The organism is Kitasatospora sp. NPDC024654 (genome assembly GCF_055559155.1).
In genome coordinates this window covers 1-55,954 of record NZ_JBVHLF010000047.1, presented here as the reverse complement: position 1 = coordinate 55,954, position 55,954 = coordinate 1, and the positions used below count along the sequence as shown (strand labels likewise).

Here is a 55,954-nt window from a genome sequence, read left to right as displayed (position 1 = left end):
CGGCCCGTGCCGGCTCGGTGAAGAGCGAGACGCCGTGCGTCTCGGAGAGCCGTGCGGCGTAGAGCCGTTGCAGCTGGGGGCGGAGTGGGTGGAGGTAGCCGTCCTCCTCCAGCCCGTTGCGGATGGTCCAGTACCAGTCGCCGAGGCCCGGCTCCCGGCCGGCCAGCAGCCGGGTCCGGCGGCGCGAGGTGCTGTCCTCGGAGCCGCCTCCGCCCACGTAGCGGGCGGTGACCAGGCCGGCGACGGTGAACAGCACGGCGCCGGTGCCGGCCGCGGGCAGGCCGCCGACCAGCCCGAGCAGCAGCTCGCCGACCGCGGCGCTGCCGAGCAGTTCGATCAGGGTGTGCCGGACCGAGCCGGGTTCGATCGGCGGGCGCTCGGCGGCCCGTGCCCGGTCGGGGAGGGGCAGTGCGCGGCGGCTCATCGGGCCACCGCCGTGGCCGGCTCGGTGGTCTGCTCCGCGACCCGCTCGGCCAGGGCGGCCGCGATCGAGTCCAGCGCCGCCCGGGCGGCGGCGACGTGGCCCTCGTCCATCGGGTGGCTGGAGTAGCGGGCCTCCCGGAAGAGCCCGGTCAGGGTGCGGGTCTCGGCCGCCCCGACCGCGCCGCCGGTCACCGCGCGCTCCAGCAGGTCGGTGGGGCTGTCGGCGATCCGCCGGGCGATCCCGGACCGGCCGAGTGACTCCTCCATCGCCGCGTAGCAGGCGATCACCGCGGCCCGGGCGTCGCCGCCGCGCAGCGCCCGCCGTCCGGACTCGACGGCCTCGGCCAGCGCCTCGTCGGGGTCGGTCCGGACGATGACCGGACCGCCCGGCGCCGGCCGGTCCAGCGAACGCAGGTAGCGCACCGCGAGGACCGCGCCGACCACCACCCCGACCAGCAGCGCGAACTCGACCAGGTAGACGAGCAACTCGGCCAGGACCGCGAGCCAGTGGGTCGGCGTACGGTGCGGAGGGCCGTCCGGCCCGGGGCCCGGCTGCGAGTCCCCGCCCATGGGCAGCTCCGGTACGGGGACGTTGCTCACCGGCTTGTCGGTACCGGACTGGTGGTTGGAGACCGCCATCAGCAGCGGCACCAGCACCGCGCCGGCCGGCAGCAGCAGCCGCGCCGCCGCGCGCAGCCGCTCGGCCCGCGGAGTGGGGCCGTCCAGGTGACGGACCTCGTCGCGGTAGCGGGCGGCGAACCGGCCGGCCAGCACCAGCCAGCCGACGCCGAGCAGCAGGTCCAGGCCGAACGAGCCGATCGGCGGGTGGGCGCTGCTGGTCAGCAGCCTGCCGGTGGGCCGCAGCACCAGGGCGGCGAGCAGCAGGCCCAGCAGCGTGACCAGGGCCGGCAGCCACCGTCGGTCCGGAAGCTGCTCGGCGGGTACCGGGTCGGCGGGTATCGGGCCGGCGACCGGCCGGCCCGCGGGTTGCTGTGACTGCGTCATGCGACAGGTCCCCCCAGGTGCGGGTGCGCGGCGAGCCGCACAAGTGTGCAGCTTTGCACAGTGCCCCGGACGCTGTCAGCCCAGGGCCGGGTTTGCCCGAGCGGGTCGCCGTCCAGGTCGTCCGGGGCGTCCGGGCCGGACCGAGCGGTGATCCGGTGGGATCGTTCGATCCCGGAACGCCGTGTGGCCCGCCCCGAATCCGGGGCGGGCCACACGGTACTGATCATCCGTCAGCTGGTCCTGATGCTGTCCAGGATGTCCAGCCGGGCCGCTCGGCGGGCCGGCCAGACCGCGGCCAGCAGCCCGACCAGCACGGCGGCCAGCAGGAAGCCGGCGATCGGCAGCGGCGGGACCACCATGCTGAGCCCCTTCATGTCGAGGGTGCCGGTGCCGGCCCAGGCGATCAGGACGCCCAGCAGCACCCCGAGCACCCCGCCGAGCAGCGCGATCAGCAGCGACTCCAGCCGGACCATCCGCTTGACCCCGCGACGGTCCAGGCCGACCGCGCGCAGCATGCCGATCTCCCGGCGCCGCTCGAAGACCGACATCGCCATGGTGTTGACGACGCCGAGCACCGCGATCACCACGGACATCCCGAGCAGCCCGTACATGATGTTGAGCGCCGCGGTGACCATCTCGCGGGACTCGTCGCGGATGTCCTGCTGGTCCTTGACCGAGATCAGCGGGTTGCCGCCGGTGGCGTCCTTGAGCGCCTGCCGCAGTGTGCCGGTCGGTCCGTCGACACCCTTGACCAGCACCTGGTCCGGGCCGTGCCCGTTGTCGTGCGGGGCGATCACGGCGTCCGGCGCGAGGATGTCGGAGAACAGGGTGCTGTCGGCGAGCACGCCGCCGACCACCAGCTTGCCGGGCGTGCCGTCCGGGTAGCCGAAGGAGACCGTGCTGCCCACCCCGAGGCCGGACTGCTTGGCGTAGTTCTCGTCCAGCAGCACCTGGCCCTGCTGGAGGGCGTCCAGCGAGCCGGCCCGGACGGTCAGCGTGGCGAGCTGGCCGATGGTGGCCGGGTCCACGCCGGTGGCCCAGCGGTACTGCGGACCGTCGTCAGTGCCGCTGTCCGTGGAGCCGCTCTTCGCGGAGTCGCCGACCTGTAGGGCCACGCTGCGCAGCACGCTGCTGGCGGCCACCCCGGGCGCCTTGGCGATCTCGGTGCCGACCTCGGGGGCGAGCATCGAGAAGTTCGCCATCGAGACCGTGTAGTCGGCCTTCCGGTCGGTCGAACTCGACGTGTCCACGGCGTGGTTGACCGAGGCGCCGACCACGGTCAGCGCGGTGATCAGGGTGACGCCGATGGTCAGCGCGGAGGCGGTGGCGGCGGTGCGGCGCGGGTTGCGCAGCGCGTTCTCCCGGGCCAGCTTGCCCGGCGTGCCGAAGAGCCGGGAGAGCGCCGGACCGGCGAGCGCGATCAGCGGGCGGGCCAGCAGCGGGGTGAGCACGAAGACGCCGAGCAGGGTGGCGGCGGCGCCGAAGCCGACCGTCATGGCGGCCTTGCCGGCCGTCCCCTCGGCCATCACGGCCGCCCCGAACAGTACGAGCACGATGCCGACGGTGTTGCGCAGCCGCAGGCTCTTCTGGGTGGCGGGCTGGTCGCCGCTGCTCATCGCGGCCACCGGGGGGATCCGGGAGGCCCGGACCGCGGGCAGCCAGGCGGCCAGCACGGTCACCAGCACGCCGACCGCGACCGAGGTCAGCACGGTGGTCGGGGAGATCACCAGCGGGCCGTCCGGCAGACCGGCGTCCATCGGCCCGTTCAGCAGCGCGCGGAAGCCGGCCGCGATCCCGGTCCCGGCGGCCAGACCGGCCACCGAGGCGAACGCGCCGACCAGCAGCGCCTCGGCCAGCACCGAGAGGGTGACCTGCCGGCGGGCGGCGCCGACCGCGCGCAGCAGGGCCAGCTCCTTGGTGCGCTGGGCGACCAGCATGGTGAAGGTGTTGGCGATGATGAAGACGCCGACGAAGAGCGCGATCCCGGCGAAGACCAGCAGCGCCTTGCTCAGGCCCTTGGTGGCCTGGGTGATCTGCTGCTGCTGGTCGGCCTCCAGCTGCTTGCCGGTCTGCGCGCTGAAGTCACCGCCGCTCGGCAGCGTGCTGTTGAGCCGCGCCAGCAGCGCGTCGGCGTCCGCGCCCGGCGCGCCCTGGACGTCGATCTCGTTGTACTGGCCCGGGGCGAGGTAGAGCTTCTGCGCGGTGGCGGTGTCGAACGCGGCGAGCGAGCCGCCGGCCGAGATCCGCGGGTCGTTGGTGCGCAGGATGCCGGTGAGCCTCAGCTGCATCACCGGGCCGTTGACGGCCACCCGCACGGTGTCGCCGACCTTGAAGCCGCCCTTCTGGGCGGTGTGGGCGTCCAGCGCGACCTCACCCGGACCGGTCGGGCCGCGGCCCTCGACCAGCGGGTAGCGCGGGTCCTGGCCGTCCGGGCCCGGCACGAAGTTGGTGCCGGTGGTGGAGAAGCCGTCGCCGATCAGCGAGCCCTTGCGGTCGGCGATGCCGGCGAAGCCGCTCACCACACCGCGGGCCTGGGCGGCCCCGGGCAGCGTGGCGATCTTCTGCCGCAGCGCCTCGGTGAGGTGCACGTTGCTCTGGGCGCTGCCGGCGCGGTCGTAGCCGGTGGTCACCGCGGAGTTGTCGGCGACCGTGACGGCGATGTCGGTGTAGCTCTTGGCGTTCTGCGACTTCAGGGCGCTGCCGAGGGTGTCGGTGAAGACCAGCGTGCCGGCCACGAAGGCGGTGCCGAGCAGCACGGCGAGGGTGGTCATCAGCAGCCGGGCCTTGTGGGCCAGCACATTGCGCAGGGCGGTGCGATACATGGCTCTCAGTTCTGTGAGATCGTCGGGTTCGTTACCGGGCGGACGTGGCTGACGACCCGTCAGCTGGTGCGGCCCTTGGCATCGAACCGGCGCATCCGGTCCAGCACGCTGTCGGCGGTGGGCAGCGCGAGTTCGTCGACGATCCGGCCGTCGGCGAGGAAGACCACCCGGTCGGCGAACGAGGCGGCCACCGGGTCGTGGGTCACCATCACCACGGTCTGACCCAGTTCGCGCACCGAGTTGCGCAGGAAGGAGAGGATCTCCGCGCCCGAGCGGGAGTCCAGGTTGCCGGTCGGCTCGTCGGCGAAGACGATCTCCGGGCGGCCGGCCAGCGCGCGGGCACAGGCCACCCGCTGCTGCTGGCCGCCGGAGAGCTGGCTCGGCCGGTGCGACAGCCGGCCGGCCAGGCCGACCGTCTCCACCACCCGGTCCAGCCAGGCCCGGTCCGCCTTGCGGCCGGCGATGTCCAGCGGCAGGGTGATGTTCTCCAGCGCGGTGAGCGTCGGCAGCAGGTTGAAGGCCTGGAAGACGAAGCCGATCTGGTCCCGGCGCAGCCGGGTGAGTTCCTTGTCGGAGAGGCCCACCAGCTCGGTCTCGCCGATCCTGGTCGAGCCCGCGCTCGCGGTGTCCAGGCCCGCCATGCAGTGCATCAGGGTGGACTTGCCGGAGCCGGACGGGCCCATGATCGCGGTGAACTCGCCGCGGCGGAAGGCCACGTCCACGGCGTCCAGCGCGACCACCCGGGTCTCGCCGGCGCCGTAGACCTTGCTCAGTCCGGTGGCGGTGGCGGCGGCTCCGACGGCGGTCATGGTGGTGCTCATGGGGGGCTCCTGGGATCGCGGGAATGTGCTCCCGTCCATCCTGTTGCCCGGATCGGCCCGTTCAGTCGCCCCGTCGAACGGTTGCCCGAACCCCAGCCGACGGGACGGCGGGGGCGGGTCTCCTCCTCAGGTATGACGAGAACCCTGAGGCCTACCGTCCGCCGCGGAGGAACTCGCGGTTGAGCGTGGCGATGCCGCTCAGCGGGATGCCCTTCGGGCAGGCCGTCGCGCACTCCCCGGTGTTGGTGCAGCCGCCGAACCCCTCCGCGTCCATCGCCGCCACCATCGAGCGCACCCGCCGCCCGCGCTCCGGCGCGCCCTGCGGCAGCACGTTCAGGTGCACCACCTTGGCCGCGGTGAAGAGCATCGCCGAGCCGTTCGGGCAGGCCGCCACGCAGGCCCCGCAGCCGATGCACTCGGCGTGCTCGAAGGCCAGCTCGGCCGCCTCCCGGGGGACGGGTGTGGCGTGCGCGTCGGGCGCGCTGCCGGTCGGCGCGGTGATGTAGCCGCCCGAGCCGATGATCCGGTCGAACGCCGAGCGGTCCACCACCAGGTCCTTCACGACCGGGAACGCGGCCGCCCGCCACGGCTCGACGTCGATGGTGTCGCCGTCCCGGAAGTGCCGCAGGTGCAACTGGCAGGTGGTGGTCCGCTCGGGGCCGTGCGCCTGCCCGTTGATCACCATCCCGCAGGCGCCGCAGATCCCCTCCCGGCAGTCGTGGTCGAAGGCGACCGGCTGTTCGCCGCGCAGGATCAACTGCTCGTTGAGCGCGTCCAGCAGCTCCAGGAACGACATGTCGGGGCTGACGTCGGTGACCTGGTAGCTCGTCAGCGCGCCGGGCGCGTCCGGCCCGGCCTGCCGCCAGATCCGCAGGGTGAGGTTCATGTGTAGCTCCGCTGGGTGGGGTGGACGTACTCGAAGGCCAACTGCTCGCGGTGCAGCGCGGGCGCCCTGCCCGGGCCGGTGAACTCCCAGGCCGCGGCATAGCCGAACTCCTCGTCGCGGCGGGCCGCCTCACCGTCCGCGGTCTGGCTCTCCTCGCGGAAGTGCCCGCCGCAGGACTCGGTGCGGTGCAGCGCGTCCAGGCACATGAGTTCGGCCAGTTCCAGGTAGTCGACCAGCCGATTCGCGTGCTCCAGCGCCTGGTTGAGCTCCTGGCCGGTGCCCGGCACCTTGATCCGGCGCCAGAACTCCGCACGCAGCTCCGGGATCCGGGCCAGCGCCTTGCGCAGCCCGGTTTCGGTCCGGGCCATCCCGCAGTACTCCCACAGGAGTTCGCCCAGCTCGCGGTGGAAGGAGTCCGGGGTTCGGTCGCCGTCCACGGCGAGCAGCCGGGCCAGCCGGTCGGCCGTCTCGGCGGTCACGGCGGCGACTTCGGGGTGGTCGGAGGGGACCGGCTCGGCCCGCAGGCCGGCCAGGTAGTCGTTGAGCACCGGCGGCAACACGAAGTAGCCGTCCGCGAGACCCTGCATCAGCGCGCTCGCACCGAGCCGATTGGCGCCGTGGTCCGAGAAGTTGGCCTCGCCGATCGCGAACAGGCCCGGCACGGTGGTCTGCAGGTCGTAGTCGACCCAGAGCCCGCCCATCGTGTAGTGGATGGCCGGGTAGATCCGCATCGGCACCCGGTACGGGTCCTCGGCGGTGATCCGCTGGTACATCTCGAAGAGGTTGCCGTACTTCGCCTCCACCGCCGCCCGCCCCGACCGGGCGATGGCGTCGGCGAAGTCGAGGTACACCCCCTGGCCGCCCGGGCCGACCCCGCGCCCCTCGTCGCAGACCTTCTTGGCGGCCCGGGAGGCGATGTCGCGCGGCACCAGGTTGCCGAACGAGGGGTAGGCCCGCTCCAGGTAGTAGTCCCGCTCGGCCTCCGGGATCTCAGCCGGCGGCCGGCTGTCGCCCGGGGTGCGCGGCACCCAGATCCGCCCGTCGTTGCGCAGCGACTCGCTCATCAGGGTCAGCTTCGACTGGTGCTCGCCCGAGCGCGGGATGCAGGTCGGGTGGATCTGGGTGAAGCACGGGTTGGCGAAGTACGCACCGCGCCGGTGCGCCCGCCAGATCGCCGTCGCGTTGGAGTTCTTGGCGTTGGTGGAGAGGTGGAAGACGTTGCCGTAGCCGCCGGTGGCCAGCACCACGGCGTCCGCCAGGTGGGTGGTGAGCGCACCGGTCACCAGGTCGCGGGCGATGATCCCGCGGGCCCGCCGGTCCACCACCAGCAGGTCCAGCATCTCGGTGCGCGGGTGCATCTCCACCGTGCCGGCCGCGATCTGGCGCGACAGCGCCTGGTAGGCGCCGAGCAGCAGCTGCTGGCCGGTCTGGCCGCGGGCGTAGAAGGTGCGGGAGACCTGGACCCCGCCGAACGAGCGGGTGTCCAGCAGGCCGCCGTACTCGCGGGCGAACGGCACGCCCTGTGCCACGCACTGGTCGATGATCTCCACCGAGACCTGCGCCAGCCGGTGCACGTTGGACTCCCGGGCGCGGAAGTCCCCGCCCTTGACCGTGTCGTAGAAGAGCCGGCGGATCGAGTCGCCGTCGTTGCGGTAGTTCTTGGCGGCGTTGATGCCGCCCTGCGCGGCGATCGAGTGGGCCCGGCGCGGTGAGTCCTGGAAGCAGAACTGCACCACGCGGTAACCCTGTTCGGCGAGTGTCGCGCCGGCCGCGGCACCCGCCAGGCCGGTGCCGACCACGATCACCGTCCGGCCGCGCCGGTTCGCCGGGTTGACCAGCTTCGCCTCGAACCTCCGTTGGTCCCAACGGAGTTCGATCGGCCCGGTGGGCGCCTTGGAGTCGGCGACCGGCGCGCCCTCGGTGTAGCTCAGGTAGTTCCCTGGCTCGGGGTTCGGCGGTTCGTGGTTCTCTGGCTCGCGGGTCATCGCACAACTCCGGTCATCACGCCGATCGGGACGGACAGGAACCCGGCCGTCAGCACGCCGGCCAGGACGTTCGCGGTGAGCTTCAACACCCGGTCACGGCGCGGGTTGTTGAGGCCCAGGGTCTGCGCGGCGCTCCAGAAGCCGTGCCGGACGTGCAGCCCGAGCGCGAGCATTGCGACACAGTAGACGCCGCCGTCGTACCAGGTGGAGAAGGCGGCCACCACGTTCTGGTACGGGTGGCCGGGCTCGCCGTGCGGGTTCACGGTCAGGGTGGTCAGGTCGAGGATGTGCCAGACCACGAACAGCGCCAGGATCACGCCGCCCCAGCGCATCGTCCGGGTCGCGTAGCTCGCCCGCGGCCGGGGGTGCGCGTACTTCTGCGGGCGGGCCGCCAGGTCGCGCCGGCTCAGCTGGTAGGCGGCCACCCCGTGCACGACCACCGCCGCCACCAGGGCGACCCGCACGATCCAGAGGAACCAGCCGTAGTGCAGGGCCGGCTCGCCGATGGTCCGCAGCCAGCCCGCGTAGCCGTTCAGGTCGTCCGGCCCGAAGAAGACCTTCAGATTGCCGAGCATGTGCAGTACCAGGTACAGCAGCAGCACCACGCCGCTGATGGCCATCGCCGCCTTCTTGCCGACGGTCGACCGCCAGAGGGTCGCCACAGTGGAGGGACGTCGGCTCGTCCCGGAGGTCGCCAGTGCCATGTCCACCACGCTAGGGAGCGGGGTGGGCACGCGTCCAAGACATGGTGGAGCTCACCGCGATAGGGGATGCCTATGATGGCTGGTGTGCAGTTCCAGCAGCTCCGCTACTTCGTGGCCGTCGCCGAGACCCGGCACTTCACTCGGGCGGCCGAGCTGGTGCGGGTCGCCCAGCCCTCGCTCTCCCAGCAGATTCGGTCCCTGGAACGGGAGTTGGGTGCCGAGCTGTTCCATCGCACGCGCGGCAACGTGGCGCTGACGGACGCCGGCGAGGCGCTGCTCCCGCTGGCCCGGCGGATCCTGGCGGATTCCGAGACCGCCCGCCGGGCGGTGCAGGAGACCGTGCAGTTGCGGCGAGGCCGGGTCCGGTTGGGCGCGCCGCCGAGCCTCTGCGTCAGCCTGGTGCCCGACCTGCTGCACGCCTACCGGGCCGCGCACCCGGGCGTCGAGCTGCAGATCCGTGAGGACGGCTCGCGCGACCTGGTGCGCACGCTGGCGGCGGGCGAGCTGGACCTTGCGCTGATCATCACGCCGGAGGCCGGGGTCCCGCTCGGGGGGTTGGTGGTCACCGAACTGCTGCACGAGGACCTGGTGCTGGTGTCGACGGTGGCTCCGCGCGGTGGGCGGCGTCGGCTGGCCCGGATCGAGGACCTGCGGGACCAGCCGCTGGTGATGTTCCGCGAGGGCTACGACCTTCGGGAGAGCACCCTGGCCGCCTGTCGGGCGGCCGGCTTCGAGCCGCGGTTCGCGGTGGAGGGCGGTGAGATGGACGCGGTGCTCGGCTTCGTCCGGGCCGGGCTGGGGCCGGCGGTGCTGCCGGGAATGGTGGCGGCCCGCTCGGGCCTGACGGTCACCCCGTTCGCCGCCCCCGGCCTGGGCCGCACCATCGCCGTGGCGCACGGCCGCGACCTGCCGCTGACCCGCGCCGCCGCCGCCCTGCGCGCGGCCCTGCCGGCGCAGCTCGCGGCGGCACAGCGGGCGGGCGCCCTCCCGCCGGGCACCCGCCTGCTGGTGCCGTCCTAGGGTCCTCCGACGTCGCGGGGCCGGAAGGATCCGCCGGACAGCCGGCCCCTAAGCGGGCAGCAGGCCCTCGATCGAGGCGAGCAGCGCCGGGTCCTCGGGCTCGGTGCGCGGGCGGATCCGGGCCGCCACCGTGCCGTCGGGGGCGACCAGGAACTTCTCGAAGTTCCAGGCCACGTCGCCGGCCTGGCCCTCGGCGTCGGCGGTGCGGGTGAGCTCGGCGTAGAGCGGGTGCCGGTCGGCGCCGTTCACGTCGAGCTTCTCGAACAGCGGGAAGCTCACGCCGTAGGTGGTCGAGCAGAAGGTCTGGATCTCCTCGGCACTGCCCGGCTCCTGGCCCGCGAACTGGTTGCACGGGAAGCCCAGCACGCTGAACCCGCGCTCGGCGTACCGCTCCTGCAGCCGCTCCAGCCCCGCGTACTGCGGCGTCAGCCCGCACTTGGACGCGACGTTCACCAGCAGCAGCGCCTTGCCGCGATAGTCCGCCAGCGAGGCGTCCGCCCCGGCCAGGGTGCGCAGCGGGATGTCGTACAGGCTCACAGTCGTTCCCCTTCGGCTCTCCACGAACACTTCCGCCCAGCCTATCCGCGCGGGCCCGGCGTCCGCCGCCGGTGGGGACGCCGGTGGGGCGCGGGGTGGCGGCGGCTGCCCGTGGGACGGGACCCGGGGAGCGTTGTCGTCGCCGTGAACGTCGGCTGGGTCGACGTTTGGGGTGGCAGGCCGGGCGGAGCTGTCGCGCCCGGTGGCGGAGCGGTAACTGTGTGATGGTCAGAAATACGCTTCCGCGATGCGGCGTTCGGTGGGGGCTCGCGCGTGTCAGCACCGGTGAGGATGGTTCGGGCGCGGCACAGTGGCAGCTGGGTGGTCGGTACGTGCATGGCTCGAACGCTCACCCGTATTCTGACCTACCGAAACCGGTGGGTCGGCCTCGTTGCAGCCGTCCTGACCCTCCGCCCCTCGCCACGAACCGGACTTCCCATGACAGTACTTCCTGTGCAGAACGCTGATGTACCGCCTCAGGACCGGTCGGCCGGTCCTGCCGGACACCCCGGGCCGGACCTCCGCGAGGAGTTGCTCCGCTACGTCGAGCTGGGCGGCACCACCCTCGTCGCCGAGACTCACGCCTGGTACGCCGCGGCCGCTTCGGTGACCGGCCCGGAGGAGGCGCGGGCCGCGTCGACCGCCCTCGCCGAGATCCGCGGTGGCGACCTCGCCGGCGCCCGGGAGGCGGCCACCCGGCTCGCCACCGTCGCCGCGCTGCGCGAGCCCGGCACCGCGACCGAGGTCAACGCCCTGGTCGCGCTGGTGCGCAGGGTCCAGGGCACCGCCGCGACGCTGCGCGTGGACGCCTACCAGGCCGACCTCGACGCGCTGGCGGCGGCGACCGCCACCAGCAACTGGCGCCGGGAACGCGGAATCAAGCTCTCCTGGGGCCGGCGCCGCCGACTGCGGGCCGAGGCGCGTCGGTTGGCCGCCGCCGACCGGCCGCGCCGCGAGGTCCTGCACGAGGCGCTGGTCGCCGCGCTGGCCGAGCGGTCGGAGTGGGCGCTGTGGGCGACCGGCGCGGCCGGCGCGGCCCCCGGCGTGCGGGCACTCGACGGTGAGCTGGTGGACGCCGCGGCGCAGGCGGCCGAGGCGCTGGCCGCCGGGCTGCGCAAGCTGGGCCGGCTGCTGCCGGAGGGGGACCTGACCATGCTCCCGTTCGACGACCTGGCGGACCTGGTGGACCGGCTGGCCGCAGACGAGGGCACCCTCTACCGCCTGCCCGAACTCCGTACCCTGCGGGAGGGGCTGGAGGCCGGTGGTCTGGGCGAGCTGCTCGCCGAGCTGACGGCGGCCCGCGCCGACCGTTCGGCGGCGGAGGCCGCGTACCGGCGCCACACGGGTGAGGCGGAGGCCGCGGCGCGGAGTGCCCTGGCGGCCGGCCCCCGGGAGTCCCGCGAGGACGTGGTGGCGGAGCCGGAGGCCGAGCGGGCGGCTGCGGTGGAGGTTGCGCCGGTGGAGGTGGAGCCGGCTGCGGTAGTGGTGGAGCCGGTCGCGGTGGAGCCGGTGGAGGAGGAGGTTGAGGCGGTTGAGACCGCCGAGCCGGTGGTGGTGGAGGCGGTCGAGCCCGCGGAACCGGCGGCCGTTACGGAGCCCGAGGACGGGGAGGACGTCGCTGCCGAGGTGGTGGTGGCTGAGTCTGCGGAGTCCTTGATCGCCGAGCCTGCGGAGTCCGTGATCGCTGAGGCTGTCGTGGTCGCCGAGCCGGTGGTCGTCGCGGAGCCGGTGGTCGAGCCCGAGCCCGAGTCCGCGGAGCCGGTGGTCGTCGAGGTTGCGGAGTCCGTGACGGCTGAGGCCGAGGCCGTGGCGGCCGAGGTGGAGCCGGCGCCGGCCGCCGAGGTGGAGCCGGCGCCGGTCAAGCGGGTGCGGCGGCCGCGGAAGCCCGAGGTGGTGGCCGGACGGCCGGTGACCGCGTACACGCCGGAGCAGCTGGTGGCGCTGGTGCGGTGGATCGACGGCGACGCCGTCGAGCGCACCGACGACGAGCTGCTGCGTGCGGCGATGAAGGAGCTGGGTTTCGCCCGGCTCGGCCCGCGGATCAAGGAGGCGCTGGGCGCGGCCGTCGCGGCGGTCCGTCCGGGGGCCGGCGACCTGGAGGGCTGAGGCCCGGGCAGCGGTGGTAGCGGTGGCCCGGTGCGAGGAGGGGAGTCTCCTCGCACCGGGCCACCGTCATTTCCCCGTCAGCAACTGCGCAGTTCGGGCGTCTGGTTGAGGAGCTGCGACCGGATGGACGTGAACTGCCGGTAGGCGTCGCCCTGTTCGGAGCCGAGCGGGAAGACCGCGACCCGGTGGCAGTTCATGAAGGCCAGCCGGACCCCGAAGTGCCGCTCCAGGCTGCCCCGGATCGCGTCGCTCGCCAACGCCCGCAGCAGCTGGCCGCGTTCGGCGTCGGACGGCGGCTCGACGGTGTTGTCGGCGAACGGGTCGCCGGACGTGCCGAGTTCGCCGGTCAGCTGCTCGATCAGCTGGTAGGCGTAGGGGAGCGAGGTGCGGACGGTGTCGACGAAGTCGGCTTCGTCCACCTCGCCCTGTTCGGCCTGGGCGAGGAGGTCGGGGGAGACGGTGAGGGACATGGAGAGCTCCGGGGGCAGAAGGCAGGGGGCAGAAGGTACGGACGGCAGGGAGAGCCATCATGGAAATGAAAGCCATTTCCATGATGGTTTGTCAATGGTCCGTCGTGGCAGCAGAAAGGCGCTGCCCCGCCCCCCGAGGGGGAGCAGGGCAGCGCAGCGCTGTCGGCCGACCGGCTACGGCAGCGGCACCGACGCCAGCGGGGTGGGCGGTACGCCCTTCAGCGCGCCGCTGATCGCGTCCCGCCAGATCGGGCCGGCCAGCGTGCCACCGAAGGCCTGGCCGACCACCTGGCCGCCGATGCTCTGCCCGTTCAGCGGGGCGATCTTGTCGGTGTCGCTGACCACGGTGGCGCCCGCCATCTGCGGCGTGTAGCCGACGAACCAGACCTGCTTGCTCTGGTCGGTGGTCCCGGTCTTGCCCGCGCTGTCGCGGTCGGTGAGGCCGGCCGTGGTGCCGGTGCCGTCCTGGACCACGCCCTTGAGCATGGTGGTGATCGAGTCCGCGGTGTTCTGCGACATCACCTGGGTGCAGTTGCCCTGCGGCACCGGGATCGACTTGCCGTCCGCGGTGGTCACCGAGGTGATCGCGGTCGGCGTGCAGTAGGAGCCGTGCGCGGCGAAGGCCGCGTAGACGCTCGCCATGTCCAGCGGGGTGAGGCTGTTGCTGCCCAGTGCCATGGAGGGGACCGCGCTGAGCTTCTGGCCGCCGGCCTGCTGGGTGATGCCGAGCTTGTTGGTCATCTGCACGACGTTGCAGAGCCCGGTGTCGCCCTCCAGCGAGGCGTAGTAGGTGTTGACGGAGAGCGCGGTGGCCTGGCTCATGTCGAACGGGCCGACCAGCGAGGTGGAGTCGTTGTGCACCTGGCCGCTCGCCGGGTACTTGTTGCCGTCGCAGTCCGTCATCGCCGGCCAGGTCTCGCTGTACGGCGAGGGGTAGCTCTGGGACGGGTCGATGCCGTTCTCCAGCGCCGCCGCCGCCACGATCGGCTTGAAGGTCGAGCCGGGCTGGAAGCCCTGGCCGCCGCCCATCGACTTGCCGACGTTGAGGTTGATCGTGGTCTGGTTGGCGTTGAAGCCGTACGGACGGCTCTGGCCCATCGCGAGGATCTGGCCGGTGCCCGGCTGGACGATGGTCATCGCGGTGGCCGCCTTGTCCGAGGCGTACACGTGGCTGGTGACCGAGGACTGCAGCGCGGCCTGCGCCTTCGGATCCAGAGTGGTGTGGATCTGCAGACCGCCGCGCGACCAGAGCGCCGACCGGTCGGCCGCGGTGGCTCCGAAGGCCGGGTCGTTCAGCACGGTCTGCTTCACGTAGTCGCAGAAGAAGCCCTCGCCCTGCTGGGCGGTGATGCAGCCCTGCTGGGGCGTGGTGGGGTTGAGCTGGATCGGGGTGGCGATCGCCTGGTTGGCCTGGTCCTGGGTGATCGTGCCGTACTGGGCCATCTTCTGCAGGACGGTGTCCCGCCGCTCCTTGGCCGCCTTGGGGTTGGCGATCGGGTCGTACCCGCTGGGCGACTGCACCAGGCCGGCCAGCAGGGCGGCCTGCGGCAGCGTGAGCTGGTTCGCGTGGACGCTGAAGTAGCGCTCGGAGGCCGCCTCGATGCCGTACGCCTGCTCGCCGAAGAAGGTGATGTTCAGGTAGTTGGTCAGGATCTGGTCCTTGGAGAGGGTCTCCTCGACCTGGATCGCGTACTTCATCTCCTTGATCTTGCGGCCCATGGTCTGCGCCTGGGCCGCGAGGACCGCCTGCTGGTTGTCGCCGGCCTCCTCGACGAAGACGTTCTTCACGTACTGCTGGGTGATCGTCGAGGCGCCCTGGACCCCGCCGCCGTTGGCGTTGTTGCTGATCGCCCGCAGCACGCCCTTGAGGTCGATCGCGCCGTGCTGGTAGAAGCGGTTGTCCTCGATGTCGACCAGGGCGGACTTCATCAGCGGGGATATCTGGTCGCTGGGGACGACCGTGCGGTCCCGGTCGAAGACCGTGGCGATCACGCCGCCGTTGGCGTCGTAGATCGTCGAGGCCTGGGTGAGCGGCGGCGCGATGAAGTCGTCCGGAAGGCTGTTGAAGTCCTCGATGGCGCTCTTGGCGCCCAGTCCGAGACCGCCGACCGCGGGCATCGCGATCCCCGCGGTGAGCACGCCGGCCACCGCGCTGACGCTCAGCAGCTTGGCGGCGAGCCGGGCCTTGTGTACGAACGAGCCTTGGTGCGACGCAGACATGCCTCAGAGCCTAAGCACCGATTATGAGTAAATCGGACCAATCGGCGCGCGAAGAACGTCACAAGCCTGCGACAATGTGCGTCCACGGAGCATCGGGAGGTCTCCATGTCCAGCAGCCCGGAGCTGCCCGGCCCGCTGGCGGCGCTGGCGCCGCTGCTGGAGCACCACGGCTACGCGGCCGTCGGGCTGCTGGTCTTCCTCGACAACGCGGCGATCCCGGTGCCGGGCCAGACCGTGCTGATCCTGGCCGCGGTCTACGCGGGCGCCGGGAAGCTGAACCTGGCGGGGGTGATCGCGGTCGCCGTCGCCGCCGCGTTCGCCGGGGACTGCGCCGGCTACCTGATCGGCCGCTCCGGCGGCCGGGCGCTGGTGCACCGGTTCGGCAGGTACGTGCTGCTGACCCCCGAGCGGCTGCACCGCGGTGAGGAGTTCTTCGCCCGCAACGGCGGCAAGGTGGTCACCGTGGCCCGCTTCATCGACGGCCTGCGGCAGACCAACGGCATCATCGCGGGGATCACCGAGATGCCCTGGCGCGGGTTCCTGGCCTTCAACGCGCTCGGCGCCGCGCTCTGGACCGGGGTCTGGGCCGGTGCCGGGTACGCGGCCGGCGGCCACATCGACCAAGTCTACCGGGAGGCGTTGCGCTACCAGCTCTACCTGCTGATCGCGGTCGGGGCACTGGTGGTGGCGCTGCTCGTCAGGCACCTGGTGCTGCCGCGGCTGCGGCGCTGAGCCGCGGCCGGATACGGGCTCGGCCCCGCCCGCGGGCCGAGCCCGCGGGATCAGGGCAGCAGGCGTTCGACGGCTCGGGCGCCGTCCCGCTCCAGGGCCTGCCGGGCCTTCTCGATCCGCTCCGGCGTGGGGTCCTGCCCGCGCGCCATGACGAGGTCGATCGGGTCAACCGGGTGCTCGCCCCCGGAGTGCAGCAGGTGGTCGGGCGTGGGCGCCTCGCTGATGGGCTCGGACATGGCTTGCCTCCGTTGGTCGGAGCGGTCGGCCGAATGGCCCTGCCTAACGAGTGTGGAGCCGAAACGCTCCTTCGCGCACCCCGGAGAGCCGGCGGATCGGTGTCCACCGTTCGCCGGATTGGCCGTCCGGGGGCGCCCCGGTTCCCACGGCGTGCTTAACCTGCCCTCATGACCAGCCACGATGTGACGTCCCGGGTCGGGGCGCGTTCCCGGGAGCAGGTTGAGGACGCGCTCGCGCGTCTCGAGTACATCGGAGATCCCCCGTTCGAGGCCTCGCGGTTCCACCGCGGCGCGCTGGACGGCTACCGCTGGGCGCTCAGCCGAAGTCCGCTGGCGCCGATAACCGAGAGCGTGGCCAGCGGACCGGACGGCCCGTGCCCGGCACAGCTCGGCGCCGAGCAGCAGGCCGCCCAGGTCCGCGAGCAGGACGAGCGGCTCGGCGCCGAGGAGCGGGACCACGCCCGCGGGGTGCGGGCCGCGCTGGCTTGGGTGTCCGGCCGCAGCGACGTCCAGCCCTGACCCTCCCGAAAGCCCTGCCCCTCCCGGAAGCCCTGACTCTTCCGAGTGTTCTGACCCTCCCGAGTGTTTACCGGCGGCCGATCGTGCCGCCCAGGTGCCGGCGCAGGAACTCCAGCTGGTGCCCGAGCAGGTTGCCGAACCCCGGGCCCCCGGCCAGGTGGGTCACCCCGCTCAGCGGCAGCACCTCGTGCGGTCGGCCGGCCGCCAGCAGCGCGCCGGAGAGTCGCAGCGTGTTGGCCGCGACCACGTTGTCGTCCGCCAGACCGTGGATCAGCAGCAGGGGCCGGCTCAGCCGCTCCGCGTCGAGCAGCAGCGACTCCGCGTCGTAGCGCTCCGGCTGCTCGTCCGGGTGGCCGACGAAGCGCTCACGCCAGTGCGTGTCGTAGAGCCGCTGGTCGGTCACCGGTGCGCCGGAGACGGCCGCGTGGAAGACGTCGGGCCGCCGCATCACCGCCGCCGCGGCGAGCGTCCCGCTGAACGACCAGCCGCGGATGCCGACCCGGGACAGGTCCAGCTCCGGGCGTTGCCGGGCGGTCTCGTGCAGGGCGGTCACCTGGTCCGCCAGCACCGGGCCCAGGATGTTCCCGTGGATCTCGCGCTCCCAGCGCGGCCCGCGCCCGGGCGTGCCGGCGCCGTCCGTGACCAGTACCGCGAAGCCCTGCTCGGCGAACCACTGCGAGACGAACGCGTGTCCGTTCTGGTCGTGGACGACCTTCTGCGCGGCGGGCCCGCCGTACGGGTCGAGCAGCACGGGCAGCGGAGCGTCGCCGGCGCGGTGCCAGGACGGCAGGAAGAGCAGCGTCCGCAGCTCGCGCGGGCCGACCGCGGCGAGCTCGGCCCGCAGCGGCAGCACCGGGTGCTCGGCGTGCGAGGTCACGGCCAGCGCGGGTCGGTCCGCGCGGAGCACCTCGGTCCGGCTGCCCGGCCGGTCCAGCGAGCGGGTGGTCAGCACCAGCGTGCCGGCCCGCCGCACACCGGTGTGGACGCCCGGCCCCTCGCCGATCCGCCTCGCGCCGGTCTCCGGGTGGTGGCTCCAGAGCTGGGTCTCGGTGGGCTCGGCGGAGGCGCTGAAGAGCACGGTGTCGCCGTCCACCCCGAGCACGGCGCGCACCTGCAGCCCGGCCGGGGTGACCGGGCTGCCGTCCACGGTCAGGTGCCGGGTGTCGCCGAGGTCGGCGGTGCCGAGCAGGGCCCCGGCGGCGGTGCGCGCGGGCAGGCCGGGGACCAGCTGGACCCACGCCTCGTCGCGCTGCTCGGTCAGCGTCCGGGTGCTGCCGTCGGCCGGGTCGATCGCCAGCAGCCGCACGGTGCGCTGGTCGCGGGTCTGCACGGCGGCGAACGGGCCGTGCGCGTCCCAGCCGGCCGCGGTCAGGTACTCGAACGCGGCGTGGTCCCACCCGACCTCGGTCCGGCTGCCGTCCAGGTCGGTGAGCCAGAGCGTGACCTCGGCGTTGGCGGTGCCGGCCGCCGGGTAGCGGACGGCCCGCGGCGGGGTGGCGGGGTTGGCCGGGTCGGCCAGGTACCAGACCGTGACCGGGGCCTCGTCGACCCGGGCGATCAGCAGCCGGGAGCCGTCCGGGGCCCACCAGTAGCCGCGGTAGCGGCCCATCGACTCGGCCGCCACGTGCTCGGGCAGGCCGAAGCCGACGGCCGGCCCGTCCGGTTCGGCGACCGCGCGGTCGCCGGTGCCGTCCGCGCCGATGACCCGGACCGCGCCCTCGCTGACGTAGGCGATCAGGCGGCCGGCCGGGTCGGGCCGCGGGTCGACCACCGGCGCCCGGGCGGGCAGCCGGCGGGCGGCGCCGGTGGCGGTGTCCACCGCCCAGAGGTCGCCGGAGAGCGCGAAGACGGCCAGCCCGGCCGCCGCGTCGGTGGCGTACTCCACGACGCCGCCGCCGCCCTGCCGGGTGCGCTCGCGGCGGGTCCGCTCCGCCTGCGAGAGCTGCTCGACGGCACCGGAGAGCAGATCGGCGGGGTCGACCAGCAGCCGCTCGGCGCCGCTGTCCAGGTCGAGGGCCCAGAGACAGCTCGACGGGTCGTCGCCGGCCCGGCTGCGCAGGAAGAGCAGGCCCGCGCCGTCCGCGGTGACGGTGAAGGTGGTGGGGGTACCCAGGGTGAAGCGACGGGTGCGGGCGAGCTGGCGGGGCAGCTCGTTCGGCTGGGGCACTTGGTTCGTCGGCATGCTGACACACTCTCACCTGCCCGGTCGCCGGCGGCAGGGGGGTCGAGCGGGGCGGCCGGCGGCGGTCGGGGGCGGGGCGGGCCGGGGGCGGGGTTGGGAAAAGGGCCGCCCAATCTCGTCGTCCAGGGTGCGATCGGCGCCCGACAGGGCCAGGCTGGGTCCGTGGGCGGAGTCGAGCGGGCACACAGGGTGACCGGATCCGAGTCCGCCCCGCCCCTGGAGACCTCACCCTGGAGCTGACCCGATGACCTCCGATCTGACGTCCCACCAGCTCACCGCCGCCCGCCCGCCGATCGCGATCGACTACCACCCGATCGACGGTCCCGCCCAGCAGCTGCTGGTGAGCGGCGAGCAGCTGCACGCCAACGCCTGCCTGTACTGCGGCAGCGAGCAGCAGTTGCACACCGCCGGACACGCGTACACCCACAGCGGCGGCCTCGGGTGGGTGGTGGTGGCCTGCGCCGCCCACCTCACCCTGGCCCGCGAGCAGGGCCTGCCCGGCGGGCCGGGCGACGCCCGGGCGGCGGTGCCGGAGCAGGAGGGCGGCGGTGGGACGGGCGAGGAACCCGGGGCCGTCGCCCTGGACGGATCGGGCGCGGTGCCGTCGGCCGGGTGAGCGCGGGTCGGTCGGCCTCGCCTCCCGGGTGGGGGCGGGGCCGACCGCCGTCCTCGACGGCCCGGTCAGGCCGGGGCGCCGAAGTCCTGGGTCCACCACGGGCCGCCCGGGCCCAGCTGGACTCCTATCCCGACCTGCTTGAAGCCGCAGTTGAGGATGTTGGCGCGGTGGCCCGGGCTGTTCATCCAGCTGGCCATCACCGCGGCCGGGTCGGTCTGGCCCTGGGCGATGTTCTCGCCCCAGAGGCTCCAGTGGTAGCCGGTCGCGTCGATCCGCTGCTGCGGGCCGGCGCCGTCGGGGTTGGTGTGGTCGAAGAAGTGCCGGGCCGCCATGTCCGTGGACTGGCCCTGGGCGGCCTGCTGCAGCTGCGGATCGACGGTCAGCGGGCCGCAGCCGTTCTGCGCCCGCTGGGTGTTCACCAGGTCGAGCACCTGCTGGGCGAAGGCGGCGATGCTGTTGGCGTTGGCCGCGTTGGCCGGGTTCTGGGCGGCGCGCGGGGCGGGGGTGGCGCTGGTGGTGGCCGTGGCGGACGGGACGGCGGGCGCGGTGCTGCTCGGTCCGGCGGAGGGCGGGGCCGCCGTGGTGGTGGCGAGGGAGGCGGACGGCGAGGCGGTGGCACTGGGCGTGCCGACGGCGGTGCCGTCGGGGTCGGGGGACGCCGGGCCGGAGCGGACGGGGTTCGACGGAACGGTGACGGCGACCGAGGGCAGGCTGCTCCCCAGGTTGTCCAGCACGGCCGGCCGGCCGAGCACCGGGCCGGTGGCGGCGGTCTGGCCGGGGTCGTGGATGGCCGGGGTCAGGCCGTCCCAGGCCAGGCCGGCGGCGGTCACCACGGCGAGCGCGCCGAGGGCCAGCGCGGCCAGCCGGCGGCGGCTGGTGGTGGTCCGGCGGCGGCGCCCGGAGCCGGCGGACCGGCGGTGGTCGGTGGTGGTGCGGTGGCCGGTGGTGGCGGTGCGGCGGCGGGAGCGACGCGGTCCGGTGCCGTCCCGACCCGGGTGTGCGGCGTCGGACGTCGGGGAGGCCGACGTTCCGGTCCCGGCCGGTGCCGGGACGGAGCCGGACGTCGACAGCGCGTGCAGGTGGCGCGGCAGCGGGAGCAGCGCCAGCCCGGCCAGCAGTCCCTCGGCCGGCACCAGGTCGTGGGCCTGGTCCCGGCAGCCCGGGCAGGCCCGGACGTGCCGGGCGATCCGCTTGCGCCAGAGCGCCGCCGGCACCCGGTCCCACGGCCTGGTCAGCGCCGCCAGCTCCTTACAGCCGGGGGCGGCGGCCAGCGCCCGGACCACCAGCCGCGCGGTGTCCAACCGCTCCCGCATCCGCTGCACCCGGACCGCCGCGTGCTGCGGGGTCAGCCCCAGCGCCCCGGCCAGCTCGGCCCGGCCCAGCCCGCCGGCGGCCTCCTGCCACCACAGCGCCAACAGCTCACCGTCCTCCGGATCCAACCAGCGGGTCGCCTCGGCCACCTCACGCCGCTGCCCGGCCAGGCCGAGCCGGACGATGGTCGCCCCGACGAAGTCCGCCCCCGGATCGGCGAGGTCCCTGGCGTCGTCCAGCGCGCCGCGGGCCGGCGCGGCCTGCTGGGCCCGGTGCCGCCGGCGCACCTGGTTCATCGCTATCGCCACCAGCCAGGACCGGAACGCGGCCGGCTCGCGCAGCCCGGCCAGGCCGTCCACCGCGTGCAGCATGGTCTCCTGCACCACGTCGTCGGTGTCGGGGTGGCCGTTCAGCGCCCGGCCCACGATGTTGTAGATCAGCGCCAGGTGACCGGCGATCAGCTCCTGCCCGGCCTGCCGGTCACCGGCCTGTGCCGCGGCCACCGCCGCGCCGTACCGTTCGGTATCCACCCGTGCCCACCTTCTGCGTCAACTGCCCCGTCCACTGTGGGAGAGCCGCCAGGGCGGGACGGATAACGGAAATTCGTACGACGGATCGACCGGATCGGCCCGGGGGGACGATCCGCCTGCGGGGACCCTAACCGGCCGACCGGCGCCGGGTGGCGGTCGGCCGCGGGGCATCCGGGGGACGTGGGGGTTCAGGCGACCGGAAGGCGGGCCACGAAGCGGGCGCCGCGCGGGGAGTCCTCGGCGGTGAGCGTGCCGCCGTGGTGCGCGGCCAGGTCGCGGGCGATGGCCAGGCCCAGGCCGGCGCCGCCGTGGTCACGGCTGCGGGCGTCGTCGAGCCGGGTGAACCGCTCGAACACCCGCTCGCGGTCGGCCGCCGGGATGCCCGGTCCGTCGTCGATGACTTCCAGCACGGCGGTTCGCCGGTCCGGCCCGTCGACGGTCAGCGAGACCTGGATCCGCTCGTGGGCGAACCGCTGCGCGTTGTCCAGCAGGTTGGTGACCAGCCGGGTGAGCCAGAGCCCGCTGCCGGCCACCTCGACCCCCGACGCCAGCTCGGCCCGCACCGCCACCCGGTCGCCGCGCCGGGAGGCCACCGCCTTGCGGACCAGCGCGGTCAGGTCCAGCGGGCCGTCCCGCACCGGCTCGGAGGCGTCGATCCGGGCCAGCAGCAGCAGGTCGGCGGCCAGCTGCTGGAGCCGGGCGGTGTCCTCCAGCGCCCCGCTGATCAGCTCCGGCCACAGCTCGGGATCGCGGACCGCCAGCGCCACCTCCAGCTGGGTGCGCAGCACGGTGATCGGGCTGCGCAGTTCGTGCGAGGCGTCCGCGATGAACTGGCGCTGGCGGATCCCGGAGGACTCCAGCCGGTCCAGGGTGGCGTTCATGGTGGCGGCCAGCCGGGCGATCTCGTCGTGGGTCTGCGGCACCGGCACCCGGCGGTGCAGGTCGCGGTCGCTGATCTCGGCCACCTCGGCCCGGATCGCCTCCACCGGGCGCAGCGCCCGCCCGGTCACCCACCAGGTGACCAGGCCGACCGTGAGCAGCAGCAGCGGGACGCCGACCGCGAGCGCGGCGGCGGTGGTGTCGTCGGCGGCGTCGGCGTCCCGCAGCGAGGTGCCGGCGTAGACGGTGACCAGGCCCTGCGGGGTGGCGCTGGTGACCTGCACCACCCGCTGGCGGTGCTCCGAGCCGAGCGGGCCGATGTTCCAGGTGCTGAACACGGTGCCCGGGCTGGTCGGCCGGTGGTTCGAGATCGCCGGGCGGCCGGCCAGGTTCTGGCTGGCGGTGAGCACCTGCCCGTGCTCGTCCACCACCTGCAGGAAGTCGGCGCCGTGGGTGGGCGGTAGCAGCCGGTCCAGGTGGCCCTGCTCGGCCAGCTGGGCGACCGCGTCGGCCTGGGCCTGGGCGTCGCTCTCGGCGTTGTGCAGCAGGTTGGCGTCGAGCAGGCCGAGCAGCGCCAGCGAGGCCAGCGCCAGGGCCAGCGCGACGACGGCGCTGGCGCCGAGGGTGGCCCGGGAGCGCACGGTCATCGGCCGCAGCCGACGCAGCCCCTGCCGCCAGCCGCGCGCCGGCGCGGCGCTGGTGGACGCCTCAGCCACCGTCGGTCGCCAACCGGTAGCCGGCGCCGCGCACGGTCTCCAGCGCGGACCGCCCGAACGGCGCGTCGATCTTCCGCCGCACCGCGCTGACGTGCACCTCGACCAGGTTGGGCGCGCCGTCGAAGGCGGAGTCCCAGACCTGTTCCAGGATCTCCCGCTTGGGCACCACCTCGCCGGCCCGCCGGGCCAGGTACTCCAGCACCGAGAACTCCCGCGCGGTGAGCCGGATCTCCGTCCCACCGCGGGTGCAGCTGTGCCGGGCCGGGTCGATCACCAGGTCGCCGAACTCCAGGGTCTGCGGCCGGCGGCGCCCGGTGCGCCGGGCCAGCGCCCGCAGCCGGGCCAGCAGCACCACGTACGAGAAGGGCTTGGAGAGGAAGTCGTCGGCGCCGGTGTCCAGCGCCTCGGCCTCGTCGTACTCGCCGTCCTTGGCGGTGAGCATCAGGATCCCGGCGTCGTTCCCGGCCGCGCGCAGCCGGGCGCAGACCCGGTAGCCGTTGAGGCCGGGCAGCATGATGTCGAGCACGATCACGTCGTAGTCGTTCTCGCCGGCCAGCCACAGGCCCTGGGTGCCGTCATGGGCGACGTCGACCGACAGGCCCTCGGCCTGAAGGCCCCGCTGCAGAGCTGCGGCGAGCCGCCGTTCGTCCTCCACCACCAGTACGCGCATGCCGGCCAGCATCGCAGCCGAGCGTGACGGTTTCCTGAAGATGGCTTCAGCTGACTTCAGCCTGCCTTCAGCTCCGGAGTTCCATGCTGGGCCGAGCCGGGCGCGAGTTCCGGACGTGCTGGACGGCGGTCGACGAGAACGGCGGCGGTCGACAGGACGCCCAGCGGCGGGTGAGGACCACCGAGCCGTCGTGGAGCGGCCACTCGTCGTTCGTGGCGGGTCCATGTCCGCTCCCGCTGAGCGGCCTACGGTCACGTGCCTGGCCGGCCCGAGGGACTCGGGCCGGCCCCGGAAGGGATCCCGGGGCCGGCCCGTCGGCCGTGGTGAGGCTCTCCGGGCCCGCGCTGTCGCAACCCTCCCGATGCAAGGAAGTCGACGGGAGCAGCGGGCCCGCTGGGGGCCGCCGCGCCCGTCCTGGAAGGAGCCTGATGCGGTCGACAAAGCCGCGCCGGATCACCGTGGTGTCCGCGAGCGTGGGGGCGGGGCACGACGGAGCCGCCCGCGAACTGGTCCGCCGCCTGCGGGCAGCCGGCTTCGAAGCCGAGTGCCACGACTTCCTCGACCTGCTGCCGCGCGGCTGGGGGCGCCTGCTGCGCGGCAGCTACGCGCTGGAGCTGCGGGTCGCGCCGTGGGCCTGGGGTTGGCTGCTGCGCGGGCTGGAGCGGAACCGCTCCTCGTCCGGGCTGGTCGGCGCGCTGTTCGCGGTCGCCGGCGGTCGCCGGACCCGGGCCGTGATCGGCCCGGACACCGCCGCGGTCGTCTCCACCTACCCGCTGGCCAGCCAGGCGCTCGGCCGGCTGCGCCGGCGCGGGCGGGTGACCGTGCCGGTCGCCACCTTCCTGACCGACATGTCGGTCCACCCGCTCTGGGTCGCCGACGGCGTCGATCTGCACCTGGCCCTGCACCCGGTGGCCGCCGCGCAGGCCGACCGGCACGGCGCCGCCGCGGTGGAGCTGGTCGGCCCGCTGGTCGGTCCGGCCTGTCGGCCGGCCCGCTCGGAGGCCGAGCGGCTGCGCGAGCGGGCCCGCTTCGGGCTGCCCGACGGGCCGATCGCACTGGTCACCGCCGGCTCCTGGGGCGTCGGCGAGGTGGAGCGGACGGCCCGTGAGATAGCCGCCACCGGCCTGGCCGTCCCGGTCACCGTCTGCGGCCACAACGAGGCGCTGCGCGAGCGGCTGGCCGGCAGCGGGGCGGGCGTCGCGCTCGGCTGGGTGGACGACATGCCCGCCCTGCTGCGCGCCTCCGACGTGGTGGTGCAGAACGCCGGTGGGCTCACCTCGCTGGAGGCGATGGCCAGCGGCGTCCCGGTGGTCAGCTACCGTTGCCTGCCGGGCCACGGAGTGACCAACGCGGCCGCGCTGGACGAGGCCGGCCTCGCGGTGTGGATCCGCGACGAACGCCGACTGGCCGGCGCGCTGCGTGCGGCGCTGGCCGGTCCGACCGTCCCGGCGGCGCGCCCGGCGCCGGGGCCCGACCACGTCGTCGCCGAGCTGGCCGGCGGCGCTCCCGTCCCACTCCTGGAGGTGGCCTCGTGAGGACCACGCGCATGCTGGCGGCCGCGGCGGGCGGCCTGGCGGTGGCGCACAGCCTGCCCGCCCTGACCTCGCTCGGCGCGCTGCGCCCACTGCTCGCCCCCGGGCTGAGCGGCCCGGGCGACCGCGGGCACGTCGCACTGACCTTCGACGACGGTCCCGACCCGGCCTCCACCCCGCTCTTCCTGGCGGAGCTGGAGAAGGCGGGGGTCAAGGCGACCTTCTTCCTGCTCGGCCGGATGCTGGTGCAGGCTCCGGAACTGGGCCGCGAGCTGGTCGCCGCCGGTCACGAGGTCGCGGTGCACGGCTGGCGGCACCGGCCGCTGCTGGTCCGCGCCCCCCGGGCCACCCGCGACGACATCGCCCGGGCGCGCGACCTGGTGGCCGACGTCACCGGCGAGCAGCCGCGCTGGTACCGCCCGCCGTACGGGGTGCTGACCGCCTCCGCGCTCTACGCGGCCCGGCAGGAGGGGCTGACCCCGGTGCTCTGGACCCACTGGGGTCAGGACTGGACGGCCAAGGCGACCCCGGACTCGGTGCTGCGCACCCTCACCCGCACCCCGCTGGCCGGCGGCACCGTGCTGCTGCACGACTCGGACGTCACCTCCGCCCCCGGCGCCTGGCGCTCGGCACTGGGCGCGCTGCCCCGGCTGTTGCAGCTCTGCGCGGACCAGGGCCTGCGGGTCGGTCCGCTGCGCGACCACGGCCTGCCGGCCCGCCGCCAGGCGCCGGTGGCCAACCGGCGCCTGGAACTCGTGCGCTGAATCCCGCGGAACCGGCTCCCGGGCGGCCACGTCCAACCGGCGTGGTCGGGCGTCGCGGCGACGCCCGCGGAGCCGGTGGAGCGGGGTGGGCGGGATGAGGGTCGGACGGACGGTGGCGGCGCTGCTGGTGGCCGCGGCGGTGGCCGGGTGCGCGAGCGGCACGACCGCGCGGCCCGCCGCGCAGGTGCTGCGGGTGACGGCCACGGCCGCCCCGCCCGCGCCGGCGGCCGGCGAGCTGGCCGCGACCGCGGCCGGGACCGACGCCTTCGGGGTGGCCCTCTACCGGCAGCTCACCGCGCAGGGCGGGCAGCAGGACCTGGTGCTGTCGCCGTCCGGCCTGGCCACCGTGCTGGCGATGCTGCTCCCCGGCGCCCGTGGCACCACCGCGCAGGAGCTGGCGACCGTGCTGCACACCTCGCTCCCGTCCGAGCGGTACGCGGTGGCGATGGGCGCGCTCGACCGGGCCGCCCAGCCGGCCGGAGCCGGCCAGGCCCCGGCGCTGGTCCTCCGGGAGGCCGACAGCGTCTGGACCCAGCAGGGCTACCCCGTCCAGCCGGGCTACCTCCAGACGCTGGCCCAGGCTTTCGACACCGGGCTGCGCACCGCGGACTTCGCCAAGGACCCGGACGGCGCCCGCAAGGCCGTGAACGCGCTGGTCGAGCAGCAGACGGACGGTCAGATCAAGGACCTCTTCGGCCCGGGCGCGGTGGACTCCTCGACGCTGCTGGCGCTCACCGACGCGCTCTACCTGAAGGCCCAGTGGCAGCACCCGTTCGAGCACGCCGCCACCACCGACCGCCCGTTCCACCTGCTGGACGGCAGCACGCCACAGGTCGCCACGATGGCCCAGACCGCGACCTTCCGGTATGCCGAGGGCAGCGCCGGAGCGCCCTGGCAGGCGGTGGAACTCCCTTACGCTGGTGGCGACTTGGCGATGGACCTGATCGTCCCGGGACAGGGCGGCCTCGACGCGTTCCGCAGCGCCCTGGACGCCGCCGAGCTGGACCGGATCCTCGGCGGCCTGAGCGAGACCTCGGTGGACCTGACGCTGCCCCGGTTCGGCTTCGAGACCGGCGACAGCCTGGTCCCGGCACTGACCGCGCTGGGCCTGCGCTCGGCCTTCGGCCCCGGCGCGGACCTCTCCGGCATCCCGGCGCCCGGGACCACGCCGCAGCCGCGGGTGGGGGCGGTGGTGCAGAAGGCCAGGATCTCGGTGGACGAGGCCGGCACCACGGCGGCGGCCGGCAGTGGGGTCGCGGTGGGCACGACGGCCGTGCAGCCGCCCGCCCGCTCGGCTCAGCTGCACATCGACCGGCCGTTCCTCTTCCTGATCCGCGACACCGCGACCGGCCAGCCGCTCTTCCTCGGCCAGGTGACCGACCCGCGGCAGTGACCGACCCGCGGCAGTGACCGACGGCCACGACGGGATCGACGGCTACGACGGCTGCGTGTTGGTCAGCGCGGCGGCGGCCAGCACCGAGCCGTCCGCGGTGACCAGGCGGATCCCGGTGACCGGTGCGGAGGTGGCGGGGTACGGGCCGGCCCAGTGGCCGTAGCCGTCGCTGAGCGGGAACGAGCCGACGGTGGCGGTCGAGCCGTCGCCGCGCTGGATCTCGCAGCGGATGGTGCCGGTGGCCATGATGCCGTCGGTGTCCACCGACAGGTAGACCCACGGCGAGCCGCCGGTGAAGACGAAGGCCTGGCCGATCTCGCGCCCGCCGGCGTTGAGGTGGGCGGTGAGCATCACGCTGGCCAGGGCGGAGGCGCTGGCGGCCGGGTTGGCGGGGGGATGCTGCTCGGTGGCGTTGCCGATCGCCCAGCCGCCCGCGCCGGCCAGTGAGAGGGCGGCGAGCGCGAGCGAGGCCCGCCGCAACCGGCGGCGGCGCGAGCGCTGGGGCGGTACGCCGATGCCGATCCGCTGGAGGGTCCGGGCCTCGAACCCGACCGGCGGTTCCTCACCGGGTATCAGGTCGAGCAGCGCGTCGGCGACGAACGCCAGCTCGCGGATGTGCTCGCGGCAGCCGGGGCAGTGCTGGAGGTGCTCGACCGCCGCCGCCCGCTCGCGGGCCGGCAGCACCCCGAGCGCCAGCTCGGCTCCGATCTCGTGGAGCTGCTCGCAGCTGAGCCGGAAGGTGTCAATCATGGTCGACCCGCTCCGTGGGGGGTCCCGGTGTGGAGTCGGCGGAGGCGCCCCGGAGGGGCTCCGAGCAGGGGCTGGCGAGCACGGTCCGGATCTTGCCCATCGCCGCCCGGATCCGGGTCTTGGCGGTGCCCAGCGGCACGTGCTCGATGTCGGCTATCTGCTGGGCGGTCATCCCGTAGATCCCGGCCATCACGATCGCCCGGGCCTGGGAGATCGGCAGCTCGGCGACGGCGTTGCGCAGCTCCGCCGAGGACTCCTCGGCCAGTGCCTGGCGTTCCGGGGTCTGGGTGAAGGCTTCGAGCAGCGGAGCCAGGTCGGTCGGATCCAGTGGGGCGGTCCGGCGGGCCCGGACGGCGTCGATCGCGAGGTTGTGCGCTATCGCGGTCAGCCAGGTGCGGACCGAGCCGCGCCGCGAGTCGTACACCTGCGCGTAGCGGCAGGCCCGTTCGAACGTCTGCTGGGCGATGTCCTCGGCCAGGTGGATGTCGCCGGTCACGGTGACGGCCACGCCGAAGATCTTGTGCTGGAAGCGTCGCACGAAGGCCACCGCGATCTCGGGATCACCGGTCATCAGGCCCGCCAGCAGCGCCTCGTCGGGCATACGTTCCAGGGGAACGCCGATTCGGTGCATGAGTCCTATACGTAGCACCGGGTACGAAGGATTGCCCGGCGAGGACCGCCGTGATCAGTGACCGTCCGAGGGCGGGACGTCCCGCTCGCTGTGCGGCGCCGGCCCGTCCAGGAGCGAGGTCGGCCCGGGAACGGTGGGGCGCCCGACGGGGTCGGGGCCAGGCGGCGGTCGACCGCCGTGCCGAGGCCGCGGGGCAGCCGCCGGCGGGTGGAGACCAGCGGGGCCCGTTGCTCCAACCGGGGCCCGCCGGCCGGGATCGTCGTCCGGCTCCGCCCGGGCGCCGGAGGGGTCGGCGGCCCTCGCCCGGCAGCCGCTCGGCCGCCTATCGCGCCGGGCCGACCCGGGACGGCAGGGAGGCGCGCCGGACCCGGTGCGGGGCGTGTCCGTCCGGCCCGTGCAGCCGGTGCAGCCGTGCGTAGCCGGCGCCGCGCGCCAGCAGCTCCAGGTGGGTGCCGCGCTCGGTGATCCGGCCGCGGTCGAAGAGCAGGATCTGGTCGGCATCACGGACGGTGCGCAGGTTGTGCGAGATGATGATCGTGGTCCGCCCGTTCATCAGCCGGCGCAGCGGCTCCAGCACCCGCTCGCCCGACTCGGCGTCCAGCCCGGTGGTCGGCTCGTCGAGCAGCAGGACCGGGGCGTCCCGGACCATCGCCCGGGCGATCGCCAGGCGCTGTCGCTGCCCGCCGGAGAGGGTCTGGCCGCGCTGGCCCACCACGGTGTCGTAGCCCTCCGGCAGCCGGCGGATGAACTCGTCCGCGTCGGCGGCCCGGGCGGCGGCGGTGATCTCGGCATCGGTGGCGTCCGGCCGGCCGTAGCGGATGTTGTCGCGAATCGTGCCGTGGAAGACCAGGGTCTCCTGGAGCACCACCGCGATGTCCTCGCGCAGCTCGGCCAGGCCCCGCTCGCGCAGGTCGACGCCGTCCAGCCGGACGGACCCGCACAGTGGGTCGGCGAAGCGCAGCAGCAGCTTGGCCGCGGTCGACTTGCCGGCGCCGCTCGCGCCGACGATGGCGAGTGTCGAGCCGGGCGCCGCCCGGAACGAGACGCAGGAGAGCGCCAGTTCGGACGTGCCGGGGTAGTGGAACGACACGCCGTCGAACTCCACCTCGCCACGGACCGGTTCCGGAGCGCGGGGGCGGACCGGCTCGGTGACCTGGGGGCGCTGGTCGAGCAGGTCGATGATCCGCTCCGCGGAGGCGGCGGCCGCGTAGGCGGTGTTGCTCAGCTGCGACAGCTGGTGGACCGGGTCGTAGAGCTTGGCGAGCAGCGCGAGGAAGACCAGCAGTCCGCCCAGGGACAGCGTGCCGTTGGTGATCTGCCAGGTGCCGAGCCCCAGGACCAGGAGCGCGCCGGCGAGTTCGAAGAAGTCGACGACCGGTCCGAACAGCGCGCGGATCCGGGTCGCGGTCATCGCCGCGTCGAACCGGCCGACGTTCTCCCGCTCGAACCGCTGCTGCTCCCACTCCTGGCGGTTGTAGGCCTGCACCAGGGAGATGTTGCCGAGCACCTCCTCGGCGACCGCGCCGATCGAACCCGTGCGCCGGCGCCGCTCCCGGGAGGCGGCCTTGATCGGCCGTGAGAAGCGCCGCGCGGCCAACCAGAACAGCGGCGTGATGAGCAGCGCGAGCAGCGTCAGGCTCCAGCTGAGGTAGCTCAACACGCCGATGAAGACGCCGAGTTGCAGGACGTAGAAGGCCGCGTCGGCGGTGCCGGAGAGCAGGAAGGTCTCCACCGTGTCGACGTCGCCGGTCACCCGGGAGAGCAGGTCGCCCAGCCGCCGTCGTTCGAAGAAGCCCGGCGAGAGGCGCTGCACATGTCGGAAGACGTCCGCCCGCAGGTCCAGCAGGAAGCGTTCACTGACCCAGGTGGACAGCATGGTGTCGGCGAACCCCAGCAGACCGCCCGCCAGTGTGAGTGCCAGATAGGCGAGCGCGATCGGTACGAAGAGCCGCAGGTCCCGGGGGATCACGACATCGTCGATGACCACCTTGAAGAGCCACAACTCCGCCGCCTCCAGGGCGGGGGTGAGGAGGCCGAAGAACAGGACCAGCCAGAACCAGCGGCGACCGCCGCGGGTGTACGGCCAGAAGCGCCGGAACACCTCGCGCAGTGGCAACGACGGCGCGGCGTCCGCGGTGTCCCCGCCCGGTTCCGTCCCCACGGAGGGCGGTCGGCCCGGCTCGGAACACGACTGGAGTGTCATCTCACCCGTCCTCGGCGCTCGGCATGACAGTGCTCGGCAGAGCCCAGGCCGGGCGGAGGCCCGGCCTGGGCGAAGCTGCTGACGGGATCACCGGCGCCCGTGATGGTGGTGCCGGCGGTGGCGACGGTGCCGCCGGTGTCCATGACCGCCTTCGTCGTGGTCGTGGTGACGACGCCGGCGTTCCGGGGCGAGGGTGTTCAGGAACTGCATGATCTTCTCCTTTGACGACCCCTGTCGGGGTGACTGAAGAAGATACGTTGGTGGGCCCTCGAGGGATTGCTGTCGCCGAGTACCTTTTGAGTCTCCTTTCGAACCGGCTCCTGACCACCGGTCGGTCTGATCAGTGGTCGGCCGGCTCCAGCACCGCCGGGAGGGCCAGGTGCCCGTTGGAGATGAAGGACTCCATCGGGGTCAGCTGTTCCCCGGTCAGCCGCAGCTCGGGGAAGCGTTCGAAGAGCGCGGGCAGCGCGATCGCCGCCTCCAGCCGGGCCAGCGGCGCGCCCAGGCAGTGGTGCGCGCCGTGACCGAAGGAGACGTGGTCCTTGACCGGGCGCAGCAGGTCGAACTCGGTCGGCCGCTCGGGGTGCACCAGCGGGTCGCGGCCGGCGGCCGCGTAGCCGATCAGGATCGCCTCGCCCTTGCGGATCAGCACGTCGCCGGCCTGGATGTCCTCCACCGCGTAGCGCAGCGGCAGGTTGGCGACCGGGGCCTGCACCCGCAGCGTCTCCTCGACGACGTCCTGCCAGGCCGCCTGGCCCGCCCGCACCAGGGCCAGTTGCTCCGGGTGGGTGAGCAGCAGGTGGATGGCGTTGTCGAGGAGGTTGACGGTGGTCTCGTGGCCCGCGCCGATCAGCAGCAGCAGGGTGTCCACCAGCTCCTTCTCGGTGAGCGCCGCGCCCTCGCCGGACTCCTCGTCGTCCCGGGCGCTGATCAGCACGCTGGTGAGGTCGTCGCCCGGCTCCCGGCGCTTGGTCTCGGCCAGCTCATGCAGGATGCGGTACGTCTCCGCCGTGTTGGCCTCGGCGTCCTCGGGGGTGATCGCGGTGTTGAAGAAGCCGTCCACGCAGGTGCGCAGGCCCGGGCGGAGCGAGTCGGGCACGCCCAGCAGCTCGCAGATCACCTGGATCGGGAGCGCGTAGGCGAACCGCTCGCGCAGGTCCGTGGCGCTGCCGGCCGGAGTGGCCGCCAGCTCGTCCAGCAGGGACTGGGTGATCTCCTCGATCCGCGGCCGCAGCGCCTCGCTGCGGCGTGAGGTGAAGGCGCTGGAGACCAGCTTGCGCAGCCGCCGGTGCTCCTTGCCGTAGGCGGTGAACATGTTCTCCACCGCGACCCAGATGGTCAGTGGCCAGTCGGCCGGTATCTCACCGTCGATGAACGCGGTCCAGTGCCGGCGGGCGTCCTTGGAGACCCGGGGGTCGGCCAGCAGCTGCTTGACCAACGGCTGGCTGATCACCGACCACGCAACCACCCCACCAGGGAGTTCCACCCTCGCCACCGGGCCGTCCTGGTGGATCCGCCGGGATTCGCCGTGGATGTCGGTGCCGAGGGTGTCGAGGCGGTAGGGGCAGGTGTCGGGCTGTTCCATGCGGGACCTCCGGGGACGGGGCCGGGCACCGCGGTGGCGGGCGCGGCCGGTGAGGGGACGGCCGGGGACGGTACGGCCGTGGCCGGGTGGGTGATCGGGCCGGTGCCGGTCGCCGGGGGGAAGGTCACCGGCAGCTCGGTCAGCGCGCGGTGGAACGGGCCCGGGCGCCAGCTCAGTTCGTGTGGCTCTACCGCCGGCTCCAGGTCCGGCAACCGGTCGAGCAGTCGCTCCACGGCGGCCGAGGCGATCAGCCGGGCCGGGCCCTGGGCCGGGCAGGCGTGCGGTCCGGCACTCCACGCCAGGTGTGCCCGGTTGCCGGTCCGGGCGCGGCCGGCCAGCGACGGGTCGGTGTTCGCGGCGGCGAAGCTGATCACCACCGGCTCGCCCTCGGCCAGCCACACCCCGGCCAGCTCCAGGTCCCGCACCGGGAAGTGAACGGCGTAGTTGGCCATCGGCGGGTCGGTCCAGAGCACCTCGTCCAGCGCGTCCTCGACCGGCAGGCTGCCACCGGCCAGGTCGCCGGCGAACCGGTCGTCGGAGAGCAGCAGTCGCAGGGTGTTGCTGATCAGGTTGAGCTGGGGCTCGGTGCCGGCGCCCATCAGCAGCACCAGGTGGTGCAGCATCTCCTCGTCGTCCAGCCCGGCCGGGTGGGCCATCAGCCAGGAGGTGACGTCCGGACCGGGCCGACCACGCTTGAGTGCCACCAACTCCAGCATGACGGCGGTCAGTTCGGCGTTGGCTCGCTCGGCGTCCACGCCGTCGAAGATGCCGGCCATCCCGGCCACCATCCGGTCGCCCAACTCGGCTGGCGTACCGAAGAGTTCGTTGAGCACCAGGAGCGGCAGCGGCTTGGCGTAGTCGGCCACCAGGTCGGCCCCGCCGCGCCAGGCGAAGGCGTCGATCAGTCGGTCGGCGCTGCGCTCGACGTAGCCGCGTAGCGCGTTGGGATCGATCCGCTCCAGCGTGTCGTTCACCGCGCCGCGCAGTCGGGCGTGCGTGTCGCCGTCCGTGAAGAGGCAGTTGGGGCGGAAGGCCATCATCGGCACGGCCGGGCTGTCCGGCGTCACCCGGCCGTCGGCCAGACCGCGCCAGCGCCGGGCGTCCTTGGAGAAGCTCTCCGGGCTGCGCAGTACGTCCAACGCGGTCTGGTACGAGGTGACCAGGGTCGCGTTGACGCCCGGGTACAACTCCACCGGGGCGAGCGGGCCGTGCTGTCGGAGCCGGGCGTAGACGGCCGCCGGGTTGCTGGTGAACTCCTCACCGTGCAGCGGGAATCCGCCGCCCGGCGAGTGGTGCGCGGGGCAACCGGGCGGCGGCTGGCGGTCGTTCACACGGTCTCCAGATCAGTACGGGGGAGGTCGCTGCGGCTGAGCAGGTGCTGGACGAGGGCGATCAGCGCCTCGGTGGCCGAGCGCGGGTCGCGGGCGTCGCAGCTCACCAACGGGGTGTCCGGCAGCAGGTCGAGCGCCTCGCGCAGCTCCGCCTCGGCGAACTCCGGTGCCCCGTCGAAACGGTTGACCGCGACCGCGTAGGGCAGGTCGTGCTCCTCCAGCAGGTCCATCACCGGGAACGAGTGGTCCAGCCGCCGGGTGTCGGTCAGCACCAGGGCGCCCAGCGCGCCGAGCGTCATGTCCCGCCAGAGCGGGGTGAAGCGCTGCTGGCCGGGGGCGCCGAACAGGTAGAGCACCAGGCTGCGGTCGAGCGTGAGGCGGCCGAAGTCCATCGCCACCGTGGTGGTCTCCTTGCCGGGTACCCCGGTGAGGTCGTCCACCGGCTCGCCGGCCCGCGTCATCGGCTCCTCGGTGCGCAGCGGCGGGATCTCCGAGAGGGTGCCGACGAAGGTGGTCTTGCCGACCGCGAAGTGACCGGTGATCAGCAGCTTGGCCGCGGTGGTGACGCCCGCGCCGAGGTACTCCACATCCGTCAGCGGGGTGGCCGTCGGTTCAGAGCCGGGCCCGTAGACCATCGAGCACCTCCTGCAGCAGTTGGGATTCGGGGAGTTGGGCGCGCGGCACGGCGGCGCGGGTGAGCAGGTGGCCGCTGTCCACCAGGTCGCCGAGCAGCACCTTGGTCACGCTGACCGGCAGCCGCAGGTGCGCGGCGACCTCGGCCAGCGAGAGCGCACCGCGGGCGCACAGTTCGACCATCCGCCGCTTCTCCGGGCTGAGCCCGCCGGTCGGCCGGCCCGGCACCGCGCTGACCAGGGTCACCAGGTCGAAGGTGTTCCGGGTGGGCTGCGAGCGCCCGTCGGTGACCACGTACGGCCGCACCAGCCCCTGCTCGCGCCGGGGGCGGCTCACCGGGTGCTCCCGGCATCCTGCCGCGGCGGTGTGCTCAGCTCCCGGCCGAGCCGGTCCACCAGCTTCTGCATCCGGTAGCTGACCGCCTCCATGTCCACCGACTCGCCGGCGGAGACCGCGAGATAGGCCCCGGGGCCGGCGGCGACCAGGAAGACGTAGCCGCCGGCGAACTCGATCAGGGTCTGCCGCCAGGCGGTCGGCTCGGGCTCGCAGAAGCCCGCCGTGCTGCGGCTGATCGACTGCAGGCCGGAGAGCGCGGCGGCCTGGCGCTCCGCCTCGTCCCGGCCGATGCCCGCGGAGTGGGCCCGCAGCAGCCCGTCGGCGGAGAGCAGGATCGCGTGCCGCGCCTCGGGGACCAGCAGCAGGTCGTCGAGCATCCAGCCCAGGTCGTTGGTCGCGTGGCTCTGCAGCCGGATGTTCATCGGAGCTCCTTGCGGGGATCGTCGGGGCGGCTGCCGGGGGATCAGCCGGGGAACGGGCCGGTCGGCTCGTCGGGGGTGCGGCCGGCCCGGGTGCCGCGGGCGAAGGCGCCCAGGCGGCGGGCGGTGGTCTCGGCGTCGGCGGTCCAGTCGGGGACCGGCTCGTGGGCGGGGGCGTCGGATGCGCGGCGGCCGGGTGCGTCGGGGGCGTACTCGACCGCGGCGGCCTCGGGCAGCGGCTCGCGGCGCCGGCGGCGGGGCAGCCCGCCGGCGGTCCGGGCGGCCTCGGCGGACGGTACGGGGGTCGGGCCGGCGGGTGCCGCGTGCCGTCCGGGCGACGGGACGGACGGCACGCCGGTGGCCTCCGGTTGGGTCAGCAGCGCGCTGGGCAGGAAGAGCACGGCGCGCACCCCGCCGTACGGGGAGCGGGTGTCGACCGAGACGCTGAAGCCGTAGCGGGCGGCCAGCACGCCGATCACCGCGAAGCCGAACTGCGGCGGGTCGCCGAGTCGGGTGACGTCCACCAGCCGCTGCCCGCTGAGCAGTTCGCCGGCCTGCCGGGCCTCCCGCGGGTCCATCCCGACACCCGCGTCGTCGATCACGATGCAGGCGCCGTTGTGCGCGGGCTGCAGGTTGACCTCGACCGTGGTGTTGGGCTGCGAGTGCCGGGCCGCGTTGTCCAGCAGCTCGGCGACCGAGAGCACCACCGGCTCGACCGCGCGGCTGACCACCGCCAGCTCGATCTGGGTGCGCACCTCGACCCGCCGGTAGTCGCGGATCCGGGACTTCGCACCGCGCACCACGTCGCTCAGCGCGGAGGCGGCGCGCTGGCGGCCCGGCCAGGAGCCGCAGAGCACCGCGATGGCCTGGGCGCGGCGCCCGAACTGGGAGTTGGCGTGGTCGACCTGGAGCAGGTCGTGCAGCACCTCGGGCCGGTCGTGTCGCTCCTGCATCTCGGAGATGGCCACCTGTTGCTCGTTGGCCAGCCCCTGGAGCGCCCGCATGGCGCCCTTGAGAGCCGCCTTGGCGGACTGGTCGGCGCGCTGCTGGGCCCGGTCCACGGCGCTGCCGAACTGCTCGACCACCGCCCGCAGGTCCCGCGCGAACAGGGTGCCGTGCAGCCGGGGGTGGACCGGTTCGGAGGTGGGGGGCGGTGCGGGGCGTCCACCCGCGGCCAGTGCCGGCAGCCGGACGGTCGCCAGCCGGTGGGCCTCCTCGTCACGGACCCGGACCGCTTCCTCCAGCGCTCGCACCGACCTGGCCAGTGTCCGCCCGGCCGCCCGCTGGCGCAGCAGCAGTACCACGGTCACCAGCAGCCCGGCGCCAAGACCCCAGGTCACCGCCTCAGGCATGTGTTGCATCATCAAGTTCCTTGAGCAGGAGGACGGTTGGCCGCCACGAAGCGTTCTCCTGAGCGGCAGGCGCGGATCATCTAACCAGAATTGACCACTCATTGTCAGAAAAGCGTCTCGGAAAGTGATCTGACCAACACTTTCCTGCCGGTGGGTGGCGGAAGGCCGCCGACCGCTGCTCGCCGGGCGGCCCGGCTACCATTCCGGGCTATGAATCAGGCAGCACGGGGGGAGCCTGGCGGTACTCCGGCCCTCCCATCCCCACCGGTCCCGCTCACCGACCACTACATCGTCTGCGGCGGCAACGCCCTCGCCCACCGGCTGATCCTGGAACTCGTCGAGCACTACGACGTCCCGGTGGTGGCCGTGATCCCCGGGCGGGACCGGGGTCACGGCCCGCGGATCGAGCAACTGGCCGGGTTGGCGGCGGTGTTGGAGTACGCCTCGGTCTCCGACGAGGCACTGCGCGCGGCCGGCGTGGGCAGCGCCCGCGGGATCGCGCTGGTCGACGGTGACGACCAGGGCAACATCCACTCCGCACTGAGCGCCCAGGGTCACAATCCGGACATCCGGATCGCGCTGCGGATGCACAACCAGCGGCTCGGCGAGCAGGTGCAGAGCCTGCTGCGGAACTGCGCGGCACTGTCCGGCTCGGCCACCGCCGCGCCCGCCTTCGCCAACGGCGCGCTGGCCCGGCCCAACTCGGTGCGGGTCGGCGACCGTTACCTCTACGTCGCGTACGACCGGGACATCCGCGCCGGCCACCTCTGCGTGGCCGCCGACCGGATCGACCGGCAGGACCTCGGCCGGCTGCGGCTGCTGCCGGACGGCGACTCCAGCGCGGCCGAGTTCGTCCGGCTGGCGACCGTGACGGGCGACGGCGGCCCGGCGGTGCCCGATCCGCGCGAGGACGGCGAGGGGGTGGCCGTGCTGCAGACCCTGCCCACCGAGCCGCGGGTGCGGGTGTCCTGGTGGACCCGGCTGCGCTACCGGCTGGTCGACCTGCTGCGCTTCTTCACCGGCGCCCGGATCAGGCTGGTGCTGGCCACCGCGTTCGCCGCCATCGTGCTGTCGTTCCTGCTGATCCTGCACTTCAGTCGGAGCTTCGGCTGGACCGTCTACCTCACCCTGCTCGACATGGCCGGCGCCGCCCAGCCCGACTCTCCCACCGACCCGGCCGGCGGCACCGGCGGCAGCTGGCAGCGGGTGGCCCAGGTGGTGATCACCTTCTGCGGCATCGCCATCGTGCCGATGGTCACCGCGATCATGGTCGACATCCTGGCCACCGGGCGGCGCGGGCTGGCCAAGCCGCCGGGCGCGGGGCTGCGCGACCACGTGGTGGTGGTCGGGCTGGGCAACGTCGGGACCAGGGTCGCCGGCCTGCTGCACGAGTTGGGCGTCCCGGTGGCCTGCCTGGAACGGGACCCGCGGGCCCGGGGGATAGCCGCCGTGCAGGCCCTGGGCATCCCGGTGGTGGTCGGCGAGGCGCCACTGGCCGACCAGCTCCGGCAGGCCCGGGCCGGGTACAGCCGGGCGGTGGTCGCGGTGACCGACGACGACGCGGTCAACCTGGAGGCGGCACTGGAGGCCCGGGCGCTGCGCGAGAGCGTGCGGATAGTCGTTCGACTGTTCGATGACGACTTCGCCCGGCACGTGTACGCCACGCTGGGCAACGTCGCCTCGCGCTCGGTCTCCTACCTGGCCGCACCCGCCTTCGCGGCGGCCCTGATGGGCCGCGAGGTGCTCGGCACGCTCTCGGTCTTCCGGCACGTGCTGCTGATCGCCGAACTGACGGCCGAGCCGGGCGGGGCGCTGGTCGGGCGGGGCCGCAAGGAGCTGGAGGCGCTGGGCGGCGTGCGGGTGCTCGCGGTGCGGCCGGCCGGACGGGTGGACGGCTACCTGTGGAACTACGCGGACCGCAGCCGCGGGCTGGGGCCGGGCGATCGGGTCGTGGTGGCCGCGACCCGGGGCGGGCTGGGCCGGCTGAGCACCGAGGTGCCGGTGGAGGGTGGCCGGCTCGTCTGACCGCCCCGGCTCCCCTTGACTCGCCCTTTGCCCTTCCTTTACTCTGGACTGTCTTCGTCGGCGAGTCGCCCCGTGCCGGGGCGGCCCTCCGTGGCGAAGGCAGCCCGCTCCTGTGGGGGAGCGGGTGCCCGGTACCGGGGAAGGGCTGGCAGTGGCGTGGCGGGTGGGAGTGGCTCGACCGGCGACGCCGTGGGTGCCGCTCGGCCTTCCCCGCGGCCGCCTGGCCGGGCTCCGCTGTCCGTCGCGGAGCCCGGCGGGGCGGACTTCCTACGACTGGTCACCGCCTCCGAGTGGCGCGCCCCCGCCCGTGAGCCGCGTGCCTACGCCCGGGCGGTGACCCCGCTCGGCATGGTGGTGCTGGTCCGCGGGCCGGCGCTGCGGGGCGGGGTCGAGGCGCTGACCGAGGGCTGGGAGGAGTGGCGGCTCAGCCTGGACGGCCGGGACCTGATGACCGTCCATGATCTCGGCGCCCCCGGGCCGCCGGCCCGGCGGCGGGCCCGTCGCACGGTGCACGGGCTGCTGCTGCCGGCGGTCCCGGGGGGCGGGGCGGCCGGAGACCTGACGCTGACCGCCCGGCGCTCGCCGCGCGCCGCGCGGCGGGCCGTGGCCCTGAGCGGGCCGTTCGGTGCGCTGACCTTCCGCCGCCAGCGGCTCGAGGTGGTGCTGGTGGATTCGCGCGGGCAGCTGCTGGCGCGGCTCGGCGCCGAGGGCTGGCGAGGGACGGCGCTCGCCGACCCGGTGGTGCTCGGCGCGGTCTGCCTGTTCCACTGGGCCGAGTTGGCGGACCTGCTGCCGCCGCCGGGGTCAGCGCGGCAGGAGTGACGCCCGGCGCCAGAGCGCCTGCGAGTGGCGGTCGATGATCCCGAGCTCGGTGAAGAAGGCGATCGCCTTGCGGGCCCAGTCCGCCTTGGTGGCCTGCCAGTTGGGGTTCTGCGCGGCGATCGTGCGGGCCTGCCGCGGGTCCAGGCCGGCCAGCGCGTAGACCCGCGGGTTGATCACCTCGTTGACCGCCTCGTACGCCAGCACCGCGATCACCCGCCGGAACACCGCCCGCCGCGCCGGGCTCATCCGGGCCCAGCGTCGCTCCAACTCCGGTTTGGCGTACCCGATGTGGCGGGCCTCCTCGATCACGTGGATCCGCGCGATCGAGCGGGCCAGTGGCTGCAGGCTCTCGTCGCGGACCATCTCGCGCTGCATCGCGTCGGTGAACTCCTCGACGAAGATGGCGCCCGCGAAGGTCAAGGTGGTGTCGTTGAGCAGCAGATGGAGCTTGCCGCGACGGTAGGCCCGCCGGCTCGGGCGGGCGGAGGGGTAGCCGGTCCGGGTGATGTACCTGGCGAACATCATCGAGTGGCGGCACTCGTCGGCCACCTCGGTCAGCGCGTACTGGGCGTGCCGGGTGGTCAGGTCGCCGTCGTAGACGTGCCGGACCAGGCCGTCCATCAGGATCAGCTCGAACCAGATGCCCGCCGCCGTGACGCTGGCCAGCTCGTGCACGCTGAGCTGGGCCCGCTGGCGCGGTGTCAGGCCGTGCCAGAGCTGGGTGCCGTAGAGCGAGACCCGGTGCGGGGGTATCGCGAACTGCTCGGGGTCGATCGGGGCGTCCCAGTCGACCTCGGTCAGCGGGTCGTGGGAGTGCCTGGCGGAGACGGTCAGCAACCGCTGGGCGTTCTGTTCGCGGGCTGCCAGAGCGGTGGGGGAGAGGTCGCGCACGGGGCTGCTCCTGCTGGTGCGTCGGGTGGATCGGAGGCTAGTCGGGGGTGTTGGGGCCGCCGAGGGCGCGCAGCGAGAAGGCGATCAGGGCGGGGACCAGGTCGTCGGGAGCCCGTCCGCCGTCGGCGAGCGGGCCGACCAGTGCCTCGCTGACCCCGCCGACCAGCAGGGCGGCGGTCAACTGCGGCTCCTGCTGGGGGAGTCGGCCGGCCAGCACGCCCTCGGCGATCCGCGCGGCGATCACGTCTCGGAAGGCCCGGCGGAAGACCAGTCGCTCGGCCTCCACCTCCGGGTCCACCGGCTCGGCGAGCAGTGCGTAGGCCAGCCGGGGGGCGCCGAGCGCACGACCGGCGAAGGTGCCGATCACCGAGGCGACCTGGGCGTGCAGGTCGCCCTCGAAGGCGGCGGCGGTGCGGACCGCTGCCACCTCCCGGCCGACCACCGTGCGGAACAGCTCGGCGACCAGCTCGGCCTTGCTCGGGAACGAGCGGTACACGCTGCCGGTGGCGATCTTGGCCCGGTCCGCCACCGCCGCCACCGAGCAGGCGGCGTAACCGCGTTCGGCGAGCAGTTCGGTCGCGGCGGCGAGCACCGCGGCGCGCTGGGCGTTGAGCCGGGCTTGCACCGCAGGCGTCTTCCGGTAGGCCACGGCAAGAAGTGAAGCAGCGGTTCAGAGCTTCAGCAAGACCCCACGCAGCAGGTTCTCCGACAGTTCCCGGTCGGCCCGGTCGGCCCGGGTCGGCGGTGACCGGGGCGAGGCCACCGAGCGGGCTCAGCGCGGAGGGCGGGCCGAGGGCGGGGCACGGCCTCCTCCGGATCACCTCCGCGCCCGCGCCCGCTGCCCCCGGCCCGCGCCCCTAGACCACCGGCGCGGCCAGTGAGAGCCCGAAGCGGCCCGCCGGGTCGGTCCACCACTCGGTCAGCGCGAAGCCGGCCGCGGCCAGCTCCCGGGCCACCCCCTCGCGACGGAACTTGGCCGAGATCTCGGTGCGCAGTTCCTCACCCGCGGCGAAGTGCACCGCCAGGTCCAGCGCCGGGAGCTTGACGGTCTGCGCCGAGCGGGAGCGCAGCCGCATCTCGATCCACTCCCGCTCGGCGTCCCAGAGCGCGACGTGCTCGAAGGCCGTCGGCTCGAAGTCGGCGCCCAGCTCACGGTTGAGCACGTTGAGCACGTTCCCGTTGAACTCCGCGGTCACCCCGGCCGCGTCGTCGTACGCGGCGATCAGCACGGCCGGGTCCTTGACCAGGTCGGTGCCGAGCAACAGGTGGTCACCCGGGGCGAGTTCGGCGCGCAGCGCGGCCAGGAAGAGTGCCCGCTCGTCGGGCAGCAGGTTGCCCAGCGTGCCGCCGAGGAAGACCACCAGCCGCGGCGCCGGCACCTCGTGCGGCAGGGCCAGGCTGGCGGTGAAGTCGGAGACCACCCCCTGCACGTCCAGGCCCGGGTACTCGGCGACGAGTTGGTGCCCGGCCTGCTCCAGCGCGCTGGCGCTGACGTCCACCGGCACGTAGCACTCCAGGGTGCCCGCGGCGCGCAGCCCGTCCAGCAGCAGTCTGGTCTTCTCCGAGGAGCCGGAGCCCAGCTCGACCACGGTCCGGGCCCGGGTGGCCGCGGCGATGTCGCCGGCCCGGGTGGCCAGGATGGACCGCTCGGCCCGGGTCGGGTAGTACTCGGGCAGCCGGGTGATCTCCTCGAACAGCTCGCTGCCCCGACTGTCGTAGAACCACTTCGGCGGCAGCCACTTGGGGTCCGCGGTCAGCCCGTGCCGGACGTCCTCGCGCAGCGCGCGGTCGAAGTGGCCGGTCGGCAGCAGCTGGGTGAGTTCGAAGACGGTCATGGCTGGTGGTCCCTTCGGGTCGGGGCGGGGGCACGGTCGGCGAACGGCGAGGGGAGCGGGCAGATGGTCACCGCGTCCGGGGTGGCCAGCAGCAGCGAGCGGTCGGGCACCGGGACCCAACCCGGGCCGTCGTCGCCGGGCTCGGAGGCGACCAGTACCGAGTGGCCCAGCTCCAGCCGGTGGAACAGGGTGTCCCCCCAGGTGGTGGCGGCGATCAGGCGGCCGTCGGTGATCAGCAGGTTGAGCCGGGCGTCGGCGTGCCGGACGATGTCCCGGACGGTGCCGGCGAGCGCCTCGCCCGGGTCCTTGCCGGCCCGTAGTCGGCGCGCCAGCAGCGCCCAGACCAACGCCGAGTCGCAACCCGCGGCGAGCCCGAGCAGGTCGGCCGGCGGCAGCAGCGCGGCCAGCTCGCCGCTCGCCGCCGGCCAGCCGGGCAGCACGCCGTTGTGGCTGAAGAGCCAGTCGCCGTCGGCGTACGGCGCGGCGGCGGCCGCCCCGGGCGCGGTGCCGGCGGTGGCGGAGCGGACGGCGGCCAGCACGGCCCGGCTGCGCACCACCCGGGCCAGGTCGGGGAGGTTCTCGTCGGCCCAGATCGGGCCGGCCTGCCGGTAGCGGGCGGGCAGCGGGTCGCCGTCCGCGTACCAGCCGACGCCGAAGCCGTCCGCGTTGACCGTGCCGTAGCGCTGCAGGCGCGGTGCCCAGGACTGCCGGTACAGCCCGTACGGCGGGTCCATGACCAGCTCGGCCAGCGGCACGGCCGGTCCCAGGTAGGCGAGGTGACGGCACATCAGCTTCCGTCCCGAACGTCCCTGGCGGTGCGGAAGCCGGCGAAGATCTGCCGCCGGATCGGGTAGTCCCAGTTGCGGAAGGTGCCGCGGCAGACGACCGGTGCCACGGCGAAGCTGCCGCCGCGCAGCACCTTGTACTCGGCGGCCCGGCCCGGCTCGGCGAAGAAGACCTCCGAGTACTCCCGGTAGGGCCAGGCCCGGAATCCGGGGTAGGGCGCGAAGTCGGAGGCCGTCCACTCCCAGACGTCACCGATCAACTGCCGTGCACCGTAGGGTGATTCGCCCTCCGGGTAGCTGCCGACCGGGGCCGGCTGGAGGTGTCGCTGGCCGAGGTTGGCGTGCTCCGGGGCGGGCGCCGCGTCGCCCCAGGGGAAGCGCCGGGAGCGGCCGGTGGCCGGGTCGTGCCGGGCGGCCTTCTCCCACTCGGCCTCGGTGGGCAGCCGGCGCCCGGCCCAGCGCGCGTAGGCGTCCGCCTCGTACCAGCTGACGTGCAGCACCGGCTCGGCGGGCGGGACCGGTTCGGTGCGGCCGAACCGGCGGCGCAGCCACTGCCCGCCGTCCCGGCTCCAGTAGAGCGGCGCGGTGAGGTCGGCGGCCTGTCGGTGCCGCCACCCCTCGACGGTCCACCAGCGCGGGTCGTGGTAGCCGCCGTCCTCGACGAAGAGCTGGTAGGCGGCGTTGCTCACCGGTGTGGTGTCCAGCGCGAAGGCGGGCAACTCCACCTCGTGGGCCGGCCGTTCGTTGTCCAGCGCCCACGGCTCGGTGTCCGTCCCCATGGTGAACGGCCCCGCGGGGACCAGGACTTCGGACGGCCAGTCGGCGTGCCCGGCCTCCGCTGGGGCCGGCGCGGTGAGCACCGGCGCGCCCTGCCTGAGCTGATGGGTGATCAGCATCGTTTCGTCGTGCTGCTGTTCGTGCTGGGCGATCAGGCCGAACGCGAACCCGGCCCGCAGCAACGGCGGTCCGGCCAGCTCGACGCCCTCCAGCAGGTCCAGTACCCGGCCGCGCACCTCGTGCGCGTAGGCCCGGGCCTCGGCGGGCGGGAGCAGCGGCAGGCTGGGGCGCTCGGCGCGAGGATGCTCGAACGCGTCGTAGAGCGGGTCGATCTCGGGGTGCATCGGCTCCCGGCCGCCGACGTTGCGCAGCAGCCACAGCTCCTCCTGGTTGCCGATGTGCGCCAGGTCCCAGACCAGTGGCGACATCAGCGGGGAGTGCTGGGCGGTCAGGTCGTGGTCCTCGACGCAGTCGGTCAGGCTGGCGGTGCGGGACCGGGCGGCCAGCAGCTCGCCGGCGATCGCCTCGCGCAGCTGCTCGTCGGTACGGTCCGCCGGGTTCGCGGTGGCGGGGTCGGGGTTCAACACGGTGCGGCCTCCTCGGACGCGGGGCGCGGGCCGGGCCCGTCCAGCTGGTCGTCCGCCGGGCAGCGGCCCCGGGCGGTGTAGCGCTCGGCGAACTCGGCCACCGCGGCGCACAGCCGCTCGTCCGCACCGAGCCCGGGCAGCGCGGCGTCCGCCGCCGCGAAGCAGCCCAGCGCGGCCCGGCGCAGCACCGGGTCGTCCACCGCCCGGGTGGCCGCCCGGGCCCAGGCGGCGCCGCGCGGACCGGGCTCGGCAGCGGCGGCGGTGAGCGGTTCGAGCGCCTCCAGGGCCGCGTCGGCGGCCTTCGGGTCGGCGAAGAGCGCCGCGGTCAGCGCGGCCGGCACCTGCCAGCCGTCCCCGGGCTGGGCGTCGATCATGCGCAGCTCCAGGTAGCCGCGCGGCCGCACCGGCGGGAAGAGCGTGGTGATGTGGTAGTCCAGGTCGGCCAGGGTGGGCCGCCGCCCGTCCGGCCGGTCCAGCCAGTCGCGGAAGGTCAGCCCGGTCGGGGCGTCCCAGGGCTCGCCGGCCGGGCAGCGCACGCAGAGCACGGCGGCGTCCAGTACGTACCGGGCCCAGGCGGCCCGCGGATCGCCGTCCAGGGTGGCCGGGGCCTGGGTGCGGCTCGGGTCCATCCGGGACCAGACGATCTGCCGGGTGGACCGGTAGCCGGTCGGGCGGCCGTCCAGCAGGGGTGAGTTGGCGAAGGCGGCGACCAGCACCGGGCCCAGCCGGTGGGCTAGTAGCCAGCGCTCCCGGAAGCCCAGCGGGCCGTCCTGGTCGGTGCCGGCGTCCAGGCAGACCTGCATCGAGGCGGTCTGGCACATCATGATCCGGCCCCACGGCCCAGCCCGGTCGAAGTACCGCTCCATCGCGACGTAGCGGGGGCGGCGCAGCAGCACCCGGCGCTCGTGTCGGTGCGGTTCGGTGCCGTAGCCCGTCAGGGTGAGGCCCTGAGCGGCGAAGGCGGTCCGCAGCGTGGCGAGGTCGCGCCGGGTGGCGTCGAGGCAGCTGATGAGATCGTCGGCGGCCTGGGAGCTGAGCTCGACCTGGCCGCCGGGCTCCCGGGTGACCAGGGAGCCGTGCGCGAGGAGCGGTTCTTCGGGGTCCAGGCCCAGCGCGTCGAGCGCGGCCAGGGCCCGGCCGGGGTCGAGGGCGGCCTGCGGTCGTTCGGCGTCGTGGACCAGCCATTCCAACTCGACCCCGACCCGTCCGGGCGGTCCGATCTTGAAGCATGTGCTGGCCACGTAGGCCTCGGCTGATGACTGGGTCAGCGGAGTCACGGTGGGGGGTGCCTGCGGAGCGGCGCCGAGAGGGAGGTCAGACGGCCGTGCGATGTTCAAGGTTCACCGTCCTGGTCGGGTTGCTGGGCCAACCGCTCTATCTGCCCAGTCTGCGACGACCCACACGGGCGCGCCGGGTCGAGGCCGGCCGTGGGGGGATCGTCGCTGGTCGGAGCCGGCAACCGGGTGAGTGAGGTGAGTCACACCTGACGAAACCGGCGGCCGGGCGGAAATATCCGGGGACGGATTCCCCGTTTGCCGTACAGTCGATGGAAGTGGGGAACTTCTCCCCGGAAAGGAGCGCCGAGATGGGCACCGTGCAGACCGCGCCGGACGTGCCGGCCGAGTCGACCATCGCCAAGCCGGCGCACCGACTCCGGGCGGACGCCACCCGCAACCGGGAGCGGATCATCACCGCCGCCCGGGAGATCTTCGCCGAGGCCGGTCCCGACGCGCCGCTGGACGACATCGCCAAGCGTGCCGGGGTGGGCAACGCGACCCTCTACCGCAACTTCCCGGACCGGGTCTCGCTGATCCGGCAGGTCGCGGTGTCGGTGATGGAACGGATCCTGGCCCAGGCCGAGCGGTCGGCGGTCGACGGCACCGAGCCCTTCGAGGCGCTCTCGCGTTTCGTCCACGTCGCCGCCGAGGAGCGGATCGGCGCGCTCTGCTCGCTGCTCTCGGAGCGGTTCGACCCGCTCGACGAGCAGCTGATGGCGCCCCGGATCCGGTTGGAGACGGCCCTGGAGGAGCTGATGGGGCGGGCCCGCCGGGCCGGCCGGCTGCGCGCCGACGTCGGTCCCGGTGACCTGATGGTGGCGCTCTCCCAGCTCACCCGGCCGGTCCCGGGCAGCTTCTGCCTGGACGTCGCGCCCTTCATCCACCGCCACCTGCACCTGCTCCTGGACGGCCTGCGAACCCCCACCCCGTCGGCCCTGCCGGGTCGTCCCGCCACGCTGGAGGACCTGCGGCGCAGCTGACCGCCCGACCCGGCTCCCGATCCCGACTTCTGAATTCCCGTTGAACTTCTGACTTTCCCGCTTCCGCACTCGAACGTCGGCACGTCCGACGCTGCCCTCCGCACGTCCGTACGTCTGCATCAGCCAGTTCTCTGACCTCGTTAGGTGAGTACCTCCATGTCTGAAACGGTCCACCAGGCCGATCCCCGGCGCTGGAAGGCGCTGGGCTTCATCGGCCTCGCCCAGCTGATGGTGGTCCTGGACGCCACCATCGTGAACATCGCCCTGCCCTCCGCGCAGCGCAGCCTCGGCTTCTCCGACACCAACCGCCAGTGGGTGATCACCGCCTACGCGCTGGCCTTCGGTGGCCTGCTGCTCTTCGGTGGCCGGATCGCGGACCTCTGGGGCCGCCGCCGGACCTTCATCACCGGCCTGATCGGCTTCGCGCTGTCCTCCGCGATCGGTGGCGCCGCGGTCAGCACCGGGATGCTGATCGGTGCCCGCGCGATGCAGGGCATCTTCGGCGCGCTGCTGGCGCCGGCCGCGCTCTCGCTGCTCTCGGTGATGTTCTCCGACGCGCACGAGCGGGCCAAGGCCTTCGGCATCTACGGCGCCATCGCCGGTGGTGGCGGCGCGGTCGGCCTGATACTCGGCGGCGTGCTCACCGAGTACCTCAACTGGCGCTGGACCTTCTACATCAACGTCCCGTTCGCGGTGATAGCCGTGACCGGTGCGATCCTGGTGATCCGCGAGCCGGGCGGCGCCCGTAACCGCAACAAGCTCGACATCCCAGGTGTGCTGCTGGTCTCCACCGGCCTGGTCTCGCTGGTCTACGGCTTCACCAAGGCCTCCGAGGACGGCTGGACCTCCGGCGTGACGCTCGGCCTGTTCGCCGCCGCCGTCGTGCTGCTGGCCGCGTTCACGCTGGTGGAGAGCCGGACCAAGGCCCCGCTGCTGCCGCTGCGGGTGGTGCTCGACCGCAACCGTGGTGGCGCCTACCTCTCGCTCGGCCTGGCCGTGATCGGGATGTTCGGGCTCTTCCTCTTCCTGACCTACTACCTGCAGAACGTCCTCGGCTACTCGCCGGTCATGACCGGTGTCGCCTTCCTGCCGATGGTCGCGGGCATGATCACCGGTTCGACCCAGATCGGTGCCCGGCTGATGAACCGGCTGCCGGCCCGGGCGCTGATGGGCCCCGGCTTCCTGGTCGCCTCCGTCGGCATGCTGATCCTCACCCAGATCAAGATCGACTCCTCCTACTGGCTGATCCTGCCGGGTCTGATCCTGATGGGTCTCGGCATGGGTACCGCGTTCATGCCGGCGATGAGCCTGGCGACCTTCCGGGTCCGCCCGCAGGACGCGGGTGTGGCCTCGGCCATGGTCAACACCTCGCAGCAGGTCGGCGGCGCCATCGGCACCGCGCTGCTGAGCACCATCGCCACCAGCGCCGGCACCTCGTTCGTCAAGTCGCACGTCGGCAAGCTGCCCCCGCAGCTGCTCGGCGCCGAGGCCCAGGTGCACGGCTTCGCCACCGCGATCACCTGGTCGTTCGGCATCCTGCTGCTGGCCGCGGCGATCGCCGTGACGCTGCTGAACGGTGGCGGCAAGAGCAACCTGGCCGCCGCCTCGGGCGAGCACGAGGACGCGCCGATCCCGGTCATGGCGCACTGACCGGCTGAGCGCGGGCGTACGACGGCACCGTCCCTCCCCCCGCGGAGGGGCGGTGCCGTCGGTTCGTGGGGCCCGGTGGGGAAGGCGTCTCAGTGGCCGGCCAGGTCGAAGGCGGCCGCGACGATCCCGTACTGGGCGGCGAACGAGGCGCCGTCGCGGTCGGTCGGGGTGAGCGAGTAGACCACGTCCCGGCCCCCGTCCCGGGTGGCGAAGACACCGCTGCTGTAGCCGGGGCGGCTGCCGGTCTTGCCCCAGAGCACGGTGCCGTCGGGCGCGGTGAACCGCATCAGCCCGGTGCTGAAGCAGGCCCGACCCTCGGCCGGGCCGATGGCGCAGTTCGGGTTCTGGAAGTTCGGCACGTCCGGCACCGCGAACAGCTCGGCCTGCTGCGCGGGTGGCAGCAGGCGGCCGCCCAGCAGTGCGGTCAGGAAGCGGTCCAGATCGGGTGCGCTGGAGAGCAGGCCGCCCTCGGCCCACGGCCAGGGGCTCTGCTCGGTGACGTCGGCCTGCTCGGTGGAGCCGTCCGGGGCGTCGAGGGTCAGGTAGGCGTGCGCGGTCGGGTGCGGTAGCCGGGTGTCGTCGGCGGCCGGGACGGAGGTGTGGCTCAGCCCGAGCGGACGCAGGATCCGCTGGTTCACCTCCTGTGCGTAGGGCCGGCCGGTGACCCGCTCGATCAGCAGGCCGGCCAGGAAGTAGTTGACGCCGTTGTACTGCTGCGCGGTGCCCGGTGCGAACTGCATCGGGCGGCTGACGGCGTCGGCCACCACCTGCTGCGGAGTCCAGCTCTCGGTCCGGTGGTCGACGAACCACTGGGCGCTGCCGTCGTCGCCGAAGTCACCGCCGGTGGGCAGACCACTGGTGTGGTTGAGCAACTGCCGTACGGTGATCGGGGGGTAGGAGGCCGGCAGGGTGCCGGGCAGGTACTGCTGGACGGTGCCGTCCAGGTCGAGTCGGTGCTCGGCGGCCAGTTGCAGCACCACGGTGGCGGTGAAGACCTTGGAGATGCTGCCGATCCGGAACCGGCCGTCGGCCGCCACCGGACGGCCGGTGGCCAGGTCGCCGCTGCCGGAGGTGCCCGACCAGCGGCCGTCCGCGCCGTCCACCAGGACCACCGCGCTGGTCAGTTGGGCGTTCGGCAGTCCGGCGATCGAGGCCCGTAGTGCCTGGGCGTTCGGCGGTGGCAGCGGGCCGGCGGCCCGGGCGCCGGTCGCCGCCCCGGCGGTGAGCGCGACCACCAGCGCGCCGATCACTCCGGCACCGGACCAACGACGCCGCTTGGAAGAGGGGTTGACGGCACTTCTGGTCATCTCGGAACTCCTCGGCGGTGGTTCACGACTCGGTCGGTGACATCGGATGAGTCTGCTCCGCCGCCCGCGCCCGGCCATCCGGGATCCACCCTGAGCGGTCCCTGACCCGGCCCTGGGGCGGGTCCGGGGGCAACCCCGAAACCCGCTGGCCGGTCGGACCAGCGGGTCCGTAGGATCCCGCCATGACAGCACCTGTGTACCCGCCCAAGCCCAGGCCCGGCGACCGGGTCGCGATCGTCTCCCCGTCCGGCGGGGCGGCCGAACGCTTCCCGCAGCCCTACGAGTTGGGCCTGCGCCGGCTGCGCGAGGAGTTCGGGCTGATACCGGTGGAGTACCCGGGCTCCCGTCGGCTCGCCACCACCCCGCGGGAGCGGGCCGCCGACCTGCACGCGGCCTTCGCCGACCCGGACATCAAGGCGGTCATCGCCAGCCTCGGCGGTGAGGACCAGATCACCGTACTGCCGTACCTGGACCGCGAGTTGATCCGCGCCAAGCCGAAGCCGTTCTTCGGGTACAGCGACAACACCAACCTGCTGCTCGTGCTGCGCAACCTCGGTGTGGTGAGCTACCACGGCGGCTCGGTGATGGTCCAGCTCGGCCGCCCCGGCGCGCTGCACCCGCTGACCGTCGACTCGCTGCGCGCCGCGCTCTTCGAGCCGGGCCGGTACGAGCTGCGCGCGTCGCCACTGGTGGGCGACGAGGAGGCCGACTGGGCGGAACCGGGAAGCTTCGCGGCCGAGCCGGTGATGGAGCCCGGTCAGGGCTGGCACTGGCACCAGGGCGACCGGGTGGTCGAGGGGCTGGGCTGGGGCGGCAACCTGGAGATCCTCTCCTGGCTGCTGATGGCCGACCGGGAGATCCGGCCGGTCGGGGAGTACGCCGGGCAGGTGCTCTACCTGGAGACCTCCGAGGAACTGCCGAGCGCCGCCGAGGTGTACCGGATCCTGCGGAACATGGGCGAGCGCGGGCTGCTGCGGCAGTTCCCGGCGGTGCTGCTGGCGCGGGCCAAGGCCTGGAACTTCCAACGGCCGCTGGCTGCCGAGGCCAAGGCGGCCTACCGGGCCGACCAACGCGCGGCGGTCCTGCGGGCGTTGGCCGAGTACGCGCCGCGGGCGATGGCCGTCTTCGACGTCGACTTCGGGCACACCGACCCGCAGCTGGTGCTGCCCTGCGGGGGCCGGATCCGGGTGGACGGGCCGGCCAGGCGGATCAGCGTCGAGTACTGAGGGTGCTCACGGCCGCAGCGTGCCGACCACCGAGCAGAGGTCGGGGGCGAGGATGAGCTCGGTGGCGCGCAGGTCGGGGTGGTCCAGCCAGTGCAGCCGCGCGGTGTCGGGGCGGCCCCGGAATCGCGGGGGACGGCCGGGGGAGGGGGTGAAGTCGTCCACCACCAGGGTGCCGCCGGGGCCGAGGAGGCGGCGTGGGTCGGCCGCCGGCCCGGCATCCTTGCCCTGGCCGCCGCCGTCCAGCACCAGCAGGTCGAACGGGCCGCGCCGGTAGAGCTCGGTCCAGTCGGCGCGGACGACCTCGACCTGCGGCAGTCCGGCGAACACCTCGGCCGCCACGGCCGCCCGGGCCGGGTCGCGCTCCACACTGACCAGTCGCGCCCCGGGCGCGGCCCCGCTGGCGAGCCAGGCCAGGCCCACCCCGCAGCCCGTACCCGTCTCGCCGATGCGACCGGCTGCCCCGGCCGCCAACGCGCTGATCAGCCGGCCCTGCTCGGGTCGGCAGGAATGCCCGAAGCCGTGCGCCCGCGCGGCGTCCAGCGCACGGCGCACCAGCGGCGGCAGGTCGGGCAGGTCCTGGTGGGCGTCGGTACCACGCTCGGACATCGGGGGCGGCTCCACTTCGTGACAGTGCGGGACGGTACGGGCGGAGCCTTACCCGTCGGTGAGCAGTCAAACGGCCCTGTGGGCGCGGCAGAGCCAACAACTTGTCCGGCCAACTCAAATGGCCGTCCCCAGGCCTTCCGCCGTTCATCCGGCACTGCCATCATCCCTACCCGCAGGTAACTGACCCTCCGTCACCCCCTTCTGGAGGCCTCGTGTCCCCGCTCTCCCGTCGCGCCCTGCTCGGCTCGGCCGTCGCCTCCGGCGCCGCGCTGGGCCTCGGCGCGCTGCCCGGCGCCGTCCAGCAGGCGCTGGCCGCACCCTTCACGCCCGGCACGCTGGACGACGTCGAACACGTCGTGGTGTTCATGCAGGAGAACCGCTCGTTCGACCACTACTTCGGCACGCTGAACGGCGTGCGCGGGTACGGCGACACCTCGCGGGTGCGGTTCCCGGGCGGTTCGGACGTGCTGCGGCAGCGGATGCTCGGCACGGTGGGTGGCACCGAGCTGCTGCCCTGGCACCTGGACACCTCCACCAGCGACGCCCAGCGGATCTTCGACCTGGACCACTCCTGGAGCGGCACCCACAGCGCCTGGGCCAACGGCCAGTACGACAACTGGATCCCGGCTAAGTCCTGGTACACCATGGGCTACTACACCCGCCAGGACATCCCCTACCAGTACGCCCTCGCGGACGCCTTCACCCTCTGCGACCAGTACTTCTGCTCGACCATGGCCTCCACCGACCCCAACCGGCTCTACCTCTGGTCGGGCACCATCGACCCGAACGGCACCGCCGGCGGCCCGGTCACCGACAACAGCAGGACCGGCTTCACCTGGACCACCTACCCCGAGCGGCTGCAGGCCGCCGGCATCTCCTGGAAGGTCTACCAGCAGCAGGACAACTTCGACGACAACGCCCTGGCCTGGTTCAAGACCTTCCAGAACGCCCCGCAGGACTCGCCGCTCTACGTCAACGGCATGGCCCGCCGCGGTGCCGACGACTTCGCCAACGACGTCGCGGGCGGCACGCTCCCGTCGGTCAGTTGGGTGGTCGCCCCGACCGCCCAGTCGGAGCACCCGAACTACCCGCCGGCCCAGGGGGCCGACTTCACCTCCTCGTACGTGCTGCAGGCGCTGGCCGCGCACCCCGAGGTCTGGGCGAAGACCGTGGTGCTGCTCAACTACGACGAGAACGACGGCTTCTTCGACCACGTGGTGCCGCCGGTGGCGCCGGACGGCACACCGGACGAGTTCGTCAACGGCGCGCCGATCGGCCTCGGCCCCCGGGTACCGATGATCGTCATCTCGCCGTGGAGTCGTGGGGGCCGGGTCAACTCCGAGGTCTTCGACCACACTTCGGTGCTGCGCTTCCTGGAGAACTGGACCGGGGTGCGCGAACCCAACATCTCCGCCTGGCGGCGCACGGTCTGCGGCGACCTGATGTCGGCCTTCGACTTCACCACCAGCAACCGGACCTTCCCGGCCCTGCCGGACACCAAGCAGCTGCTGGCCGACCTGGCCGAGCAGGACAAGAAGGTGCTGCCGCCGCTCTTCCCGCCGATCATCCAGCAGCAGCCGCAGGTCGAGCCGGGCGACCGCCCGTCGCTGCCGACCGGTTACCGCTTCGGCTCCTCCTCACGGACCGACACCAGTACCGGACAGCTCTGGATCACCCTGGACAACCACGGCGGCCTGGGCGCCGGGATCTCGATGTACACGGTGAACTTCCGCCAGTTCGGGGCCTGGCGCTACACCCTGCCGGCCGGTGGCAGCGTGAGCGACTTCTTCAGCGCGCTCGGGGTCAGCGGCGGCCCGTACGACATCGACGCGCACGGGCCGGACGGGTTCCTGCGCGGCTACCAGGGCGACGCGCGGACCTGGTCGGACGCCACGAAGGGCCACCCGGAGGTCTCCTCGGTGGAGTCCCCGGACGGGGTGCGGATCACCCTGAGCAACCAGGGCGGCCGGCCGGTGGTCTTCACCATCGGTGCCAACTCGGCCTTCGGGGCGACCGGTTCGACGCCCCGCACGGTCACCGTCCAGCCGGGCGACAGCGCGGAGGACGTGCTGGCACCGACCGGGGCCGGGCGCTACGACTACGCGGTGACCGCCGACACCGGCGACGGGTTCCAGCGCCGGTTCGCCGGGCGGCTCCAGCCGTAGCGTCGTTGCCGAGCGGCCCGGCGCGTGGGACGTCGGGCCGCTCACACCCCCTGCGGCGCCGGTCAGTTGCGGGTGAAGGTGCGGGTGGCGGCGGCCGCTATCGCCAGGCCCAGGGTCCAGCCCAGCACGGTCAGCACCACGGTGACCACCTCGGGCAGGCCGTGGTACTGCCAGACGTCCGCCTCGCCGAAGTGGATGATCGGGATCAGGTGGTCGGCGGCGTAGAGCACCGGGTTGAACACCGACTGGTCCTCGGTGCTCACCCGTTGCGGCTTCACCGTGCTGAAGTAGGCGCTGCTGGCGACCAGCAGGCCGATCGCCCAGGCGATCGCGCGCAGCGGCCGGTAGCCGTAGCCGACCAGCAGGTCGAGCAGGTGGCCCGGAATCCGTTGCCGCCAGGGCAGTTTGCCGCGCAACACGCGCTGCTTGGCCAGCAGTACCGTCCTGGCCTCGCCGTCGTTGCCCAGGGAGCGGTAGTAGGCGGCGAGTTGCTCGTACGGCTGGGCGCGGAACCCGCCGGTCCCGACGTTCCTCTCGCGGTGGACCTGGCGGGCGAGCAGCGGCAGCCGTTGCCGGGCGTCCAGGTAGGTGCTGAAGGGGCCGTAGGTGAAGCCGTCCAGGTTGAGCCGCTCGGGCCAGTCGGCGAGGTCGTCGCGGACGCCACCCTCGGCAGAGGTCGCGTAGAGGGCCAGCAGCGCGTGCGGGGAGGCCAGGCCGCCCAGGTCGAGGTGGCCGGTGATCCGGGTGCCGGTGAGCCGGATCTCGCCACCGGTGCGGAAGCCGTAGGTCAGGTGCAGACTGCCGGTCACCAGCATCCGGCTCCCGTTGAACAGCAGCTCGTCGTTGGCCGGCGGCGCGGTCTCCGGCGTCTCCTCCGGTTCCCCCGCGACCGCCGCCGCGGCGGCCCGCTTCGCCTGCTCGGCCGTCGGGGTGGGGTGCAGCACCGCCCCGTTGAGGTTGAGGCCGCCGTCGAGGCGCGCGCCGAGCAGTTTGACCGTGCCGTACGCGGCGAACGGCCGGCTGTCCGGCTGCTTGTACCTGTTGATCCGGAACGACGCCTCGCTCGCCACGCTGAGCGAGGTGCCGTCGAACGCGCGGCCGCCCGGGCCGATCAGCGTCGCGCCGTCGAACAGCAGGCCACTGCCGATCTGCGCACCGGGCAGCCGCAGTTCGCCGACCGACACCAGCCGGCTGGCCAGCAGGCTGCGGCCGACCCGCATCCCACCGGCGTTCAGCGACTTCCCGGCGGGGGAGCTGTTCGCCAGGCGCGCCCCGTCGAGTGCCAGCTGGCCGGCGATCACCGCGTTGATGAGGCTGAACGTTCCGCTGACGGCGATCCCCCTGGCGAGCAGGCTGCCCTCGACGCGGATCCCGTCGGCGTGCACGGCGGTTCCGTCGCCGCCCTCGACCACCGCGTCCCGCAGATCGAGCGTGCCGTGTACCTGGGCGCCGTACGCGGAGAGCGTGGTCAGCCGGGAGCCGGACAGGTCGATGGCCCCGGTGGTCGCCTCGTCCAGGGTGATCGGGCCGTCGAACCGGCAGCCCCGCAGCAGCAGTTGGGAGTCGGTCCGGCCGTGGCCGACGGAGAGTTCGCCGGTGATCCGGGCGCCGGCGATCCGCACCGCCGCGACCGCGCCGGGCGCGGCCTCCCGGGCGCCCAGGAGCAGCGCCGCGATCACCTCGCCGCGGACCGCGCGCTCGGTGCCCCACCGGTCGGCGGCGGCCGGCCGGTCCAGCTCGGGGTCGCCGACCCGGAGGTCGACCAACTCCCCGTGTGGAAAGGCCTGCCAGACCCGGCGTTCGGCCGGGGTGAGCCGGCCGAGCCGGCTCGGTACATCGGTGCTCCCCACAAGGGACTGACGACTCATGACGACCATGCTGCCGTAGGGCGGCCGCCGGGCGTGACGGGACCTCGCCATCCCGCCTCGTCATCCGGCCCCGTCACTTCCAGCTGACCTTCCTCGCCGACCTGACCGGAATGTCCGCCGCCGCGCTCCGGGCGACCCCGCCCGCGCCCGCCGCGCGGACTGACCCCGGTCCTCCCGGACCGGACGGCTCCCCTCCTGGCCGTCCACGGTCCGACGGGCGGTCACCCCCCTGCCGCCCGTCGGACCACCAACCCCCCACCCGGGAGCAGTGAGCACATGAACGACCTCACCGGCAAGACCGTCGTCATCACCGGCGCCGCCCGCGGCCTGGGCGCCGAGACGGCCCGGCACGCCGTCGCCGCGGGCGCCACCGTGGTGCTCACCGACCTGCTCGACGAGGAGGGCGCGGCGCTGGCCGCCGAGTTGGGCGCCGCCGCCCGGTTCCGCCGCCACGACGTCACCTCGGAGTCGGACTGGCAGGCCGTCGCCGACTTCACGCTGGCCGAGTTCGGCCGGATCGACGGCCTGGTCAACAACGCGGGCATCGCCACCGGATCCCTGCTGGAGGCGGAGAGCGTCGAGTTCTTCCGCAAGGTGGTGGACGTCAACCTGACCGGTGTCTTCATCGCCATGAGGACGGTGATCCCGGCGATGCGGGCGGCCGGCGGCGGCTCGATCGTCAACATCTCCTCCGCCGCGGGCCTGATGGGCCTGGCGCTGACCGCCGGCTACGGCGCGTCCTAGTACTACAGGGCTAGATCTGCATCATCTGGAGGCGCATGCGCCGACGGAAGTGATGTCGCCTGGCCTCAATTTGGTGGCGGCGGCGGAGCG

At 73.8% G+C, this 55,954-nt stretch carries 48 protein-coding genes and 1 pseudogene (1 of these 49 cut by a window edge); 16 read left to right on the top strand and 33 right to left on the bottom strand.

Annotated elements, in window-relative coordinates:
- The 7 genes from ACZ38L_RS25195 to ACZ38L_RS25165 all read right to left on the bottom strand — a co-directional run.
- Positions 1-424: the 5' portion of a hypothetical protein gene (locus ACZ38L_RS25195; RefSeq protein ID WP_465697345.1), read on the bottom strand. The gene continues 116 nt to the left of window position 1, outside the view; 424 of the gene's 540 nt are visible here — the first part of the coding sequence; its start codon is at positions 422-424; its stop codon lies off the left edge, out of view.
- Positions 421-1,428 carry a DUF4129 domain-containing protein gene (locus ACZ38L_RS25190; RefSeq protein ID WP_465697343.1) on the bottom strand — a complete coding sequence of 336 codons (1,008 nt, stop codon included), beginning with the start codon at positions 1,426-1,428 and terminating at the stop codon, positions 421-423. Before ACZ38L_RS25190 ends, ACZ38L_RS25195 begins: the two co-directional genes overlap by 4 nt.
- 230 nt (positions 1,429-1,658) lie before the next feature.
- Entirely contained in the window at positions 1,659-4,250 is a 2,592-nt protein-coding gene (locus ACZ38L_RS25185; RefSeq protein ID WP_465697341.1) for an ABC transporter permease, read from the bottom strand.
- 59 nt (positions 4,251-4,309) lie between these two features.
- A complete protein-coding gene (locus ACZ38L_RS25180) occupies positions 4,310-5,071 on the bottom strand; it encodes an ABC transporter ATP-binding protein (RefSeq protein WP_465697339.1) in 762 nt (253 codons plus the stop codon).
- Between the two features lie 151 nt (positions 5,072-5,222).
- The gene (locus ACZ38L_RS25175; protein ID WP_465697337.1) at positions 5,223-5,957 is read right to left on the bottom strand and encodes a succinate dehydrogenase/fumarate reductase iron-sulfur subunit; all 735 of its coding nucleotides are present in this window, start codon (positions 5,955-5,957) and stop codon (positions 5,223-5,225) included.
- Positions 5,954-7,942 (bottom strand): fumarate reductase/succinate dehydrogenase flavoprotein subunit, encoded by a 1,989-nt coding sequence (locus tag ACZ38L_RS25170; protein WP_465697335.1) that lies wholly within the window; start codon positions 7,940-7,942, stop codon positions 5,954-5,956. The genes ACZ38L_RS25175 and ACZ38L_RS25170 overlap by 4 nt, the downstream gene beginning before the upstream one ends.
- Positions 7,939-8,646, bottom strand: a complete 708-nt coding sequence (locus ACZ38L_RS25165; protein WP_465697333.1) for a succinate dehydrogenase cytochrome b subunit — start codon at positions 8,644-8,646, stop codon at positions 7,939-7,941. The genes ACZ38L_RS25170 and ACZ38L_RS25165 overlap by 4 nt, the downstream gene beginning before the upstream one ends.
- Before the next feature lie 84 nt (positions 8,647-8,730).
- On the opposite strand from ACZ38L_RS25165, the gene ACZ38L_RS25160 reads away from it, so the two are divergent.
- Positions 8,731-9,666, top strand: a complete 936-nt coding sequence (locus ACZ38L_RS25160; RefSeq protein ID WP_465697331.1) for a LysR substrate-binding domain-containing protein — start codon at positions 8,731-8,733, stop codon at positions 9,664-9,666.
- A gap of 48 nt (positions 9,667-9,714) precedes the next feature.
- Here ACZ38L_RS25160 and ACZ38L_RS25155 read toward each other — a convergent pair whose 3' ends face one another.
- Positions 9,715-10,203: a glutathione peroxidase gene (locus tag ACZ38L_RS25155; protein ID WP_396562436.1), complete on the bottom strand. Its 489-nt coding sequence runs from the start codon at positions 10,201-10,203 to the stop codon at positions 9,715-9,717.
- 453 nt (positions 10,204-10,656) lie between these two features.
- Between ACZ38L_RS25155 and ACZ38L_RS25150 the strand changes: the two genes are divergently transcribed.
- Positions 10,657-12,309 (top strand): hypothetical protein, encoded by a 1,653-nt coding sequence (locus ACZ38L_RS25150; RefSeq protein ID WP_465697329.1) that lies wholly within the window; start codon positions 10,657-10,659, stop codon positions 12,307-12,309.
- Positions 12,310-12,386: 77 nt separating this feature from the next.
- Here ACZ38L_RS25150 and ACZ38L_RS25145 read toward each other — a convergent pair whose 3' ends face one another.
- Together ACZ38L_RS25145 and ACZ38L_RS25140 are read right to left on the bottom strand one after the other, a co-directional pair.
- A complete protein-coding gene (locus ACZ38L_RS25145; RefSeq protein WP_465697327.1) occupies positions 12,387-12,779 on the bottom strand; it encodes an SCO5389 family protein in 393 nt (130 codons plus the stop codon).
- A 174-nt stretch (positions 12,780-12,953) separates the two neighbouring features.
- A complete protein-coding gene (locus ACZ38L_RS25140) occupies positions 12,954-14,999 on the bottom strand; it encodes a transglycosylase domain-containing protein (protein WP_465697325.1) in 2,046 nt (681 codons plus the stop codon).
- Between the two features lie 105 nt (positions 15,000-15,104).
- Between ACZ38L_RS25140 and ACZ38L_RS25135 the strand changes: the two genes are divergently transcribed.
- Positions 15,105-15,731 carry a DedA family protein gene (locus tag ACZ38L_RS25135; RefSeq protein WP_465697323.1) on the top strand — a complete coding sequence of 209 codons (627 nt, stop codon included), beginning with the start codon at positions 15,105-15,107 and terminating at the stop codon, positions 15,729-15,731.
- 50 nt (positions 15,732-15,781) lie between these two features.
- Here ACZ38L_RS25135 and ACZ38L_RS25130 read toward each other — a convergent pair whose 3' ends face one another.
- Positions 15,782-15,967, bottom strand: coding sequence for a hypothetical protein (locus ACZ38L_RS25130; protein WP_396562427.1), 186 nt, complete (start codon positions 15,965-15,967; stop codon positions 15,782-15,784).
- A 168-nt stretch (positions 15,968-16,135) separates the two neighbouring features.
- Here ACZ38L_RS25130 and ACZ38L_RS25125 point away from each other — a divergent pair, with 168 nt between their 5' ends.
- A complete protein-coding gene (locus ACZ38L_RS25125; protein WP_396562425.1) occupies positions 16,136-16,486 on the top strand; it encodes a hypothetical protein in 351 nt (116 codons plus the stop codon).
- 67 nt (positions 16,487-16,553) lie between these two features.
- On the opposite strand, the gene ACZ38L_RS25120 is transcribed toward ACZ38L_RS25125, so the two are convergent.
- Entirely contained in the window at positions 16,554-18,668 is a 2,115-nt protein-coding gene (locus ACZ38L_RS25120) for a S9 family peptidase (protein WP_465697320.1), read from the bottom strand.
- 244 nt (positions 18,669-18,912) lie between these two features.
- Here ACZ38L_RS25120 and ACZ38L_RS25115 point away from each other — a divergent pair, with 244 nt between their 5' ends.
- Positions 18,913-19,284, top strand: a complete 372-nt coding sequence (locus ACZ38L_RS25115) for a hypothetical protein (RefSeq protein WP_396562421.1) — start codon at positions 18,913-18,915, stop codon at positions 19,282-19,284.
- 65 nt (positions 19,285-19,349) lie between these two features.
- Here ACZ38L_RS25115 and ACZ38L_RS25110 read toward each other — a convergent pair whose 3' ends face one another.
- The 3 genes from ACZ38L_RS25110 to ACZ38L_RS25100 all read right to left on the bottom strand — a co-directional run bounded on the left by ACZ38L_RS25110 (position 19,350) and on the right by ACZ38L_RS25100 (position 23,390).
- Positions 19,350-21,125 (bottom strand): sigma-70 family RNA polymerase sigma factor, encoded by a 1,776-nt coding sequence (locus ACZ38L_RS25110; RefSeq protein WP_465697317.1) that lies wholly within the window; start codon positions 21,123-21,125, stop codon positions 19,350-19,352.
- 188 nt (positions 21,126-21,313) lie between these two features.
- Positions 21,314-22,651 carry a sensor histidine kinase gene (locus ACZ38L_RS25105; protein ID WP_465697363.1) on the bottom strand — a complete coding sequence of 446 codons (1,338 nt, stop codon included), beginning with the start codon at positions 22,649-22,651 and terminating at the stop codon, positions 21,314-21,316.
- A 61-nt stretch (positions 22,652-22,712) separates the two neighbouring features.
- Positions 22,713-23,390 carry a response regulator transcription factor gene (locus ACZ38L_RS25100; RefSeq protein WP_396562417.1) on the bottom strand — a complete coding sequence of 226 codons (678 nt, stop codon included), beginning with the start codon at positions 23,388-23,390 and terminating at the stop codon, positions 22,713-22,715.
- 428 nt (positions 23,391-23,818) lie between these two features.
- Between ACZ38L_RS25100 and ACZ38L_RS25095 the strand changes: the two genes are divergently transcribed.
- From ACZ38L_RS25095 to ACZ38L_RS25085, 3 genes are all read left to right on the top strand, one after another.
- Complete coding sequence (locus ACZ38L_RS25095) at positions 23,819-24,925, top strand: glycosyltransferase (protein WP_465697315.1); 1,107 nt, start codon at positions 23,819-23,821, stop codon at positions 24,923-24,925.
- Positions 24,922-25,686: a polysaccharide deacetylase family protein gene (locus ACZ38L_RS25090; protein WP_465697313.1), complete on the top strand. Its 765-nt coding sequence runs from the start codon at positions 24,922-24,924 to the stop codon at positions 25,684-25,686. The genes ACZ38L_RS25095 and ACZ38L_RS25090 overlap by 4 nt, the downstream gene beginning before the upstream one ends.
- Before the next feature lie 94 nt (positions 25,687-25,780).
- A complete protein-coding gene (locus ACZ38L_RS25085; protein ID WP_465697311.1) occupies positions 25,781-27,079 on the top strand; it encodes a serpin family protein in 1,299 nt (432 codons plus the stop codon).
- A 42-nt stretch (positions 27,080-27,121) separates the two neighbouring features.
- Here the strand turns inward: ACZ38L_RS25085 and ACZ38L_RS25080 are convergent, their stop codons facing one another.
- The 3 genes from ACZ38L_RS25080 to ACZ38L_RS25070 all read right to left on the bottom strand — a co-directional run bounded on the left by ACZ38L_RS25080 (position 27,122) and on the right by ACZ38L_RS25070 (position 30,663).
- Entirely contained in the window at positions 27,122-27,829 is a 708-nt protein-coding gene (locus ACZ38L_RS25080; RefSeq protein WP_465697309.1) for a hypothetical protein, read from the bottom strand.
- On the bottom strand, positions 27,822-28,430 hold the full coding sequence (locus ACZ38L_RS25075) for an RNA polymerase sigma factor (RefSeq protein ID WP_465697307.1): 609 nt from the start codon (positions 28,428-28,430) through the stop codon (positions 27,822-27,824). The genes ACZ38L_RS25080 and ACZ38L_RS25075 overlap by 8 nt, the downstream gene beginning before the upstream one ends.
- A 352-nt stretch (positions 28,431-28,782) precedes the next feature.
- Positions 28,783-30,663, bottom strand: coding sequence for an ABC transporter ATP-binding protein (locus ACZ38L_RS25070; RefSeq protein ID WP_465697305.1), 1,881 nt, complete (start codon positions 30,661-30,663; stop codon positions 28,783-28,785).
- 99 nt (positions 30,664-30,762) lie between these two features.
- Here ACZ38L_RS25070 and ACZ38L_RS25065 point away from each other — a divergent pair, with 99 nt between their 5' ends.
- Entirely contained in the window at positions 30,763-30,888 is a 126-nt protein-coding gene (locus ACZ38L_RS25065) for a hypothetical protein (RefSeq protein ID WP_465697303.1), read from the top strand.
- A gap of 115 nt (positions 30,889-31,003) precedes the next feature.
- Here the strand turns inward: ACZ38L_RS25065 and ACZ38L_RS25060 are convergent, their stop codons facing one another.
- Genes ACZ38L_RS25060 through ACZ38L_RS25035 form a run of 6 tightly spaced genes read right to left on the bottom strand, consistent with a single transcriptional unit; the run spans position 31,004 to position 36,331 of the window.
- Positions 31,004-32,158, bottom strand: coding sequence for a cytochrome P450 family protein (locus tag ACZ38L_RS25060; protein WP_465697361.1), 1,155 nt, complete (start codon positions 32,156-32,158; stop codon positions 31,004-31,006).
- A complete protein-coding gene (locus ACZ38L_RS25055; protein ID WP_465697301.1) occupies positions 32,113-33,579 on the bottom strand; it encodes a cytochrome P450 in 1,467 nt (488 codons plus the stop codon). The genes ACZ38L_RS25060 and ACZ38L_RS25055 overlap by 46 nt, the downstream gene beginning before the upstream one ends.
- Positions 33,576-34,214 (bottom strand): GTP-binding protein, encoded by a 639-nt coding sequence (locus ACZ38L_RS25050; RefSeq protein ID WP_465697299.1) that lies wholly within the window; start codon positions 34,212-34,214, stop codon positions 33,576-33,578. Before ACZ38L_RS25050 ends, ACZ38L_RS25055 begins: the two co-directional genes overlap by 4 nt.
- Positions 34,192-34,548: a DUF742 domain-containing protein gene (locus tag ACZ38L_RS25045; RefSeq protein WP_465697297.1), complete on the bottom strand. Its 357-nt coding sequence runs from the start codon at positions 34,546-34,548 to the stop codon at positions 34,192-34,194. Before ACZ38L_RS25045 ends, ACZ38L_RS25050 begins: the two co-directional genes overlap by 23 nt.
- Positions 34,545-34,970, bottom strand: coding sequence for a roadblock/LC7 domain-containing protein (locus ACZ38L_RS25040; protein ID WP_396562397.1), 426 nt, complete (start codon positions 34,968-34,970; stop codon positions 34,545-34,547). The genes ACZ38L_RS25045 and ACZ38L_RS25040 overlap by 4 nt, the downstream gene beginning before the upstream one ends.
- Positions 34,971-35,011: 41 nt before the next feature.
- Complete coding sequence (locus ACZ38L_RS25035; protein WP_465697295.1) at positions 35,012-36,331, bottom strand: ATP-binding protein; 1,320 nt, start codon at positions 36,329-36,331, stop codon at positions 35,012-35,014.
- A gap of 198 nt (positions 36,332-36,529) precedes the next feature.
- On the opposite strand from ACZ38L_RS25035, the gene ACZ38L_RS25030 reads away from it, so the two are divergent.
- Together ACZ38L_RS25030 and ACZ38L_RS25025 are read left to right on the top strand one after the other, a co-directional pair.
- Positions 36,530-38,344, top strand: a complete 1,815-nt coding sequence (locus tag ACZ38L_RS25030; protein ID WP_465697293.1) for an NAD-binding protein — start codon at positions 36,530-36,532, stop codon at positions 38,342-38,344.
- 333 nt (positions 38,345-38,677) lie between these two features.
- On the top strand, positions 38,678-39,166 hold the full coding sequence (locus ACZ38L_RS25025; protein ID WP_465697290.1) for a hypothetical protein: 489 nt from the start codon (positions 38,678-38,680) through the stop codon (positions 39,164-39,166).
- Here the strand turns inward: ACZ38L_RS25025 and ACZ38L_RS25020 are convergent.
- From ACZ38L_RS25020 to egtA, 6 genes are all read right to left on the bottom strand, one after another.
- Positions 39,149-40,057 (bottom strand): AurF N-oxygenase family protein, encoded by a 909-nt coding sequence (locus ACZ38L_RS25020; RefSeq protein WP_465697288.1) that lies wholly within the window; start codon positions 40,055-40,057, stop codon positions 39,149-39,151. The genes ACZ38L_RS25025 and ACZ38L_RS25020 overlap by 18 nt on opposite strands.
- Before the next feature lie 37 nt (positions 40,058-40,094).
- Entirely contained in the window at positions 40,095-40,706 is a 612-nt protein-coding gene (locus ACZ38L_RS25015) for a TetR/AcrR family transcriptional regulator (protein ID WP_465697286.1), read from the bottom strand.
- Between the two features lie 208 nt (positions 40,707-40,914).
- Positions 40,915-41,892 carry an L-histidine N(alpha)-methyltransferase gene (gene egtD / locus ACZ38L_RS25010; RefSeq protein WP_465697284.1) on the bottom strand — a complete coding sequence of 326 codons (978 nt, stop codon included), beginning with the start codon at positions 41,890-41,892 and terminating at the stop codon, positions 40,915-40,917.
- Positions 41,889-42,680 (bottom strand): ergothioneine biosynthesis protein EgtC, encoded by a 792-nt coding sequence (gene egtC / locus ACZ38L_RS25005; RefSeq protein ID WP_465697282.1) that lies wholly within the window; start codon positions 42,678-42,680, stop codon positions 41,889-41,891. The genes egtD and egtC overlap by 4 nt, the downstream gene beginning before the upstream one ends.
- Entirely contained in the window at positions 42,680-44,041 is a 1,362-nt protein-coding gene (gene egtB / locus ACZ38L_RS25000; RefSeq protein ID WP_465697280.1) for an ergothioneine biosynthesis protein EgtB, read from the bottom strand. The genes egtC and egtB overlap by 1 nt, the downstream gene beginning before the upstream one ends.
- The gene (egtA, locus tag ACZ38L_RS24995; protein ID WP_465697278.1) at positions 44,035-45,318 is read right to left on the bottom strand and encodes an ergothioneine biosynthesis glutamate--cysteine ligase EgtA; all 1,284 of its coding nucleotides are present in this window, start codon (positions 45,316-45,318) and stop codon (positions 44,035-44,037) included. Before egtA ends, egtB begins: the two co-directional genes overlap by 7 nt.
- A gap of 308 nt (positions 45,319-45,626) precedes the next feature.
- Between egtA and ACZ38L_RS24990 the strand changes: the two genes are divergently transcribed.
- Both ACZ38L_RS24990 and ACZ38L_RS24985 read left to right on the top strand, forming a co-directional pair.
- A complete protein-coding gene (locus tag ACZ38L_RS24990) occupies positions 45,627-46,298 on the top strand; it encodes a TetR/AcrR family transcriptional regulator (protein WP_465697276.1) in 672 nt (223 codons plus the stop codon).
- 156 nt (positions 46,299-46,454) lie between these two features.
- Positions 46,455-47,948, top strand: a complete 1,494-nt coding sequence (locus ACZ38L_RS24985; RefSeq protein WP_465697273.1) for an MFS transporter — start codon at positions 46,455-46,457, stop codon at positions 47,946-47,948.
- A gap of 89 nt (positions 47,949-48,037) precedes the next feature.
- Here ACZ38L_RS24985 and ACZ38L_RS24980 read toward each other — a convergent pair whose 3' ends face one another.
- Positions 48,038-49,255, bottom strand: coding sequence for a serine hydrolase domain-containing protein (locus tag ACZ38L_RS24980; protein ID WP_465697271.1), 1,218 nt, complete (start codon positions 49,253-49,255; stop codon positions 48,038-48,040).
- 182 nt (positions 49,256-49,437) lie between these two features.
- Between ACZ38L_RS24980 and ACZ38L_RS24975 the strand changes: the two genes are divergently transcribed.
- Entirely contained in the window at positions 49,438-50,481 is a 1,044-nt protein-coding gene (locus ACZ38L_RS24975) for a S66 family peptidase (RefSeq protein WP_465697269.1), read from the top strand.
- Positions 50,482-50,487: 6 nt separating this feature from the next.
- Here the strand turns inward: ACZ38L_RS24975 and ACZ38L_RS24970 are convergent, their stop codons facing one another.
- Positions 50,488-51,087: an O-methyltransferase gene (locus ACZ38L_RS24970; RefSeq protein WP_465697267.1), complete on the bottom strand. Its 600-nt coding sequence runs from the start codon at positions 51,085-51,087 to the stop codon at positions 50,488-50,490.
- 212 nt (positions 51,088-51,299) lie between these two features.
- On the opposite strand from ACZ38L_RS24970, the gene ACZ38L_RS24965 reads away from it, so the two are divergent.
- Positions 51,300-53,252: a phosphocholine-specific phospholipase C gene (locus ACZ38L_RS24965; RefSeq protein ID WP_465697265.1), complete on the top strand. Its 1,953-nt coding sequence runs from the start codon at positions 51,300-51,302 to the stop codon at positions 53,250-53,252.
- A gap of 62 nt (positions 53,253-53,314) precedes the next feature.
- On the opposite strand, the gene ACZ38L_RS24960 is transcribed toward ACZ38L_RS24965, so the two are convergent.
- Positions 53,315-55,120, bottom strand: coding sequence for a pentapeptide repeat-containing protein (locus tag ACZ38L_RS24960; RefSeq protein WP_465697263.1), 1,806 nt, complete (start codon positions 55,118-55,120; stop codon positions 53,315-53,317).
- 276 nt (positions 55,121-55,396) lie between these two features.
- Between ACZ38L_RS24960 and ACZ38L_RS24955 the strand changes: the two are divergent.
- Positions 55,397-55,861 (top strand): annotated as a pseudogene (locus ACZ38L_RS24955) (SDR family NAD(P)-dependent oxidoreductase); the annotation flags it as partial.
- Positions 55,862-55,954: the final 93 nt, after the last annotated feature.

Coding starts and splice junctions, on each gene's coding strand:
- ACZ38L_RS24960 (WP_465697263.1), bottom strand. CDS start 55,120: ATGAGTCGTCAGTCCCTTGTGGGGAGCACCGATGTACCGAGCCGGCTC.
- ACZ38L_RS25145 (WP_465697327.1), bottom strand. CDS start 12,779: ATGTCCCTCACCGTCTCCCCCGACCTCCTCGCCCAGGCCGAACAGGGC.
- ACZ38L_RS25135 (WP_465697323.1), top strand. CDS start 15,105: ATGTCCAGCAGCCCGGAGCTGCCCGGCCCGCTGGCGGCGCTGGCGCCG.
- ACZ38L_RS24975 (WP_465697269.1), top strand. CDS start 49,438: ATGACAGCACCTGTGTACCCGCCCAAGCCCAGGCCCGGCGACCGGGTC.
- egtD (WP_465697284.1), bottom strand. CDS start 41,892: ATGACCGTCTTCGAACTCACCCAGCTGCTGCCGACCGGCCACTTCGAC.
- ACZ38L_RS25130 (WP_396562427.1), bottom strand. CDS start 15,967: ATGTCCGAGCCCATCAGCGAGGCGCCCACGCCCGACCACCTGCTGCAC.
- ACZ38L_RS25105 (WP_465697363.1), bottom strand. CDS start 22,651: ATGACCGTGCGCTCCCGGGCCACCCTCGGCGCCAGCGCCGTCGTCGCG.
- ACZ38L_RS25115 (WP_396562421.1), top strand. CDS start 18,913: ATGACCTCCGATCTGACGTCCCACCAGCTCACCGCCGCCCGCCCGCCG.
- ACZ38L_RS25180 (WP_465697339.1), bottom strand. CDS start 5,071: ATGAGCACCACCATGACCGCCGTCGGAGCCGCCGCCACCGCCACCGGA.
- ACZ38L_RS25070 (WP_465697305.1), bottom strand. CDS start 30,663: ATGACACTCCAGTCGTGTTCCGAGCCGGGCCGACCGCCCTCCGTGGGG.
- ACZ38L_RS25140 (WP_465697325.1), bottom strand. CDS start 14,999: ATGTCTGCGTCGCACCAAGGCTCGTTCGTACACAAGGCCCGGCTCGCC.
- ACZ38L_RS24990 (WP_465697276.1), top strand. CDS start 45,627: ATGGGCACCGTGCAGACCGCGCCGGACGTGCCGGCCGAGTCGACCATC.
- ACZ38L_RS25125 (WP_396562425.1), top strand. CDS start 16,136: ATGACCAGCCACGATGTGACGTCCCGGGTCGGGGCGCGTTCCCGGGAG.
- ACZ38L_RS25040 (WP_396562397.1), bottom strand. CDS start 34,970: ATGAACATCCGGCTGCAGAGCCACGCGACCAACGACCTGGGCTGGATG.
- ACZ38L_RS25085 (WP_465697311.1), top strand. CDS start 25,781: ATGAGGGTCGGACGGACGGTGGCGGCGCTGCTGGTGGCCGCGGCGGTG.
- ACZ38L_RS25170 (WP_465697335.1), bottom strand. CDS start 7,942: ATGACCCGCGAGCCAGAGAACCACGAACCGCCGAACCCCGAGCCAGGG.
- ACZ38L_RS25095 (WP_465697315.1), top strand. CDS start 23,819: ATGCGGTCGACAAAGCCGCGCCGGATCACCGTGGTGTCCGCGAGCGTG.
- egtC (WP_465697282.1), bottom strand. CDS start 42,680: ATGTGCCGTCACCTCGCCTACCTGGGACCGGCCGTGCCGCTGGCCGAG.
- ACZ38L_RS25050 (WP_465697299.1), bottom strand. CDS start 34,214: ATGGTCTACGGGCCCGGCTCTGAACCGACGGCCACCCCGCTGACGGAT.
- ACZ38L_RS25175 (WP_465697337.1), bottom strand. CDS start 5,957: ATGAACCTCACCCTGCGGATCTGGCGGCAGGCCGGGCCGGACGCGCCC.
- ACZ38L_RS25075 (WP_465697307.1), bottom strand. CDS start 28,430: ATGCCCGACGAGGCGCTGCTGGCGGGCCTGATGACCGGTGATCCCGAG.
- ACZ38L_RS25190 (WP_465697343.1), bottom strand. CDS start 1,428: ATGACGCAGTCACAGCAACCCGCGGGCCGGCCGGTCGCCGGCCCGATA.
- ACZ38L_RS24985 (WP_465697273.1), top strand. CDS start 46,455: ATGTCTGAAACGGTCCACCAGGCCGATCCCCGGCGCTGGAAGGCGCTG.
- ACZ38L_RS25185 (WP_465697341.1), bottom strand. CDS start 4,250: ATGTATCGCACCGCCCTGCGCAATGTGCTGGCCCACAAGGCCCGGCTG.
- ACZ38L_RS25100 (WP_396562417.1), bottom strand. CDS start 23,390: ATGCGCGTACTGGTGGTGGAGGACGAACGGCGGCTCGCCGCAGCTCTG.
- ACZ38L_RS25120 (WP_465697320.1), bottom strand. CDS start 18,668: ATGCCGACGAACCAAGTGCCCCAGCCGAACGAGCTGCCCCGCCAGCTC.
- ACZ38L_RS25080 (WP_465697309.1), bottom strand. CDS start 27,829: ATGATTGACACCTTCCGGCTCAGCTGCGAGCAGCTCCACGAGATCGGA.
- ACZ38L_RS25030 (WP_465697293.1), top strand. CDS start 36,530: ATGAATCAGGCAGCACGGGGGGAGCCTGGCGGTACTCCGGCCCTCCCA.
- ACZ38L_RS24970 (WP_465697267.1), bottom strand. CDS start 51,087: ATGTCCGAGCGTGGTACCGACGCCCACCAGGACCTGCCCGACCTGCCG.
- ACZ38L_RS25165 (WP_465697333.1), bottom strand. CDS start 8,646: ATGGCACTGGCGACCTCCGGGACGAGCCGACGTCCCTCCACTGTGGCG.
- ACZ38L_RS24980 (WP_465697271.1), bottom strand. CDS start 49,255: ATGACCAGAAGTGCCGTCAACCCCTCTTCCAAGCGGCGTCGTTGGTCC.
- ACZ38L_RS25035 (WP_465697295.1), bottom strand. CDS start 36,331: ATGATGCAACACATGCCTGAGGCGGTGACCTGGGGTCTTGGCGCCGGG.